This is a genomic window from Amycolatopsis sp. NPDC104775 (genome assembly GCF_055583325.1).
Window position 1 is genome coordinate 110,143 of the sequence record NZ_JBVJOE010000011.1, and the last position, 56,644, is coordinate 166,786.

Here is a 56,644-nt window from a genome sequence, read left to right on the forward strand (position 1 = left end):
CCACGTTCAGCACGTCCGCGAGGTCCGCATCGACTGCGACGGCGACACCGTGCTGCTCCGAGTGGACCAGACCGGTCCGGCTTGCCACACTGGCACGCGCACCTGCTTCGACACCGACGAACGGCTTCTGCTCGCCGAGGAAGGCGCACGATGACCGTCGTCGCGAACGTGCTGGTCGGGCTGGTCGCCCTGATCCACTTGTACATCGTGGTGCTGGAGATGTTCCTGTGGACCACGCCGCGGGCGCGCGCGGCGTTCGGCACCACCGAGGAATTCGCCCGCGAGAGCAAGACGCTGGCGGCGAACCAAGGCCTGTACAACGGGTTTCTCGCCGCCGCGCTGATCTGGGGCCTGCTCGCCGCCGATCCGGCGGGCTTCCTGCTCAAGCTGTACGGCCTGGCGTGCGTGATCGTGGCCGGGCTCTACGGCGCCGCGACCGCGTCGAAGCGGATCCTGTTCGTGCAGGTCGTGCCCGGCGCGCTCGCGCTGGTCTTCCTGCTGCTGGCGCGCTAGTCGATGTCCCCGGTGAGATAACGCTGCAACGTCGGAGCCACCGCCGTCACCAGCGTGTCCACCTCGGCGCTCACCATCGGCGGGAATCGCGCCACGTACCGGATCAGCCCCATTCCCACCATCTGCGAAGCGCACAACGCCACGCGCAACTCCCGCCGGTCGACGCCGAGTTCGCTCAGCAGCCCGGTGAAAAACCCCGAGAAGAACTCGCGCAGCACGGTGCTCGCCGCGTCGTGGCTGGCGATGCTGCGGATCAGCGCCTGGAACGTGTCGCCGCCGGCGCCGTCCCAGCGGGTCAGGAACGTGCGCACGATCCGGGAGCCCAGTTCGCCGGCCGGGCCGTCGCGCAGGACCGCGATGAGTTCCGCCGGTTCGAACGGCAGTTTCAGCACCGCCTGGGCGAACAGGCCTTCCTTGCCGCCGAACCAGTGGTTGACCATGGCCGCGTCGACGCCGGCGCGCGCGGCGATGGAGCGGACCGTCGCGCGTTCGTAGCCGTTCTCCGCGAACACCGTGCGGGCGGCTTCGAGCAGCACCGCCCGCGTGTCCTGACCAGCGGGGCGGCGGCCGCGGCGGCGCGCGGTAGTGTCTTCGGTGCTCACCGGACCATCTTGACTCCTCGCCGCGCTGAATTCAACATGCATTGAATTGAGAGCCCGCTGACCGGCTGACCCGGCCGTAGCGGCACAATGAGCCGCATGGTCAGCTCAGCAGCCACGTCCACGGCCGGGCCCGGCCCGGTCAGCCCGTCCCGAGCCGAGTTCCGCGCGCTGGCCGAGAGCCGCCGCGTGATCCCCGTGGTGCGCCGGGTGCTCGCCGACGGCGAGACCCCGCTGGGGGTCTACCGGAAACTCGCCGCCGACCGGCCCGGCACGTTCCTCTTCGAATCGGCCGAGAACGGGAAATCGTGGTCGCGCTGGTCGTTCGTCGGCGTGCGCAGCCCGGCCGCGCTGACCGTCCGCGACGGCAAAGCGGTCTGGACCGGCACCCCGCCGGACAACCTGCCCACCGAGGGCGACCCGCTGCAGGTGCTGCGCGCGACCGTCGAGGCGCTGCACACCGAACCGCTGCCCGGCCTGCCCCCGCTGACCGGCGGGATGGTCGGCTACCTCGGCTACGACGCGGTGCGCTGGCTGGAAAAGCTGCCCGAGCTGGCCGAACGGGATCTCGACATCCCCGAGCTGACCATGCTGCTCGCCACCGATCTCGCCGCCTTCGACCACCACGAGGGCACCGTCACGCTGATCGCCAACGCGGTCAACTGGGACGACTCGGCCGAACGCGTGGACGCCGCGTACGACGACGCGCTGGCCCGGCTGTCAGCGATGACCGAGCAGCTGCGGGTGCCCGCGCCGCCGACGGTCGCGACGTTCGACCGGCCCGCGCCGGAATTCCGCCGCCACCGCAGCAAGGAAGACTTCCACGCGGCCGTCGACAAGGCGGTCGAGGCGATCAAGGCGGGCGAAGCGTTCCAGGTCGTGCCGTCGCAACGGTTCGAGATCGAGACCGGGGCCGACGCGCTCGACGTGTACCGCGTGCTCCGCACCTCCAACCCGAGCCCGTACATGTACCTGCTGCGGCTGGAGGGTTTCGACATCGTCGGCTCCAGCCCGGAATCGCTGGTGACCGTCCGCGACGGCCGCGCCACCACGCATCCGATCGCGGGCACCCGCTGGCGCGGCGCGGATCCGGAAGAGGACGCGCAGCTGGCCAAGGACCTGCTCGCGGACGAGAAGGAACGCGCCGAGCACCTGATGCTCGTCGACCTCGGCCGCAACGACCTCGGCAAGGTCTGCAAACCCGGCACCGTGCACGTCGTCGACTTCTTCCAGATCGAGCGCTACAGCCACGTCATGCACATCGTGTCCACGGTGACCGGCGAGCTGAAAGACGACGCCACGGCCTTCGACGCGGTCACGGCCTGCTTCCCGGCGGGCACGCTTTCCGGCGCGCCGAAGGTCCGGGCGATGCAGCTGATCGAGGAACTGGAGCCGGTGCGCCGCGCGCTGTACGGCGGGGTGGTCGGCTACTTGGACTTCGCCGGCGACGCGGACACGGCGATCGCCATCCGCACCGCGCTGATGCGCGACGGCACGGCGTACGTGCAGGCAGGCGGCGGCGTGGTCGCGGACTCGGTGCCGGATTACGAGGACACAGAATCGCTCAACAAGGCCCGCACCGTGCTGTCCGCGATCGCCGCGGCGGGCACGATGATCCCGGCGGGCGAGCTGGACCCGGCTGAGGACTCGGCCGGTGTCTGAGCGGTCCGGGGAAGCGGAACCACGGCGCGGCGGCGCCGAGGCGGAAGAGGCTGCTGAGGCGCACGGTGCGGCAGCGCCGGCTGCGGGCCGGGCGAAGCGTCCACTGTGGACGATCATTCTCGCCCTCCTGCTGGGCGCGCTGGCCCTCTGGGGAGCGTCCCGGATGGTGTGGTTCGCCGAATTCCGCGACGAGGGCGTGCGCGGGACAGTGCTGTACACCGAACCCGGCGAACAGCGCGCCACCGCGCTCGTGCCGCTCGCGATCCTCGCGCTCGCGGGCGTCGCCGGGGCTGTCGCGACCGGCGGCTGGCTGCGCCGCGTGCTCGGGATCGTGCTGATGCTCGCTGGGGTGGCGGGCGTCTGGAGCGGCGTCGACGGGATCAAGTTCGGCGGGTTCGCACCCGGGCTGCCCGGTACGGAAATCGTGCTGGGGCACCTGATCGCGGTCCTCGGCGGAATTCTTGTCGCACTCGGCGGGTTGGCAGCGATCAAGTGGGCGGGAGCCGCGCGCAAGCTCGGGGCCCGTTACGCCGCGCCGGGAGCCAAGGCCGCGCGCAAGGATCCGGACACCGAACTGTGGGAGGCGTTGTCGGAGGGGGACGACCCGACCGATCCGCCGGATCCTCGTCGCTGAGCAACCCGGGACCGGCCGGTCATCGAGCGGGGGTTAGCATCGTTTCGGCGGGAAGGGGAAGGTTTTTGTGAGCGAGCTTGCGAGTGGACCCAGGAGTGCGGCAGCGGGTAGGGGCGTCCGATGAGCGTGCTCGAAGACATCGTCGCCGGCGTGCGCGAGGATCTCGCGCAGCGGGAATCCGCGCTGCCGTTCGACGAACTCAAGGCCAGGGCGGCCAAGGCCGTCCCGCCGCGTGACGTGATGGCGGCGCTGCGCGAATCCGGCATCGGCGTGATCGCCGAGGTGAAGCGGCGCAGCCCGTCCAAAGGCGAGCTGGCCGCGATTCCCGACCCGGCCGCGCTGGCCCGCGACTACGAGGACGCCGGCGCGCGCGTGATCAGCGTGCTCACCGAGCAGCGCCGCTTCGGCGGCTCGCTCGCCGACCTCGACGCGGTGCGCGCCGCGGTCGACATTCCCGTGCTGCGCAAGGACTTCATCGTCAGCCCGTACCAGGTGCACGAGGCCCGGCTGCACGGCGCGGACATGGTGCTGCTGATCGTCGCCGCGCTGGAGCAGAACGCGCTCGCCGCGCTGCTCGACCGCGTCGAATCGCTCGGCATGACCGCGCTCGTGGAGATCCACAACGCCGAGGAGGCCGACCGCGCGCTCGAAGCGGGCGCGAAGGTCATCGGCGTCAACGCGCGCAACCTGCACACCCTCGAAGTGGACCGCGACGTGTTCTCCCGCCTCGCGCCCGGCCTGCCGATGGACGTGTTCAAGGTCGCCGAGTCCGGCGTCCGCGGCCCCGGCGACCTGATGTCCTACGCCGGGCACGGCGCGGACGCGGTGCTCGTCGGCGAGGGCCTGGTGGCCTCCGGCGACCCGAAGGGCGCGGTCGTCAAGCTCGTCACCGCCGGTTCGCACCCCGCCTGCCCGAGGCCGTCGCGGTGACCGAGCGCGGCAAGCACGACCCGGACGAACGCGGGTACTACGGCCCCTACGGCGGCCGGTTCATGCCGGAAGCGCTGATCGGCGTGGTCGACGAGGTCGCGGCGGAGTACGAGAAGGTCCGCCACGACCCGGCGTTCACCAATGAGCTGAACCGGCTGCTCACCGAGTACGCGGGCCGTCCGTCGCTGCTGACCGAGGCCAAGCGGTTCGGCGAGCACGCCGGCGGCGCGCGGGTGTTCCTCAAGCGCGAGGACCTCAACCACACCGGTTCGCACAAGATCAACAACGTGCTGGGCCAGGCGTTGCTCACCGTGCGGATGGGCAAGAAGCGCGTCATCGCGGAGACCGGCGCGGGCCAGCACGGCGTCGCCACGGCCACCGCGTGCGCGCTGCTCGGCCTCGACTGCGTCGTGTACATGGGCGAGGTCGACACCGAGCGCCAGTCGCTGAACGTCGCGCGGATGAAGCTGCTCGGCGCCGAGGTCGTGCCGGTGAAAACCGGGTCGCGCACGCTCAAGGACGCGATCAACGAGGCGCTGCGCGACTGGGTCACCAACGCCGACACCACGCACTACCTCTTCGGCACCGCCGCCGGCCCGTCCCCGTTCCCGATGATGGTGCGCAATTTCCACCACGTCATCGGCGAGGAGGCGCGGGCGCAGATCCTCGAGAAGGCCGGACGGCTGCCGGACGTCGTCGCCGCGTGCGTCGGCGGCGGGTCCAACGCCATCGGGATCTTCTCCGGGTTCTACGACGACCCGTCGGTGCGGCTGGTCGGCCTGGAGCCGGGCGGCGAGGGCATCGAGGGCAACCGGCACGGCGCGACGCTCACCAAGGGCAGCCCGGGCAACCTGCACGGCGCGATGTCGTACCTGCTGCAGGACGAGGACGGCCAGACGGTCGAATCGCATTCGATCTCGGCGGGCCTGGACTACCCGGGCGTCGGCCCGGAACACGCGTGGCTCAAGGACTCCGGCCGCGCCGAATACCGCCCGGTCACCGACGCCGCCGCGATGGACGCCTTCCGGCTGCTGTCGCGCACCGAGGGCATCATCCCGGCGATCGAATCGGCGCACGCGCTCGCCGGCGCCCTGGACCTGGGCCGCGAGCTGGGCCCGGAGGGGCTGATCGTGGTCAACCTTTCCGGCCGGGGCGACAAGGACATGGACACCGCGGCCCGGTGGTTCGGGCTCGTGGACGGGGAGGGCAAGTGAGCGGCCTCGACGAGCTGTTCGCGGCGACGCGGGCGGAACACCGGGCCGCGCTGGTCGGCTACCTGCCCGCCGGATTCCCCTCCGTGGACGGCTCGAAAGACCTGCTGGCCGCGACGATCGACGGCGGAGCGGACCTGGTCGAGGTCGGCGTCCCGTACTCCGACCCGGTCATGGACGGCCCCACCATCCAGGCGGCCGCCGAGGCGGCGCTGGCCAGCGGATTCCGGCTCAAGCAGCTGTTCGAGGTCGTGGAATCGGTGTCCGCGCGCGGCGGTCGCGCGGTCGTGATGACGTACTGGAACCCGGTGCACCGCTACGGCGTCGAGGCGTTCGCCCGCGACCTGGCTTCGGCCGGTGGTCTGGGCCTGATCACGCCGGACCTGATCCCGGACGAGGCGGACGAGTGGATCGCCGCTTCCCGGACGCACGGTCTGGACCGGATCTTCCTGGTCGCGCCGTCGTCGTCGGAAGAGCGGCTCGCGAAGACCACCGCGGCCTCGTCGGGCTTCGTGTACGCGACCGCGGTGATGGGCGTGACCGGTGCGCGCGACGCGGTGGGCGTGCACGCGGAGGACCTGGTGCGGCGGACCCGGGCGCACACGGAGCTGCCGATCGGCGTGGGCCTCGGGGTCCGTTCGCGGGAACAGGCCGCGCAGGTGGCCGGGTTCGCGGACGCGGTGATCGTCGGCTCCGCGCTGGTCACGGCCGCGGCGGACGGTCCGGACGGCGTGGCGAAGCTGGCTTCGGAGCTGGCGAAGGGCGTGCGCGAGGCGGTCGCTCCGGCCTGATCTCCGGTCGGGGGCCGGAAACTGTCGGTGGTCGGTCGGTGGTCGTTCGTACTCTCTCGGTATGCAGATGAACCGAGAGGGAGAGCGGAGATCATGGCAGACTGGACCCGGCACGAAAGACCGAGCGCAGGCGGAGGTGACCTGTGTTGGCAACACCGACGGGCCTTGAGTTCCGCGTCACCGCCCCGCCTGGCGGCTGGACGGTGGAGAGCGTTCTCGAGCTGCCTGACGAGGAACGGGCGCGCAACGTCGTCGAGCTTGTCGACGGGATACTGCACGTGAGCCCCCTGGCCAGGCTCGAGCACCAGCGGCTCGTCGGCCGGTTGTGGGGACAGCTGAGCCCCGGCGCCGCGCCCCGCTACGAGGTGCTCCCCGGAGCCAATCTGGTGCTGGGCAACCGAAACGACCGGCTGCTGATCCCTGATCTTGTCGTCAGCACAGCCCCCGGCCTCGAAGGGGTCAGCCTGACCGAGAAGCAAGTGCTGCTCGTCGCGGAAATCGAATCGCCGTCCACCCGGGTGCAGGACCGGATCTTCAAGAAAGCCCTCTACGCCGAAGCCCTCATCCCGTACTACCTGCTCGTCGACCCGGAGCAGGACGCCGCCACCGTGTACGCGCTTTCCGACGGCGACTACCTGCCGCACGCGAAAAGCGAAGGCGGCGTGCTCGCCCTGACCGAACCGTTCCCCGTCGAGCTGGATCTGCGCGCCTGAGCGGTCAGTTGTACGCATCGTGTACGCCGTCCGCGCACAGTGCGGCGCATGGCTTTCGACATCGGACAAGTTCCCCGGAGGACGTTCCTGCGCGGGGCGGCCGGCGTGAGCGCTGCCGCGGCGGCGGGGCTCGTGCTGCCCGGCCTGGCGGACGCAGCGGCCGCGCCGCGCATTTACAGCTGTGCCGAATGGGGTGCGCGCCCGCCCGCGGATCCGCTCACCACGCTCGACCATCCGGCCAATCGCGTGCTCATCCACCACATCGACTGCCCCAATAGCACCGACTATTCGCTCGAGCACGCGTTCCAGGTCGCGCGCGACGATCAGGCCGACCACATCGACAACAACGGCTGGTCCGACACCGGCCAGCACTTCACGGTCTCCCGCGGCGGCTACCGGCTCGAAGGCCGTCACGGCAGCTTGGACGCGTTGCGCAGCGGCACGAAGATCGTCCGCGCGGCGCATTGTCCCGGTCAGAACGACAACGCGATCGGCATCGAGAACGAGGGCACCTACATGCAGGTCGCCCCGCCGAAAGCGCAGTTCGATTCGCTGGTCGTGTTCGTGGCGTACGTATGCCGCCAGTACGGCATCCCGGTGCAGGAAATCAAGGGACACCGCGACTTCTACAACACCGACTGCCCGGGCGACAAGCTGTACGCGATGCTGCCGGAGTTGCAGTCGCGGGTGGCGGCTTTGCTTCGTTGAGGGGCCTCAGTGGAGAAACCGCATCGCGCGGCACAACTCCGCTGGTTCCAGCGATCCCAGCTCGGCCACTTCGGCGCGACGCACGTCTGCCAACGTTGTGGCCAGCTGGGACCCGAAAGCATCGCGAAGCACATCGTCGGCCTCGAACGCGGCGATAGCCTCCGACAGCGATTGCGGCAGCCGCGCGACCCCAGCCGCTGCGGCATCCGACGGGGAGAGCGCCCCCGGGTCCACACTGATCGGTTCCGGCAAGCGCGACTCAGCATCGATGCCTGCCTGCCCCGCGAAAAGCAGGCCCGCCACCACCAGATACGGATTCGCGGTGAGGTCGAAACACTTCACCTCCAGGTTCGCCGCCGTGTCGCGCTGTCCGGCCGCACCGCGGATCAGCCGCAGCGGGGCTTCGCGGTTTTCCAGTCCCCACGCGGTAAACACGCCTGCCCAATGGTGCGGTTCCAGCCGCAGATAGCTGACCACCGACGGTGCGCCGACGGCCAGCAGCGCGGGCAACCGGCGGAAAATGCCCGCACCGAAGGATTCCGCGGTCGAGGTCAGCCCGAAAGCTCCGGTCCCGCCCGCGCACAGGTTTCGCTCGCCGTCCCACAGGCTCAGGTGCACGTGTCCACCGTTGCCGACGCCGCCGGGCTCGAACTTCGGCGTGAACGACGCGCGCAACCCGTGTGCGGCGGTCACTGTCCGCACGGTTTCCTTGGCCAGCACTGCTAAATCGGCCGCGCGCACGGGATTCGTCGCGGCGATGGACAGCTCGAACTGGCCCGCCGCGTACTCCGGGTGGATCTGCTCCACCTCGGCGCCTTGACTGGCCAAAGTGGACACCACGGTGCGGAGGTACTCGTGGTTCGCGCTCAATCGCGAGTAGCCGTAGGCCGGACCGGGCAGCGGGACCCCGTCCGCGTCGGTCACGATCCACTCCAGTTCGAACGCCATCCGCGCGGTCAGGCCGCGATCGGCGAGCTGAGCCACGGCCTTCGCCGCGAGCGCCCGGGTGTCCTGCGCATGCGGCTGTCCATCCTGGTCGTACCGCCAGGCCGGGGCCCACGCCCAGCCGGGTTGTGCGGCGAGGACGGTAAGCGCGTCGAGGTCGGGATGCAGCCGCAGGTCGCCGACCGGGCCGAGGGAGTGCTCGCCGCTCGCGATGCTGTCCGTGCTGAGGAAGAAGTCGAACGAATTGGACGCGCCGACGCCCCACGCCGCGGCAGTCGCCAGCTTCGCCACCGGCACCGCCTTGACCCGCGAAATGCCGGAGTTGTCCACGAAACTCAGCGCGACGAGGTCGACGCCCGCCTGCTCCATCCGGCCCGCGGCGGCAGCGCCGAGTTCAGCGAGCCGGTCGCGGTCGAGGTTCGAAGGGGTGGACGGCAAGGTTCGCTCCTTCAGCGCTGGGACGAAAGGTTCAGCCGGTCGGCGCTCGCTGCCCGCGCCGCCCTGGAGGTTCACTGTGTACTTCGCGGGGAAAGGAGCGCATCCGTGTCCGGTGAGCGTCCCGAATTACGGCCCACCTTGTCAGTCTGGCAGGCCGTCGGGCTGTCCGTCGCGCTCATGGCCCCCAGCATGGCGGCGAACATCAATCCACAGCAAACAGCCACGGCCGCCGGACGAGCGGTGCCGCTGGCCTTCCTCCTTTCGGCGGCAGGCGTGCTGCTGGTCGCGTACGGCTTTGTCCAGCTTTGCCGCCACTACCAGCACGCCGGGTCGGTCTACGCGTTCGTCGGCGCGACTCTCGGTCCTCGCGCGGGCGTCGTGTCCGGCATCGGGCTGCTCGGCACGTACACCTTCTACGCCGTGGTCACCAGTTCCGCCGCGGGCGTGCTGGGCACGGCGTTTCTGACGCAGGTCGGGATCTGGCCGCACCCGCCGTCGTGGGGGCCGTTCGTGCTGACCGCGGTGGCATTGATCGGCAGCTGGCTGCTCGCGGTCGCGCCGGCTCGCCGCGGCACCAGCACATTGCTCGCCGTCGAGGGCGCGACCATCGCGCTCATCTTGCTGGTCACTGTGGTCATCCTGGTCCGGCTGATCGCGGGCGACGCTCCCAGCGGCCGGTTCACCCTCCAGGTTTTCGTGCCGGACACCGGAGTCTCCGGCATCTTCCTCGGCGCGGTGTTCGGCTTTTTGTCGTTCGCCGGTTTCGAGGCCGCCGCGACGCTCGGCGAGGAAACCCGCGACCCGCGCCGCAACATCCCGCGCGCGATCCTCGGCACCGCCATCTTCGGCGGCGCCTACTTCGTGCTCGTGACCGCCGTCGAGATGATGGCCTTCGGCGGCGACGCCACCGCGTTCCACAATTCCCCGTCGCTGCTGGGTGATCTCGGCAGCCGCTTCGTCGGCCCGTGGGTCGGTGACGTCATCAGTGCCGGTGCCGCGATCAGCGCGTTCGGCTGCTGCCTAGCCTGCGTTGTCGGCGGCTCGCGGCTGCTGTTCGCCCTCGGCCGCGACGCGTTCGGCGGACGCGGCATCGGCCGGATCTCCGCCAAGGGCACCCCAGCCGTGGCCGTGACCGTGGTCGCGCTCGCCGCGGTGCTGATCATCTTGGTGTGCGCGGTGTTTTTCGGCGCGACCGCGGACGACACCTTCGCCTGGGCGGGATCCATCGGAACCTTGATCCTGTTGGTCATCTACTTGCTCACCACGCTGGGCGCGATCCTGCTGTTGTTCGTACGGCGGCGGATGCGAGTGCCGTGGTGGCATTTGGCGTTCCCGCTCGCCGCGCTGGTCCTGCTTGGCTACACCGTGTACGTCAACGTCGTTCCCTATCCATCCGACGGCCCGGCGCGGTGGTTTCCGGTGGTGGCGGGCGGGGTTCTCGTGCTGGCTGTCGTCGTGGTGGCCTCGGCGCCGGGGTTCGCCCGTAGGGTGGGGGAGAGGCTCGCTGAAGGGGACACATGACCGGACTGCTGGATTTCGTCGCGGACCTGCCGTTGGTCGACCACCACTGCCACGGCCTCCGCACGGGCGACGTCGACCGCGACGGGTTCGAGCGGATGCTCACCGAGGCGGACACCGTGTCGCCGCTCGGGACATCGCTGTTCGATTCGCTGATCGGTCTCGCCGTGCGCGAACGCTGCGCGCCGATCCTCGACCTGCCGAAGCACGCCCCGGCCGACGACTATCTCGCGCGCCGTAAAGAACTGGGCGCAGAAGAAGTCAACCGGCGGTTTCTTCGCGGCACCGGCAGCACGGATTACTTGCTGGACGGCGGTTTTCTGCCCGAGGCCCTCACGGACACGAGCACATTCGCCGAGTTGGCCAACGCCCGCGCGCACGACATCGTCCGGCTGGAACAGGTCGCCGAAGACGTCATCCGCGGCACCACCGCCGCCGGTTTCGCCGAGGACTTCGCGGCCGAACTCGACCGCCGCACGGCTCACGCGGTGGGCGTGAAGTCGATCGCGGCCTACCGGGTCGGGCTGGAGCTGTCCGGCGAACGTCCGGCTCCGGCCGAGGTCGAAGCCGCCGCCGGGCGCTGGCTGGCCCGGATCGAGGCGGGCGAGGAGCTCCGGCTGGCCGACGAGGTGCTGCACCGCCACCTGATCTGGGCGGGCCTCGATCGACGGCTGCCCGTGCAGTTCCACGTCGGCTACGGCGATTCCGACGTCGACCTCCACCGGTGCGATCCCTTGCGGCTCACCGGTTTGCTGCGCGCGACCCGTGACCTGGGCGTCCCGATCCTGCTGCTGCACAACTACCCGTTCCACCGCAACGCCGCCTACCTGGCGCAGGTCTTCGAGCACGTCTTCGCCGACGTCGGTCTCATCACGCACAACGCGGGCTTCCGCGCACCCGCGATCCTGGCCGAGACGCTGGAGCTGGCTCCGTTCGGAAAGCTGCTGTTCTCCACCGACGCCTTCGGCCTCGCCGAGCTGTACCACCTGGGCACCGCGCTGTTCCGGCAAGGACTGTCCGACTTCCTGCGCACCGCGCTCGCCGCCGACGCACTGTCCGAAGTGGACGCGATCCGGCTGGCTCGGCTGGCCGGGCACGAGAACGCGGCCCGGATCTACCAGCTGGAGCGGACATGAACGACCTGGCCGAGGCCTGGCGGGCGGCACTGGCCGAGGAACTGCCCGCGGCGGTCGAACTGCGGCACCGGATTCACGTCGACCCGCGCGCGTCCGGCGACGAGGACGACACCGCGCGGATCGTGGCCGCCGCGCTGGGCGAGGGCGAGCGGGTCGCGAAAACCGGGCGGCTGATCGAGATCTCCGCGCCACACCCTGGCCCAGCCGTAGCCTTGCGCGCCGAACTGGACGCGCTGCCGGTAATCGAGCGCACCGACGTGGCCTGGGCGGCGAAGACCGGCCTGATGCACGCCTGCGGCCACGATGTGCACCTAGCCGCGCTGACCGCGGTTTGCCGGGCAGCACGGCGCGTCGAACTCCCTCGCCCGCTGTTCGCGATCCTGCAGCCGCGAGAGGAAACCTCCCCGTCCGGAGCGCTCGACCTGGTCGAATCGGGCATTCTGGAAGAGCGCGGCATCGACACCGTGATCGGCGCCCACGTCCAGCCGCGGCTGCCCTACGGCGTCGTCTCGGCCGCGCCTGGGCCGGTGAACGCGTCCACCGACGAGTTCGAGGTCGTCCTGCACGGCCAGGGCGGGCACGCCGGATATCCGCACCTGCTGCGCGACCCGGTGCTGGCACTGAGCCAACTGGTGGTGAGCTTGCAGCAGGTCGCGAGCCGCCGGATCGACCCGATGCACGGCGCGGTCTGCACGATCGGCCGGCTGAGCGCGGGCACGGCGGCGAACGTCGTGCCGAACTCCGCGTCCGCGTTCGGTTCGCTGCGGCTGATGCGCGCGAGCGACCGCGAACGCGCGCTGGAGGCGCTCGACGAGATCGTGCACGCCACCGCCCGCGCCTACGGCTGCACCGCCGAACTCCGGATCAGCCCGTGCGAACCCGTCCTCGTCAACGACCCGGCGCTGGCCGCCGCCGCGCGGATCTGGCTCGAACGCGGCGGCGCCGATGTCGATGTCGATTTCCGGTCTTTCGGCGCGGACGATTTCGCGCATTACTGCGGCGACGGCATCCGCGGCCTGATGCTCTTCGTCGGCCTCGGCGAGACCGCGGGCGCGCCCAGCCTGCACGGCGAAACGTTCCTGCCCGAGGACAGCGCGGTCGGCCAGGTCGCCGACGCGCTGCTCGCCGGATACCTGGCCGCGGCCTCCGACCTGGAGTACCCGGGGTAGCCGGGCGGCGGCCGTGACCGGGCTGTGACCGGGTCTTGACTAAGGGTTCGACGGCACCGGGACCACGACCGGCGCCCGACGCGCTACGGTGGCCGCGTGTACTCCGCAGCATTCCTGGCCACGATCCCGAGCCCCGACCAAGGCGTCTGGCACCTGGGCCCGATCCCGATCCGGGCGTACGCGCTCTGCATCATCGCCGGCATCATCGTCGCGATCTGGTGGGGCGAGCGGCGCTGGGAGGCGCGGGGCGGCACGAAGGGCACGGTGCTCGACGTCGCGGTGTTCGCGGTGCCGTTCGGCCTGGTCGGCGGTCGGCTCTACCACGTCATCACCGACCCGGAGCTGTACTTCACCGAGGGCAAGAACCCCTGGAACGCCTTCGCCATCTGGGACGGCGGACTCGGCATCTGGGGCGCGGTCGCGCTCGGCGCGGTCGGCGCGCTGATCGCCTGCCGCCGCCGCGGGATTCCGCTGCCCGCGATGGCCGACGCGATCGCGCCCGGCATCATCGTCGCGCAGGCGATCGGGCGGCTCGGCAACTATTTCAACCAGGAGCTCTACGGCGGGCACACCGACCTGCCGTGGGGCCTGGAGATCTACCAGCGCTTCGACCCGGCCACCGGCGCCCCGGACGCCCTCGGCGGCGTCGCGACCGGGCACATCCCGCTGCCGGAGAGCCCGGTGCACCCGACGTTCCTGTACGAGCTGATCTGGAACCTGCTCATCGCGCTGGTCGTGGTGTGGGCGGACCGCAAGTTCAAGCTCGGCCACGGCCGCGCGTTCGCGCTGTACGTCGCGGGCTACACCGTCGGCCGCTGCGGGACCGAACTGCTGCGCACCGACCACGCCAACCACATTCTCGGCCTGCGGGTCAACGTGTGGGTGTCGATCCTGCTGTTCATCGGCGCGATGGCGTACTTCGTCCTCGCGGCCAAACGCGGTCCGCGCGAGGCCCCGGAGACGTTGCGCAGCAAGGGAGACGAGGGCGACGCCGTTGTCGAGTCCACTTCGGACGAAGCGGCGGAGAAGAACGACGAGCCCGCGGACACCGTGGACGCCGGATCCTCCGCCGGGGAGAACGGCAAGTCCGAGAAGTCTTAGGCACAACGCCGAAATGAGGCCCTCGCCCGGGTTGGGCGAGGGCCTCATTCGTGCCGGTCGGCTGAGGTCCGTGAGGGGAATCAGGGTTCCCCTCACGGACTGGGTTCAGCCGAGGAACGAGCCGCCGAAGTAATCGTCGTCGTCGCCGGAGTCCTGGCGCCGGGAGCGGCGGCCGGACGAGGGCGGCGGCTGGGGCGCGGACCGTTTCGGCCGGTCGCCCCGGTCGGCGAGGGGATCGGCGAAATCGTCCTCCGGCTCCGGTTCCGGCGCGCGATGCCGGGGCGGGGCGGGAGTCGTCGGCGGAGCGGGCGGTTCCTCGCGCGGCGGAGCCGGCGGGGGAGGCGGCGTCCGGTCGGCGAGCGGATTGTCGTTCGAGTACTCGTCCGGCTCCGGGGCGGGCGGGGCGGGCGGCCTCGGCTGGGAGCTGCTCGCCAGCGGGTCCGCCGCGGAGAATCCGGCGGGCTTGTCCGGCACGTCCGGATAGGTCGCGCGGCCAGTGTCCGACAACGGGTTCCCGGCGCCGCCGGTGCGCGCCTCGAGGATTTCCTCGGGGCTCTGGCCTTCCTCCAGTTCCTCGAGGATGTCCTTGGCCTCGCCGAGCTTCTCCTCGGCCAGTGCGCGGACGTCGGGGTCGGCGAAGGCCCGGCCCGCGGCGACGTCCTCCCAGGAGAACTCGCCCGCGTCGACCTTCCGCTTGATCAGCCGCAGCTGCGCGGGAGCGTCCGGACGCGAGGCGGCGCGCTTGATCGCCTCGATCCGTTCCGGAGTGTCGGTTTTGGGCAGCGGGCGGAGCTTGATCTTCTCCAGGTCTTTCAGCAGCTGCTGGGACTTGCGGACGGTCCGGTCGAGCGCGGCCTCGGCCTCCCGCAGCTCCGGCGTCTTCCACGAATCGTCCGCGGTCGCGGGGTGGGACATCTCGGCAGTTCCTCCTTAGTCGATGCGGCCGTGGATCCGGCCGCTCGCCGAGCGACGCGGCGGATGGGACGGCGGATGGTTCGCGGGCGGGTGGTTCGGCTGCGCGGGCGGGTGGCTCGGCTGCTGCGGAGGCTGGTGGTTCTGCTGGTTCTGCGGGGGCTGGTGCTGCGGGCCGTCCGGTTCGGACCGCTGGTTCGACCCGCGTTCGCCCGAGCCCGGCGACCGGTCGCCCTCCTCGCCGGAGCGGTGGCCGCGGCTGCCCTCGTCGCCGGAGGTGTGGTCGCCGCCCTCGCCGTCGCCGGATTCGCGCGAGCGCCGGTTTTCCTCGTGCGCCTCGCGCGCGCCCTTGACGCCTTCCTTGCCCGCCTCGACCGCGTCCTTGGCGTCCTGGCCGATGCCCTTGGCGTTGTCCTTGATGTCGCCGATGTCGCCGCCGATGCTCTTCCCGATGTCGACGAGATCGCCGATGCTGCCGACGTCCTTGATCTTCTGCAGCTGCGACCCGATGTCCTTGATCGAGTTCCAGATGTCCTGGACCCGCGTGATGATGTCCTTGATCATGTCGATGATCGAGATCAGGGCGTTGATCAGCGGCAGCAGCTCGGACAGCGCGGTGATCGCGTCGGCGATCCAGCCCGCGATCGGGACGCACGCCTCGGCGGCCATCACCAGCAGCCGGTCGATCAGGCTCTTGAGCAGGTCGAGCGCCTTGGCCGCGAGCTTCTTCGACGTGTCCGACAGCAAGTCGAAGCCCTTGGCGATCAGCGACGCGATCCCGGCCTCGGCGGCGAGCCCGGCCCGCCAGCCGGCCTGCACGTAAGCCTTGTGCTCCAAGGAAGCCATGCCGTGCCAGGACTCGCTGACGGTCTTCTCGTTGGCGACCATCACCTCGGAGAAGGCCTTCATCGCCTCGGAGATGTTGCGCCACGCCTCGGCGTCGGCCGACATCTTCGAGAAATCGCCGGTGAGCGGTTCGATGAACTGCTGGGTGAGCGTGGTGCCGGTGAACTTCTGATACACCCACTCGACGGCCATCACCTCGACGCCGGCGTCCTTCACCAGCGCTTGGACGTCCTCGCCGGAGGTGTCCTCCGGCGGCTGCAGCAGTTCGACGATCGAATCGCCGCGGTCGAAGTCGCCGGTGCCGCTGGGGACCCCGCCGGGCTCGCCGCCCGAACCTCCGGTGCCGCCTTCCCCGCCGTTGCCGCCGCCTTCGCTGCCGGTGCCGCCTTCTCCGCCCCCGTCGCCGCCTTCGCTGCCGGAGCCGCCCTCGTCGCCGCCCCGGCCGCCGCCTTCGTCGCCGCCCTCGTTGCCGCGGTCGCGGCCCCGCCCGTCGCCGCCTTCCTCGCCGCCGTCCCGGCCGTCGCGACCATCCCGTCCATCGCGGCCGTCGCGACCATCCCGGCCATCCCGCCCGTCGCGCCCGTCCCGGCCGTTGCCGTCGTCATTGGACTGGCCGTTGTCGTTGCCCTGGCCGCGGTGCCTGCCGGTGCCGTTGTCGTCGCCGGAGTTTCCCCCGGTGCCGCTCGGATGCGTCTGGTCGCCTCCGCCGGACGGACGGCGGCCGTCCCCGCCGGTGCCGGGATGCTGATTCCCGCCCGGATGGCCGGGCTGCTGACCGCCCGGCGGCTGGTTGCCGGGGTGCTGGCCGCCCGGAGGCGGCTGGTTCCCCGGATGCGGCTGGTTCCCCGGGTGCGGCTGATTGCCGGGATGCGGCTGGTTTCCGCCCGGACGGGACGGCGGATGCGTCGTTCCCGTTCCCCCGGAGTGGCCGCCGCTGTGGCCGCCGCCGTGTCCTCCGCCGTGCCGTGCCATGTCTTCTCCCCCTTGTCAGAACTGTGCCGTGCGGACGCGCATCAGGCCGCGCCGCGACCGGAGTCGATGCCGTCGAATTCGGCGATGAACTTCTGGAGCAGCTGCGCGGAATTCGCGTCGTGGTGCGCGTAGGCCTGCGCCGCCTGCTTGACCCCGTCGGACAGCGAGGTCAGCCGCGAGTGCCCGAAGTCGAGAGTCCCGCCGTAGAGGTTCGCGACCAGCTGCACCACCGGCTGCAGCACCACGAACAGCCCGGTGAACCCGGACGTGTCGCACGCGGTGGAGCGCATGTAGTCGTTGATCTTGCTGATCTTCTCGTGGAGGCTGTCGAGCACCTCGGCGTACTGGTTCATCGTCTCGACGTCGACTTCTATGCCGGACATGAAAGAAACCGCCCTCCCCGTGAGCTATTCGGTTGCCGAACACTATGGCAACCGACGATCACCGAGCGTCGGCGGTTCCCGGAAATTTGTGCGATTACCTGGGAAGATCGGGCGAAGGGGACGAAGCGGGCGCATCGACTTCGTCACGCGAGGGGTGCGCCGGGCCGCTCCGGGGCTTATGCTTCGCTGACCGAAGCATTGGGAACCCATCCGGAACTATGTCGTTCCGCGCTGCCGGATCGTTACCGTTCTTCCCCGTTCGGGGAGCTCCGAGGCGCTGCTGGGGTGTTTCCCAGGTGTTAAAGTCGCGCTAACAAGCGGGCCATCGTCGTCCCGTGCGCTCCCCGCGGCCGGTTCGCCGGCCACCGCACGAAACGACGAAGGAGGTCCCTTTTCCATGATCTTCTCCGCCATCCCCGGCAAGCAGGGTCTGTACGACCCGGACACCGAGCAGGATTCCTGCGGCGTCGCCATGGTCGCCGACGTCCAGGGCCGCCGCACGCACGGCATCGTCACCGACGGTCTCGCCGCGCTCACGAATCTCGACCACCGCGGCGCCGCGGGAGCCGAGCCGACGAGCGGCGACGGCGCCGGCATTCTGCTGCAGCTGCCCGACGAACTGCTCCGCGCCGAGGCGGGTTTCCCGTTGCCCGCCAGCGGCGCGTACGCCGCCGGGATCGCGTTCCTGCCCGCCGACGACGAGCAGCGCCGCAAGGCGACCGGGCTCACCGAACGGATCGCGGCCGAAGAAGGGCTCACCGTCCTTGGCTGGCGCGAGGTCCCGGTGGACACCGACGGCGCGGAGATCGGCCCCACCGCGCGTTCGGTGATGCCGCGGTTCGCGATGCTGTTCGTGTCGTCCCCGCACGGCGAAACCGGCCTGGAGCTGGACCGGCTGGCGTTCTGCCTGCGCAAGCGCGTCGAGCACGAAAGCCTCGCTTCCGGCTGCGGCACGTACTTCCCGTCGCTGTCCGCGCGCACGATCGTCTACAAAGGCATGCTCACGCCCGAGCAGCTGCCGCGGTTCTTCCCCGATCTGCGCGACTCCCGGCTCACCAGCGCGATCGCGCTCGTGCACTCCCGGTTCTCCACCAACACTTTCCCGTCGTGGCCGCTCGCGCACCCGTTCCGGTTCGTGGCGCACAACGGCGAGATCAACACCATCCGCGGCAACCGCAACCGCATGCGCGCCCGCGAAGCGCTGCTCGAATCCGATCTGCTCCCGGGCGATCTCTCGCGGCTGTACCCGATCTGCTCGGCCGACGCGTCGGACTCGGCGTCCTTCGACGAGGTGCTGGAGCTGCTGCATCTCGCGGGCCGTTCGCTGCCGCACGCGGTGCTGATGATGATCCCGGAGGCGTGGGAGAACCACACCTCGATGGATCCGCAGCGGCGGGCTTTCTACCAGTTCCACGCGAGCCTGATGGAGCCGTGGGACGGCCCGGCGTGCGTCACGTTCACCGACGGCACGCTCGTCGGCGCGGTGCTCGACCGCAACGGCCTGCGCCCGGCGCGCTGGTGGCGCACCGCCGACGACCGCGTGGTGCTGGCCAGCGAGGCCGGAGTCCTTGACGTGGCACCGGAAAACGTGGTCGCGAAGGGACGGCTGCAGCCGGGCCGGATGTTCCTCGTGGACACCGCCGCGGGCCGGATCGTGGACGACGAAGAGGTCAAGTCCGCGCTGGCGGGCAAGCAGGCCTACAGCGACTGGCTGCACGCCGGGCTGCTCAAGATCGCCGACCTGCCCGACCGCGACCACGTGGTGCAGAGCCACGATTCGGTGCTGCGCCGCCAGCTCGCTTTCGGCTACACCGAAGAAGAACTGAAGATCCTGCTCGCGCCGATGGCCGCCAACGGGGCCGAGCCGATCGGGTCGATGGGGTCGGACACCCCGGTCGCCGTGCTGTCCAAGCGGTCCCGGCTGCTCTACGACTATTTCAAGCAGAACTTCGCGCAGGTGACCAACCCGCCGCTGGACGCGATCCGCGAGGAGCTGGTCACGTCGATGAGCCGGATCATGGGGCCGGAGCGCAACTTGCTCGCCCCCGGGCCCGCCTCGTGCCGACACCTGAACCTGCCGTACCCGGTGATCGACAACGACGAGCTGGCCAAGCTCATCCACATCAACGACGACGGCGATCTGCCCGGTTTCGCGTGCAGTGTCCTTTCCGGACTGTACGAAGTGGACGGTGGCGCGAAAGCGCTGGCGGCGGCGATCGAGCGGGTGCGGCGCGACGCGTCCGAGGCGATCGCGGCGGGCGCGCGCACACTGGTGCTGTCCGATCGCGATTCCGACCACCGGATGGCGCCGATCCCATCGCTGCTGCTGGTTTCCGCGGTGCACCACCATCTGGTGCGCACCAAGGAACGGCTGCGCGTCGCGCTGGTCGTGGAAACCGGCGACGCCCGCGAGGTGCACCACATCGCGCTGCTGCTGGGCTACGGTGCGGCGGCGGTGAACCCGTATCTGGCCTTCGAAACCATCGAAGACATGATCAGCCAGGGCGCGATCACCGGCATTGAACCGGCGAAGGCGATCCGCAGCTACGTGCAGGCGCTCGTCAAGGGCGTCTTGAAGATCATGTCCAAAATGGGCATCTCGACGGTCGGCGCGTACACCGCGGCACAGGTGTTCGAATCCCTTGGCCTGAGCCAGGAACTGCTCGACGAGTACTTCACCGGGACGTCGTCGAAGCTCGGCGGCGTCGGGCTGGACGTGCTCGCCGAAGAGGTCGCGGTGCGGCACCGCCGGGCGTACCCGGACAACCCGACCGACCGCGTCCACCGCGGACTCGACACCGGCGGCGAGTACGCCTACCGCCGCGAGGGCGAGCTGCACCTGTTCACGCCGGAGACGGTGTTCCTGCTGCAGCACGCGTCGAAGACCGGCCGCGACGAGGTGTACCGCAAGTACACCGAAGAGGTGCACCGGCTCTACCGCGAGGGCGGCACGCTGCGCGGGCTGTTCAAGTTCCGCGAAGGCGCGCGCGAGCCGATCCCGCTGGACGAGGTCGAGCCCGCGTCGGCGATCCTGCGCCGGTTCAACACCGGGGCGATGTCGTACGGCTCGATTTCGGCCGAGGCGCACGAAACCCTCGCCATCGCGATGAACCGCATCGGCGGCCGGTCGAATACCGGCGAGGGCGGCGAGGACCCGGAACGGCTGTACGACCCGCAGCGGCGCAGCGCGATCAAACAGGTCGCTTCGGGCCGGTTCGGCGTCACGAGCGAGTATCTCGTCAACGCCGACGACATCCAGATCAAGATGGCCCAGGGCGCGAAGCCGGGCGAGGGCGGGCAGCTGCCGCCGAACAAGGTGTACCCGTGGATCGCGCGCACGCGGCATTCGACGCCGGGTGTCGGGCTGATTTCCCCGCCGCCGCACCACGACATCTACTCCATTGAGGACCTGGCGCAGCTGATCCACGACCTCAAGAACGCCAACGAGAAGGCCCGCATCCACGTGAAGCTGGTGTCCTCGCTGGGCGTCGGCACGGTCGCGGCGGGCGTGTCCAAGGCGCACGCGGACGTCGTGCTGATTTCCGGGCACGACGGCGGCACCGGCGCGTCGCCGATGAACTCGCTCAAGCACGCCGGGACGCCGTGGGAGATCGGGCTCGCCGAAACGCAGCAGACGTTGCTGCTCAACGGTTTGCGCGACCGGATCACGGTGCAGGTGGACGGTGCGATGAAGACCGGCCGCGACGTCGTGATCGCGGCGCTGCTCGGCGCCGAGGAATACGGATTCGCGACGGCCCCGCTGGTGGTCGCTGGCTGCATCATGATGCGCGTCTGCCACCTGGACACGTGCCCGGTCGGCGTCGCCACGCAGAGCCCGGAGTTGCGCAAGCGCTACACCGGGCAGGCCGACCACGTGGTGCGGTACTTCGAGTTCGTCGCCGAAGAAGTGCGGGAAACCCTGGCACAGCTGGGATTCCGCACGCTCGACGAGGCGATCGGGCACGCCGAGATGCTCGACACCGACGAGGCCGTGCAGCACTGGAAGGCCTCCGGGCTCGACCTCCGCCCGGTCTTCGACATGCCCGCGGAGACGCCGTACGGCGGGGCGAAGCGGCGCGTGCGCGAGCAGGACCACGGTCTGGCGCACGCACTCGACCGCACGCTCATCCAGCTCGCCGAGGCGGCGCTGGAGGACGCGCATCCGGTGCGCCTGGAACTGCCGGTGCGCAACGTGAACCGCACCGTCGGCACCTTGCTGGGTTCGGAGATCACCCGCCGCTACGGCGGCGAGGGCCTGCCGGACGACACGATCCACGTGCGGCTCACCGGTTCGGCCGGGCAGTCGCTCGGCGCGTTCCTGCCGCGCGGCATCACGCTGGAAATGGTCGGCGACGCCAACGACTACGTCGGCAAGGGACTGTCCGGCGGCCGGATCGTGGTCCGCCCGCATCCGGAGGCGAGCTTCGCCGCCGAACAGCAGACGATCGCGGGCAACACGCTGGCCTACGGCGCGACGTCCGGCGAGCTGTTCCTGCGCGGCCAGGTCGGCGAGCGGTTCTGCGTCCGCAACTCCGGCGCGACGGTCGTGGCCGAGGGCGTGGGGGACCACGCTTTCGAGTACATGACCGGCGGCCGCGCGGTGGTGCTCGGCCCGACCGGGCGGAACCTGGCGGCCGGGATGTCCGGCGGCAGCGCGTTCGTGCTCGATCTGGACCCGGCGAAGGTCAACCGGGAGATGGTGGACCTGCTTCCGCCCGCTCCGGAGGATCTGGCCTGGCTCAAGCAGATCGTGCAGCGGCACCACGACCTCACCCGCTCTGCCGTGGCGGCGTCGCTCCTGGGCGACTGGACCCGGCGCTCGGCGGCGTTCACCAAAGTGATGCCGCGCGACTACCAGCGGGTTCTCGATGCGGCGAAGGCGGCCCGTGCGGCCGGCCGAGACGTCGATGAAGCGATCATGGAGGCGGCTCGTGGCTGACCCCACCGGTTTTCTCAAGCACGAACGGCAAGAGCCGAAGAAGAAGTCTTACGAGGAACGGCTTTCCTCGTGGGGCGAGGTCTACGCGGACGTCCCGCCGGAGGAGCGCAACGAGCAGGTGCGCACGCAGGCCTCGCGGTGCATGGACTGCGGCATCCCGTTCTGCCATTCCGGCGGTTCCGGCTGTCCGCTGGGCAATCTGATCCCGGAATGGAACGATCTCGTCCGCCGCGGCGACTGGGCCGCGGCCAGCGATCGCTTGCACGCCACCAACAACTTCCCGGAATTCACCGGGAAACTGTGCCCCGCGCCGTGCGAGGCGGGCTGCGTGCTGTCGATCTCGCCGCTGTCCGGCGGGCCGGTGGCGATCAAGCGCGTCGAGGAGACGATCGCGGCGCAGTCGTGGGAAGCCGGATACGTGCAGCCGCAGGTGTCCGAGGTGTCCTCGGGCCGCAAGGTGGCCGTCGTCGGCTCCGGTCCCGCCGGGCTGGCCGCGGCGCAGCAGCTGACTCGCGCGGGCCACGAGGTCACCGTGTTCGAACGGGACGACCGGCTCGGCGGCCTGCTGCGGTACGGCATTCCCGAGTTCAAAATGGAGAAGAAGGTCCTCGACCGGCGCCTGGCGCAGCTGCGCAAGGAGGGCACGAAGTTCGTCACCGGCTGCGAGGTCGGCGTCGACCTGTCGGTGGAAGACCTGCGCGCGCAGTACGACGCGGTGGTGCTCGCTGTCGGCGCGCTGCGCGGCCGGGACGACCGCACCACGCCGGGCCGTTCGCTGGACGGGATCCACCTGGCGATGGAACACTTGGTGCCCGCCAACAAGTTCGTGGAGGGCGACGGCCCGTCTCCGGTCGACGCGAACGGCAAGCACGTCGTGATCATCGGCGGCGGCGACACCGGCGCGGACTCCTACGGCACCGCGACCCGCCAAGGCGCGCTGTCGGTCACCCAGCTCGACCAGTACCCGACGCCGCCGCAGGTCCGCGACGACGAACGGTCGCCGTGGCCGACCTGGCCCTACATCCTGCGCACCTACCCGGCGCACGAGGAAGCGGGCGAGCGGAAGTTCGCGGTGGCGGTGAAGCGGTTCGTCGACGACGGCAACGGCCACGTCAAAGCCGTGGAACTGCAGGAAGTCCGCGTGCAGAAGGATCCGGAAACCGGCCGCCGCGAGGTCATCCCGGTCAACGAGAAGGTCGAAACGCTGCCCGCGGACCTGGTCCTGCTGGCGATCGGCTTCGAAGGCGTCGAGGAAATGCCGCTGCTGGAAGGCCTCGACCTGACGCTGACCCGCCGCGGCACCCTGTCGTGCGGTGCGGACTGGCAAACGGAAACCCCCGGCGTCTTCGTCTGCGGCGACGCCCACCGCGGCGCGTCGCTGGTGGTGTGGGCCATCGCGGAAGGCCGTTCGGTCGCGGCCGCGGTGGACACGTTCCTTACCGGCGCGTCGGACCTTCCCGCTCCCGTGCACCCGACCGCGTTGCCGCTCGCGGTGGTGTGATCGCCCCTCTGGCTCGGGCCCCGGCGCAACGGCGCGCCGGGGCCCGTTTTCTTTAAGCTGGCAGCGTGCGGATCGGCGAACTAGCCCGGAAGACCGGCGTCAGCGCCCGCTCGCTGCGGTACTACGAGCAGCAAGGCCTGGTGCGGAGCACGCGGTCCGCGGGCGGGCAGCGGCATTACCTGGCGACCGAGGTAGAGCGGGTCGAGCTGATCCGCCGGTTGTTCGGCGCGGGCTTGAACAGCAAGGTGATCGCCCGGTTGCTGCCGTGCGTGCACAGCGACGACGCGGGCGTCATCGAGGACGCCTTCACCACGATGGTGTCCGAACGCGACCGGCTCACCGCTGACATCGCCCGGCTCGCCGATGCCCGCGACGCTCTGGACGGGCTGATCGACGCGAATACCCGCTACCGGCAGGGCGAGCGCGGTTCGTGCTAAAGGCTCAGATCGAGCACTAGCTTGCCCGTGGCGTGCCGGGATTCGACCAGCGCCAGCGCTTCCTGCGCCCGGGACAGCGGATAGATCCCGGTGATGTGCGGATCGAGCCGCCCCTCGGCCATCAACTCGGCGACCCGCTCCAGACTCGCCCGATCGAGCCGACGCCGGACGGATACGCCACCGAGTTCGGTCACCGACGGGTCCCCGACCGCGACGAGCTTCTCCGCCAGCGGGGCGACAGCGCGCAGGGATTCGCCGCCGACGGTGTCGACCACAGCGTCGAACCGGCCCGCCACGCTGTCCACCGTGTAGTCGACGAACGCCGCGCCGTACTTCGTCGCGAGTTCCCGTTTGGCCGTGCTGCCCGTGCCCGTCACGACAAGCCCCCGGTGCCGCGCGAGCTGGGCCAGCGCGCTGCCGACACCTCCGCCGATCCCGTTCACCAGCAGTGACGCGCCTTCCGGCAGGTCGAGCTGATCGAGCACGTCCAGTGCGGTGGTGCCCGCGACGGGGATGGTGGCCGCCCAGGTCCACGGCAGAGCGTCCGGGATGCGAGCGGTGGACTCGCCGAGCAGGAGCGTCGTTTCCGCGTAGGTGCCCGCCCCGGTCAGTGCGAACCCGGTGACCCGGTCGCCGATGCCGAGCCCGGTGACGTCTTCGCCCACCGCGAGCACCGTTCCCGCCGCTTCCATCCCGATGACCTGGGGAAAGGGCAGGTGCCCGTTCAGGTCGGGGACGTGCCCGGACCGCAGCAGGTGATCGAGCGGATTCACGCCCGCAGCCGCGACGCGGACGAGAACCTCGGCAGGACCGGGCGCCGGATCCGGCCGTTCGAAGAACTCCTGGACGTCGGCCGCGCCGAACGCCCGATATCCCAAGGCAATGCTCATCAGGTACCTCTCTCGCGGCCCGGTCGGTTCGAAACCGACGCTATGCGCTGACACCGGTGTCAACTTCGAGCCGATGTGACCGGGCCGACACGGTTCGTGGGAAGCTGAACCGTCGGAGGGGGTTCCCGATGGGCGACGAGCGGATCACGAACCAGGTCCTTGGCCCGGTCACGGGCAAGGTCGTGCAGATCGGCCACGCCGATTCGGTCACCTACGCCGGTGCTCCGCCCGCCCAGTCCCGCTACCGGCAATGGGTGCGCCAGGTAGCCCCGGAACGCCTCGTCGGGCGCGAGGCGGAGCTGGCCGGACTCGCCCGGTTCTGCACCGCGCCGGACGGCGCACCCGCGTACGTCTGGTGGCGCGCGGCTCCCTGGACGGGCAAGTCAGCCTTAATGGCCTCATTCGTCCTCTCACCGCCCGACGGGGTGCGGGTGGTGTCCTTTTTCGTCACGGCGCGCTCGCTCGGCGACGACACGCGTGAGGCGTTCGTGGACGTCGTCCAGGAGCAATTGGCCGAAGTCCTCGGCGCGGCGAAGGATACGGAAGCACGGAACCTCAACGCGGTCTTCGCCGAAGCCGCCGCGCACTGCCGAAACCGCGGCGAGCGCTTGGTACTGGTCGTGGACGGTCTGGACGAGGACCGCGGCGCAAGCTCCGGCGGGCACAGCATCGCCGCGCTGCTGCCGTTCCCGGAAAACGGCCTCCGCGTGATCGTCGCGAGCCGTCTCAACCCGGACGTGCCGCCTGATGTGCGCGGTGACCATCCCTTGCGTGCGCCTGGCATCGAGCGTTCTCTGGCTCCGTCACCCGCAGCCGTCGCGGCGAAGGCCGACATGGAGCGCGAACTCGACGCACTGCTCCAAGACCAAGAGGACCTGCTGGGCTTCCTGGTCGCAGCCCGCGGCGGACTCAGCAGCGACGACCTGGCGCAGTTGACTCGGCGGCGCCCGCGTGACGTCGAACGAGTGCTGAACAGTGTGGCGAGCCGTTCCTTCACCCGTCGTCCGGCGCATTGGCGGCCCCGCGAGGCCCCGGCGGTTTTCCTGCTGGGGCACGAAAATCTGCACCGCGAGGCCGTCGAAGCGCTCGGCGACGAACTGGCCCGGTACCGCGCGGCGATCGACGAATGGGCTGCCGGGTACCAGTCGGCCGGCTGGCCGCCGGGCACTCCGCAGTTTTTGCTGCGCGGCTATTTCCGGCTGGTCCAGGAAAGCGGCGACGTGGCGGCTCTCGTCGACCTGGCCGGAGACCCGGCCCGGCACGAACGCCTGCTCGACGTCTCCGGCGGCGACCTGGCCGCGATGGGGGAGCTGGACGCTGCCCGCGCGGCGCTGCTCGCGTCCGCCGAACCCGACCTCGTCCGGCTGATCACGCTCGACACGTACCGGGACAACTTCCGCGACCGCAACAAGATCACGCCGGTGCGCTTGCCCGCGGTGTGGGCCGCGCTGGGGCAGTTCGACCACGCGGTGGCGCTGGCCCAGTCCATGACCGATCCCGGGTCGCGCACGCGAGCGCTGCTCGAACTGGCCGAAGAGCTGGTCCACAATGGACAGTCTGAGTGAGCCGAGCAGCTGGCCGAGGACGAGCACAGCCCGGACCTGCGCGACGCCGTGCTCGCGAAAACCGCCGTGACTTTGGTGCGCCGCGGCAAGCACGAAGCGGCCGCGCGGATCGCCGACCGGGTCAGCGCGGATCGGCGCCAGCGGATCGCCGCGGTGACCGCTGCCGTCCGCGAGCTGGATTTCGCCAGGGCCGGGCAGCTGGCCGGGGAGATTTCCCGGGAAGCTCTCCGGGACCGGACGCTTCGTGAATTGGCGCTGCTGGCTGTCGGCGACCTGGACGCGGCGGCCGAGCTGGCTGGCGCCATCACGCACGAACTGCGCCGCTTCGAAACCTTCGCCGAGATAGCGCAGCAGCTCGTCCGCCACGGCGAGACCGACCGGGCGCGTGCCTTCGCGCAGGAGCACGGTGCGGCCGGGGTGCTGTTCCACCTCGACCTCACCGCCGAACTCGCGGCGTCGGACGACCCGGCCGGAGCTGTCGGCGCGAGGTTCGGCGAGACGGACCGCGAGCACAGATTCGTGCCAGTCCTCGTCGATTACCTGGCTGGTACGGGCAGGCTGGCCGACATTCCCCCGGTGCTGGATTCGCTGACCAACTCCTTCGTCCGGCGCGAGGCGACGACCCGGTTCGTCCGGGCACTCGTGGCCGCGGGGGAGATCGACCAGGCTTTCCAGTGGACCGCCCGCTACCTCTCCACCCGCCGGTCGGCCTTCGAACTGCAAGACGATGCGCGTCAGTTCGTGCTGCTCGCGGACGCTCTGCTGGTCGCGGGGGATCGCGCCCGCGCGCGCCAGGCAGCCGAGCAGGCGGAAGCGATGACCCGCCGTCCGGCGAACGACCCGCGTGCGGCGGCGGCGATCGGCGCGCTCAGCACCACCGTCGTCGCGGCCGGTGACGTGCGCCGGGCCGAGCTGCTCGCCCCACTGGTGCGCTCGGACTGGCAGGCGTTGAAGGAAATCGTTTCGCTGGCGAACCTTCTCGCCGAAAAGGGAGATCCGAGGATCGCCGAGAAGCTGATCTGCGGCATCGATTTCTGGACGTCGATGCGCGAGCCGGTGACCCTGCTCGCCCGCCGGCTTCGCTCGGCAGGCGACCACGCGGCGCTGGCGCGGCTCGCGGAGTACGTGCGGGGCCGGGTGAAGGAGCCGCCCCGGGACCCGCAGTTCGCCTGGAACGACTCGCGCTCGGCCATCGTCATGCTGGCCGCCGTAGGCGAACCCGCTGAGGTCCTCGAGCTGGTGGCCGCCAGTCCGGAGCCGGCCACCCTCGGCTTGGCGATCGAGGACGCGATGGCGGACCTGGCGGCACGAGGAGAGGCCGCCGCGGCCATCGAGCTGTGCGGATACCTGCATGAACGCGATACGGGACACGCACGGCGGATTCTGGTCCGGGAGCTGACCGCGGCGGGACATCTCGACCAGGCCGAGGCCGTCCTCGAGAGCGTCGAAGACGGTCCGGAACGCGAACGGCTCACCCTGGCGCTCCTCCCGGAACTCGCCAAACACGACCTGCCCCGGGCACTGGCCCAAGCCCGCCTCGTCGAGCCCCCGCAGGACCGCGCCCGCCTCCTGGTCGAGGTCTCCGCCGCGGCCCCGCCGGACGAACGCCGCCGCATCCTCGCCGAAGCGGTCAGCCTCGACCACTGGTCCGTCATCGTCCCAGTCCTTGATACGGAGGAACTCGCAGGTCTCCTGGACGTAGCCGACCGATTCGGCGCCCTCTACCGCCAAGAAGACCCGGACGCGTGACCCTCGCCGCCCACCGGTCCGGGCAAAGGCGGCAGACCCTATCCTGAGACGCGTGAACTGGACAGTCGACGTTCCCGTAGACACTCTCCCCGAGCTGCCGCCGTTGCCTCCTGAGCTGCGGGACCGCCTCGACAACGCCTTGTCGCTGCCCGCCGCGCAGCAGCCGGAGTGGCCGGACGTCGCGCTGGCCAAGCGGGTGCGCGGCGTGCTGGAGAGCGTGCCGCCGATCACCGTGCCCGCCGAGATCGACCGGTTGAAGAACCGGCTCGCCATGGTGGCCCGAGGGGAGGCGTTCCTGCTGCAGGGCGGCGACTGCGCGGAAACGTTCGAGTCCAACACCGAACCGCACATCCGGGCGAATCTGCGCACCCTGCTGCAGATGGCCGTCGTGCTCACCTACGGGGCCAGCCTTCCGGTGGTGAAGGTCGGCCGGATCGCGGGCCAGTACGCGAAGCCGCGCTCGTCCGGCACCGACGCGCTCGGGCTGCCGGTCTACCGCGGCGACATCATCAACTCGCTCGTCGCCAAGCCGGAGCTGCGGGTGCCGGACCCGGGCCGGATGATCCGCGCCTACGCGAACGCCGGCGCGGCGATGAACCTGGTCCGCGCGCTCACCGGGGCCGGCATGGCCGACCTGCACCAGGTGCACGACTGGAACAAGGACTTCGTGTCCTCCTCGCCCGCGGGCGAGCGGTACGAGGCGCTCGCCGCCGAGATCGACCGCGGCCTGCGGTTCATGAACGCCTGCGGCGTCACCGACACCTCCCTGCAGTACACCGAGATCTTCGCCAGCCACGAGGCGCTGCTGCTCGACTACGAGCGCGCGATGCTGCGGCTGGACCAGGCGGACGCGGCGAACCCGAAGCTGTACAACCTGTCCTCGCACTTCCTGTGGATCGGCGAGCGCACCCGGCAGCTGGACGGCGCGCACATCGCGTTCGCCGAACTGCTGGCGAACCCGATCGGGCTCAAGATCGGCCCGACGACCACGCCCGAGCAGGCGCTGGAGTACGTCGAACGGCTCGACCCGCGCAGCGAGCCGGGCCGGCTGACGCTGATCTCCCGGATGGGCAACGGCAAGGTCCGCGAGGTGCTGCCGGCGATCGTGGAGAAGGTCGAAGCGTCCGGGCACAAGGTCATCTGGCAGTGCGACCCGATGCACGGCAACACGCACGAATCGTCCACCGGCTACAAGACCCGGCACTTCGACCGCATCGTCGACGAGGTGCAGGGCTTCTTCGAGGTGCACCGCAAGCTCGGCACCTACCCCGGCGGCATCCACGTCGAACTGACCGGCGAGGACGTCACCGAATGCCTCGGCGGGGCACAGGAAATCTCCGATGTTGACCTCTCCGGCCGCTACGAGACCGCGTGCGACCCCCGGCTCAACACCCAGCAGTCGCTGGAGCTGGCCTTCCTGGTCGCGGAGATGCTGCGCGGCTGAGAACAGCTTGTGCGTGGTGAGCACGGCGAGAACCGTGCTCACCACTCACGACGCGTCGAGCAGTTCGGCCGCGGATTTGGCCACCGCGTCGCGCAGCGAGCCGAGATCGGCCACCGCGTCCGCGTTCGCCTGCAGTCCGATGTGGACACTGTCGAGATACGGCGCGACCGCGATGCCCACCGCCTGATGCGGGGCCAGCGGAACGAACGGATACACCTGGGTGAGCGGCGCGCCGGCGAGCGTGTGCCGGACCGGCGGCACCGGCACGCTCGTCACCACCAGATCGAACAGCAGCGGCGCGGCCAGCCCGGCGGTCCGGGTTCCCAGCCGGTGCAGCGCCGCGGGCATCCGGTCGGCCAGCAGCGGAAAAGCCCCGGCGCCGCGGGAAGGCCCGGCGGCTTTGTTGCGCGTCATCGCGGCGCGCACCTCGGCCAGCCGCCGCACCGGATCGTCTGTTCCGATCGGCAGATCGCACAAATAGCCGGAAAGTTTGTTCCCGCCCGGTTGCTCGGCCGTCCGGCCGCGCACGCTCACGGGAATCAGCGCGCGCACCGACTGTCCCGCCGCGCGAATGCCGCGATTGACGAGCCATTCGCGCAACGCGCCGGAAAGCACCGCGAGCACCACGTCGTTCGCGGTGCCGCCGTGCGCCCGCCGGATCCGGCGAATGTCGGCCGAGGCCAGCCGGGCGAAACCGAGGCGTCGTTCGGCGGTGGCGGGTGCGGCCAGCGGAAGGTACGGCGGGCGGGCCGCCCGGACCACCGACGACGCGATTTCCGCTGTCTCCAAGGCATCCCGCACCGCGCTCAGCGGCGAACGCGGCCGCGGGATCGCCGGTTCGGGCTCGGGGATCGGCGATCCGTCGAGCAGTCCGACCGCGACGGCGTACGCGCCCGCTCCGTCGGTGAGCGCGTGGTGCAGTTTGAGCAGGACCGCGAAGGGTCCGTCCGGAAAACCCGTCACCACAGTGAGTTCCCACAACGGACGGTGCGGGTCAAGCGGTTCGGCGATCCACCTCGCCGCGAACTCCGGCAGCGGGTCCGGATCGTACAGCGTGGTCAGCCGGTGGTGGTGAAGATGTTTCACTGCCTGGAAATCCGGGTCGTCGACCCAGTTCGCGGAGCCCGGCGGGAACAGCCCGGCGCGGATTTTCCTGCGCAGCGGCGGAATATTCGCCGCCCGGCGTGCGAACAGCGCGAGCAGCCGGTCCGGATCGACCGGCTCCCCGGGCGCGAAAACCAGCGCCACGCCGAAGTGCATCGGCGCGGTTTCCCTGGCGAGGCAAAGAAAAGCGACGTCGAGCGAGCTGAGCGGGGCAGGTGTCATGGTCCACCTTCCAACGTCCGTCGTCGAGTGCGAAGGGTCGAGGGCGAATGTCACGACACTACTCGGGTATGACCGGCGGACGGCCGTTTTGTTTCGCTGACGCTAATTCCCCGCGATTTTCACTCGCCTGGGGCACGCCCCGGCTGCCGTCGCGGCAGACCCGGCCCGGCGGCTTCGCTGACTTCGGCGGCGATCTGGCGCATCGCGACGCCGTTGCCCGGACGCTTCGGCAGCCCCGGCCACAGTTCGCCGGCTTCGAGCGCCGCGGCGCGCAGCCGCCCGCCGTCGAGTTTGGTGTGCGTTTCCGGGATCCCGCGATCGAGCCACTGCACGATCACCTTCAGCGGACCGGCGCTGGGCAGCGGCCACACGAACACCGGATGCTCGTAGCGGAACTCCGACCCGCTGCCCTCCTCGACGCGCAGCACCGGTTCGCGCGGTTCGCCCGCGCTCGGCACCGAAACGGTTTCGGAGCTGGCCCGGCCGCCGTCCGGGAACAGCACGCCGACCAGCAGCGAGTTGTAGTCCGGGACGCGCCGGTGGCCGATCAGCGGCGCGCCGTCCATCCGGTCGCGCGAGTACACCGCGATCCGCAGCGTCATCGCCTCCGGCCACACCTCGATCGCGCGCAGCGCCACGATCGTGCGCTCGGACCGGCCCAGCGGCGTCGCCCACGGCAGCAGCGCGGGCACGATGTGGTCGGCGGGCGGGGCGGTCCACGGACGGCCCTCGTAGCCGAACAGCTCCCGCTCCCGGACCGGGAACAGGGGCCGCTCGCGAGGGCCGTCCGCGAAGAAGCTCATCAGTCCTCGCGAGGGGCGAGGCTGCCGTCGGAATCGGGCTTCTTGGCACCCATGGCGTCCATCAGCTGGCGGGCGAGGCCGAGGCCCGTGCCGCCGAGGGAAAGCGCCTTGGTGAACATGTCCGACATCCCGTCCGCGCCGTTCAGGACCACCATGTGGTCGACATTGCTGAAGGCCTGCGCGCCGGCTTCGACGATCTCCGGCCAGCGCTCAGCCAGCTGTTGTGCTACCACAGCCTCCTGGTTCTCCGCCAGTGCAGCCGCGCGCGCCTTGATCGCGTCGGCCTCGGCGAGCCCCTTCGCCTTGGCTGCTTCGGCTTCGGCCAGACCCCTGGCTTTCGCCGATTCGGCCTCCGCGAGGCCCTTGGCCTTGGCCGCGGCCGCTTCGGCTTCACCGGTGGCCTTCGTCGCGCTCGCGCTGGCTTCCGCCCGGGCTTTAGTGGCCTGCGCTTCGGCCTCCGCCGCCGTTTTCACCCGGGTGGCGTCCGCGCCCGCCCGCAGCTCGGTTTCCTTCGCCTGTGCCTGCGCACGGGCGATTTGCGCGTCCCGCTCCGCGTCGGCCGTGGTGCGCGTTTCGTACGCCTTCGCGTCGGCCGGCTTGCGGACTTGCGACTGCAGCCGCTGTTCGGACAGCGCCGCCTCCAGTTCGGCGGCCCTGGTCTCCTGGACCACGACCTCCTGGCGCGCGGTCGCCTCGGCCAGCGGCCCGGACTGGCTCGCCTTCGCCTTGGCCTGGTCCACCTCGGCCTGGTACCCGGCCTGCTGGATCTGGCTTTCCCGGATCGCGCCCGCCTTGCGCGCGGCGGCCACCTGCTCGGCCTCGGTGGCCTCCTGGTCGCGCTGCGCCTCGGCGATCCGCGCGGCGGCGGCGATCGCGGCCGCGTGCGGTTTGCCGAGGTTGACGATGTAGCCGGACTCGTCGTCGATCTCCTGGATCTGCAGCGAGTCCACGATCAGCCCGAGCTTGATCATCTCGGTCGCCGACGACTGGCGGACCTCGCCGGTCAGTGCGTCGCGGTTGTGGATCATCTCCTCGATGGTCAGCCCGCCCACGATCGAGCGCAGATGCCCGGAGAACAGCTCGTGGATGGTGTCGTTCATGCCCTTCTGCTGGTCGAGGAACCGGCGGGCGGCGTTCGCGATCGAGGCGAAATCGTCGCCGACCTTGTAGATCACGACCGCGCGCACGGTGACCGGAAGGCCCTGCTTCGTCACGCACGAGACCTGCAGGTTCACCCCGCGGGTGTCCAGCGACAGCCTGCGCGCGGTCTGGAAGCCGGGCAGCACGTTCACGCCGCGGCCGGTGACGATCTTGAACCCGAGGCTGTCGGCGGTCTCGGAGCGCTCCACCCGGACGCCCCAGCCGGAGATGATGAGCGCCTCGTTCGGCTCCGCGACCTTGTAGAGGATCCGCAGGAGCCCGAACAGCAGGATCACGGCCACGACCGCGATCACCGCGATGACCCAGATTTGCATAGCCCTCGCCGCACTTTCCGTAGTCAGCTGGACGGCGCTCGCCGCGCCGCCAGCACTGCGACGCGGTCAAGCACGCAACGGTTGCCACCTTTCCACGTAGACCGTGCGCGGGGGCTCGAAATCGACCACGAGGACGGGAGTGCCGACGGCGAACGTCGTGTCCGGCTCGGCCGGATAGGCGTAGAAGGCCTCGGTGCCGCCGCGGACGCTGAGCAGCACCTCGCCGATCAGCCCCGGCCCGACGGTCCCGGTCACCCGGCCGCGGTTGCCGATCATCCGCCGAACCCCCGGATCTTGACCTTGGTGCCCTTGGGCACGAACGAGCCGGGGGCCGGGTCCTGCTCCAGGACGAAGCTGAAGCCGCCGCCGTGCCCGTGCCCGTTGCCGTCGCCGCCCTTGCGGTCGACCTCGAGCCCGGCCTGCTTGAGCAGGTCCGCGGCCTGGTCGAACGGGCGGTACCGGACGTCCGGGACCTGCACCGCGTTCGAGACGTAGACCTTGACCTTCTTGGTCCCCGGCGAGCCCGCGCCCGGGTCGGTCCGGGTCACCGAGCCCGCCGGAACGTTCTGCGAGAACTCCTCGCCGCCGTCCTGCGGCTGGAATCCGGCCTGCTTGAGGATCTGGAACGCCTCGTCCTTGGACCGGCCGGTGACGTCCGGGACCGGCGGGAGCGGCTCCGGGCCCTTGGACAGCACCAGCGTGACCTGGCCGCCCACGTCCACCGGGGTGCCCGCGGCCGGGCTCACGCTCACGACGGTGCCCTGCGGCGCGGTGTCGCTGTACTCCGGCGTGCCCTGGACGACGGTGAGCTTCTGCTCCTGGATCGCCTTCGCGGCCGTGTCGAGCGCGGTGCCGACTTGGATGTTCGGCACCTTCGGCTTGCCCTTCGACACCACCACGGACACGGTGGCGTCCTGGTCGAGCTTGGTGCCCGGGGCCGGGTCGACCTTGATCACTTTGTTGGCGTCGACGGTGTTGTCGAACTCCTGGCTGTAGCGCGGGTTCAGCTTCGCCGCGCGCAGCTGGTCGCCCGCCTCGGCCTGGGTCAGCCCGGCGAGTTTCGGCACGGTCGTGGTCGTGACCTTGGAATCGCTGAGGATGAACGCGAACGCCCCGATCAGCCCGCCGAGCACCAGCACCCCGGCGATCGCCAGCGCGATCAGCTTGCGCTTGTCGCGCGGTTTCCGCGGCTGGTCCGGCGCGGGAGCGGGCGGCCCGGCGGACGGCGGCCCGGCCGGGGGCGGCGCGGCGGGCACGGCGCGGGTCATGGCGCGCGTGCCGCGCGGCCCGGAGACCGGCATGGTCCGCATCGTCTGCTGGGCCTGCTGGACGGCCGGGATGTTGGGGAGCGTCTGCTCGACGTCGGACACCCGGTCGCCGTCCGGCGGCGGGGGCACCGGCACCGCGACCGGCTGCAGGCCCAGTTCGGCGCGCGCGGCCTGCAGCTGCGCCAGGAACTCGCCCGCGTCGGCTGGGCGCTGCTCCGGGTCGCGGCGGGTGGCGCGCAGGATCAGGTCGTCGAGCACCGGCGGCAGGTCCGGCCGCAACGCGCTGGGCCGGGGGACGTCGTCGTTCACGTGCCGGTAAGCGACCGAGATCGCGGTGTCCCCGGTGTAGGGCAGGCGGCCGGTGAGCATCTCGTACAGCAGGATGCCCGCCGAATACACGTCGCTGCGAGCCGTGGTGTCGCCGGTGGCGACCTGTTCGGGGGCCAGGTAGCCCACGGTGCCCAGGATGACGCTCGAGCTCGTGGTGCCCGCGCTGGCCACCGCGCGGACCAGGCCGAAGTCGCCGACCTTGACCACGCCGCCGGTCAGCTGCCCGCTGCGGCCGACGAGCACGTTCTCGGGCTTGACGTCGCGGTGCACCAGCCCGGCGGCGTGCGCGGCGGCCAGCGCGGCCAGCACCGGCTCCGCGACGCTCAGCGCGAGCGAGACGTCCAGCTGGCCCTGCTCGTCCAGCAGGTCGCGCAGCGTGCCGCCGTCGACCAGCTCCATCACCAGGAAGGCGAGCCCGGCGTCCTGGCCCGCCGGGGTGTCGAAGCCCTGGTCGTGCACGGCCACCACGTTCGGGTGATGCAGCTGGGCGGCCGAACGCGCTTCGCGCACGAACCGGTCGACGAACGACCGGTCGTCGGCGAACCGCGGATCCATGATCTTGATCGCCACCGCCCGGTCGAGGCGGGTGTCGAGGCCCCGGTAGACGGCCGACATCCCGCCCCTGGCCAGCAGCTGGTCAACGCGGTACCGGCGTTCGAGCAGGGTGCCGACGAGGCTGGGCTGGGTGCGCGTCACGGTGGGCAATCGTACGGAAGGCCGCGCCTTCCGTGGCGGGTCACCCGTGCGTACCAGCGGGCGGGACGGGGGAATGTGGCACAGTGTCACGTGTGAGTGGGATTCCTGTCGCCGACGACATCCTCGACGCCGCGGTCGCGGTCAAGCCGTTGCCGGAGGTGGCGGCCGCATTGGGCGTCTCGGCCAACAAGGTTCGACAGATGCTGCGAGACGGCGAGCTGATCGCTGTCCGGCGCGGAGGCGAACTCTGCGTGCCCGGCGATTTCTTCGTGAAGGACGGCATCGTCAAGGGGCTGGCCGGCACCATCACCGTGCTCGCCGACTCCGGGTTCAGCCGCACCGAGATGCTGCGCTGGCTCTTCACCGCCGACGACACGCTGCCGGGCAGCACGCCGATCAACGCGCTGCGCACCAGCCACGGCACCGAGGTCAAGCGGCGCGCGCAAGCGATGGCGTTCTAGCCCTTCCCGCATTGCTCCGTACGGGCTGACAACAATTGCCCGTACGGACAGAACCCGCGTTTTTCGTTGACGCGGTCAATTGGTCCAGTCCACCCTCGGAAACCGTCCTGAAAATCCTGCTCGGCCGCATGCTGGAGAGGAGCAGCGGGCATGGGAGGACAGGTTTCCGGAAGACGTCGCGCGCTCGCGCCGGTGGTGCTGCTGCTGGCCGGTTCCGCTGTGCTGGCACCGCCCGCGATCGCCGCGAGCACGCCGTTCGCGGCACCACCGCAAGCGCGGGAAGTGGTGCTGCCGACGGGAGACCGGCTCACGGTTTTCCCGGGACCGAATGGCGGTACTAATTACGCCTTTTCGTCGCCGCCGCGCACGACTTTTCAGTCGTATCAAGCCGACGGCGGCGACCGGTACGTCATTCCGGGCGACGCCGTACCGTTTCTCGGGCGGCTGGACAAATCGCTGTTCGACGTCACCGCGCTGGCCCGGACCCAGCCCGGGCCAACCCCGCTGGAGATCACTTTCCCGGCTGGCATCGCTCCCGCCGCGCTGCCCGGCATCACGCTCGCCTCGACCGCCGGGAACACCGCGACGGGCTACCTCGCGTCAGCCGCCGATTTCACCGCTGACCTGCACCGACGTCTCGCCGCCGACGCGGCCGCCGGACGCCCGGCGGGCACCAGCGCGTTCCCTGCGACGATCCGCCTGGCCGGGTCTCCGCGCGAGCAGCAGCCGCGCTATCCGATGAAGATCATCGAACTCCGGCTCGCCGACCTGCGGGGCCGGTCCGTCAACGGCATTCTGTCGCTGATCAACACCGATTCCGCGGCCAAGCTGACGCGGCACGTCGTGATCGACGGGGTCACCCGGATCGCGGTTCCCGAGGGGCGTTACGCCGCGTCCGCGACCTTCTCCGACCTCGACAGCGCCGGGAGCGTGACCGCCTCGCGGACCTCGTGGGTCGAAGGGTTCGTCGTCGGTGATGCGCCGGACGTGCCGATCTTGACTGTCGAAGAGAAGCACGCGACGGCCGAGGTCGAGGTGGCCGCGCCGAAGTCGACCACGCAGGACTCGATCACCACCAACTACTACCGCGAAGACGCCACCGGCCGCGGCTTCGCGATCGGCATCGCGGGCAGCACGACCAAGCAGTACGTGCGGCCGGTGCCGAAACCGGCTGAGGGCGTGCTGCATTACGTCGTGCAATGGGGTGGCAAAGCACCGAAGCCCGAGGACCGGTACCGCGTCGATCTTTCGTTCGCCAGCGAAGGCATCGCCGAGAACCAGTCATTCGCCACCAAAGACAGTGAGCTCGCGACGGTCCGGGACCGGATGTACGCCGATCCCGCCGACAAGATGCCGGTCGCGATCGACAGCGGTCCGGTGGACCCGGTGATCGCCCGGCACGGCCTCGGCGCGAACGGCTTCTTCCTCCCGGCTCCGGGAGTGCTGACCGTGTACCTCGGCACCACGCACACCACGGAATGGGTGCAGTACGAGCAAAAGGGCTCGTCGTACCAGCTCATGACCGCCGATCCGCGCACTTACCGGCCAGGCAGCACCACGACCGTCGACTGGTCCCGAGGCCCGCTGAGCGCCGGTCTGGGGCAATGGCAACGGGCCCGGACGTGCGAAGCCTGTTATTCCGGCGGCACAGTTTCGGTCGCCATCCCGGAACTGCGGGACAGCGTGCCGGACCACACCGCGGTCCCGTTGTTCTACGCGCCGCAGCTGCATTTCTCCTTGTATCGCAACGATCAGCAGGTTTTCGACCAGAACGGCGCTTATGGCGCGTCGGTCGAGGCTCCGAAGACATCCGCGACCTTCCGCGGCGTGCTCGATGTCGACCGGACCGCGATACCCGGCATCAGCCAAGCCGGAAAGCTGCACACCGAACTGACGCTGAAATACGACCCGGCTGCTGATGATGTCGTGCTGCCGTCTCCGCACCGGTGCCAGGCCACCGATCCGACGCAGCCATGCCGGATCCTCGGTGCGCTGACCGTCGACTACCGGCTGGATTCCGATCTCTCCACGACGTCGTCCTCGCCGCTGCAGGTGCTCGGCCTGCACGTCGGCCACGCCGCTTACAGCGGTGCCGGATCGCATTCGCCGATCACCTCGGCGACGGTTTCGGTGTCCGTCGACAACGGAGCCACCTGGCAGCCCGCGCAAGTCTTCGGGCTGCTCGGTGAATATGTAGCGGTATGGCGGAATCCACCGGCCGGAATCTCGCCCTCGCTGAAGGTGACTGCTCAGGATTTGGCGGGCAACGCGATTACGCAAACGATCAGCAACGCCTACACCGTCGGGAAGGTCACGCGATGAGACGCCTCTGTTTCCTGGCCGCGTCTTTCCTGCTCGCTGCACTGATTCCCTCCGTCGCGTCCGCCGCCCCACGCGACATCTGCGGACCCGCCGCACCGGGATTCGCCCGCTGCTTCGCCAAAGTGGACAGTCGTACGGCTCTGCGCGCCAACGGATACAGTCCCGCAGACCTGCGTTCCGCCTACCGTCTGCCGGACACCGGCGGCGCGGGCGAAACGATCGCCATCGTCGACGCGGGCGATGCCCCGACCGCCGAAGCAGACCTGGCGGTATATCGACAAACCTACGGTCTCCCTCCGTGCACGACGGCGAACGGCTGCTTCCGCAAAGTCAACCAACGCGGCGAAGCTGCTCCGCTTCCGCCGCGGAAAGGCGACTGGCCGGTGGAGATCGCACTGGACCTGGACATGGCCTCCGCGGCCTGCTCCCAGTGCAAAATCCTGCTGGTAGAAGGAGACGACGCGACCTTCGAGGACCTCGGCGCTTCCGTAGACACTGCGGTAAAACTGGGCGCGACGATCGTGTCGAACAGCTACGGCGCGACGGAAAGCCATTGGTCTCCCGATTTCGCCGCGCACTACCAGCACCCCGGCGTAGCGATTGTCGCGTCGAGCGGTGACGAAGGGTTCGCCACCCCCAACGCCCCCGCGGTGTACTCGAGCGTCATCGCGGTCGGCGGCACCTCACTGTCCAAAGCGGACAACGCGCGCGGCTGGACCGAATCGGTGTGGAACGGCGCGTCGAGCGGATGTTCGGCCTGGGTAACGAAACCGGCCTGGCAGAAAGACCCGAACTGCCCCGGCCGGACCGTCGCCGACGTCTCCGCGGTCGCCGATCCCGCCACCGGACCCGCTGTCTACGAAACAACAGTCCTGTCCGGCTGGACGGTAGTCGGCGGCACCAGCGCGTCCGCGCCGTTCATCGCCGGAGTCATCGCGCTGGCCGGACATCACGACCAATACCCGGACGCTTCGCGCCTGTACTCCGGGCACTTCAACGACGTCGTAGGCGGAAACAACGTCCAATTCGAGGAATGCGGGGACTACCTCTGCACCGGCGTCCCGGGCTACGACGCCCCGACCGGCAACGGAACGCCTAATGGACTGGCTGCTTTCTGAACGTCCAGAACGGATGCGCGATCGCCGCGACCACCTGCATCCCCGCCGCCATGGCCAATCCGGCAGCGGGGGAGCAGGCAGCCACCGGCCCGGCTACCGCATTCCCCAACGCTATTCCGGCGATCTTGATGCTCGCCGCGGTAGTGAACACTTGCGCCCGCATTTCCGGCGGTGCCTCCCGATGGCGAACCGCGAACAACGCCGCCAGCTGCGGTCCTTCGCCCACGCCGGTGAGCGCCACTGCCGCCACCAGTAGTGCTGCATTCGGTGCCACTGCCGTCCCCATGAACCCGAGTCCAATCGCGACAGTGCTCAATTGCACCGCGCGGTCCGGCGAGTAGGACCGTCGAGAGAGGACAGTGTTCGCCAGCAACGACGCGACGGACAACCCGACGAGCAGCAGCGTCCCGTACCCCGCGCTGCCGAGCATCTGCTCGCCGATCAGCGGATAACAGACAAACGCCATCCCGATCCCCACGCACGACAACGTGGAGGTAGCGGTCGATTGTCGTAAAGCAGGATTGCGAAGGAGAACCGTTGCTGCTGCGAAGAATCGCAGCAGCTTCCGTTCCCCATTGCCGGGAAGCCGCCACGCGAACGGCACCGCGATCAGCACCAAAACCCCGGCGACGACCACCGCGACTGGAGCGCTCGCTGCCGTGGCGAGCACTCCCGCCAGCCCCGGCCCGACGAGCGCCGCCGCGGTGAACGTCATCGCGTCGAGCGTGCTGGCCCGGCCGAGCTTCTCCGCCGGTACGAGCGCGGGCACCTGCGCCGTCCACCCGCCCCCGATCGCCGGGGCCAGCAGCCCGGTCCCCACGGCAATTCCCACTACCAGCGCAAACGGTGCCGCTCCGAACAGCGTGGTGATCGCGGCCAGCCCCACCGCATACCCGATCAGCCCGGCCGCGAGGATCCGGCCCGGCGTGCGCGACCGGTCCAGAACCGCGCCCAGCAACGGGCCGCCCGCCGCCGCGGCGATCGTGAGCCCGGCCAGCAACGTCGACCCCGCGACCGCCCCCGAAGCGCCGACTCCCAGCAGCAACACCGCTGGACTGGACAGCTCGTCACCAGTGCGCGCGGCCGTCGCCCCGGCGAGATAGGCCGCGAATCTGTAACGGCTTGTCATCATCAAGATGTTACAGTGGCTCATGCCTGGAACGCAGCCGGATTTCGCGGGCCGCTCCGCCCGCGACGCCGTCCGCCGTGCCGTAGCGCTGCTCGATGTGCTGCTGACCGCGGACCCTTCGCCGGATTCGGTAGCCGCGGTGCTGGTCGAGCACGGAGAACCGCAACCCCAGCTATCCGCGCGCGACGTGGCCGAGTTGCGCGCCGCCGCACTGGAATTGCGAGAGGTCTTCGCCGCACCAGACGCCGCTTCGGCCGCGCAGGTGTTGAACGCGCTGTTCGCCGCTTACGCCGGACCCCCGCGGCTGACCGCCCACGACGACGACTTCGGCTGGCACCTGCACGTCGACTCGGCCGACGACGGCCCGTGGGGCGTCTGGCTGATCACGTCCTCCGCGCTGGCTTTGGCCACCCTGCTTGCCGACCGGCAGAGCGCTCCCGGCGGCCTCTGCGCGTCGCCGTCCTGCGGAAAACCTTTCGCGCACCTAGGCGGCGGAAGTCCACGGCGGTACTGCTCTTCCCGTTGCGCCACAAGGGAACGGGTCGCCGCCCATCGCGCTCGGCTGACCTGACCGCCGCTTCTACGGCACCAGCGTCGAACGCGTCATCGAAGGTGCGCTGGCCGGGAAATAAGCGTCCGCCGCACCAACGCGGGCAACGCCACCGCGAGCCGACGTCCCTTGCCGACCACCGCGCGCCGGTTCAGCACGGCGTAATCCATCGCCTCGATCTCGTCCAAAATACCTTCGTACAACGTGACCGCCGTCCGCACGCACGGCCGAGATTCCGGCCGCAGCAACGGAATCCCCGCCTCCGCCCGCCGATACACCGCACGCGTCCGGGAAACCGCCACCGCCAGCGCCGCCCGCACCCGAGGATCCGGCCGGTCCCGCCGTCGCGCGTCGACCAGCCTTTCGCGGTCCACGCCGAACGCCGCCAGTTCCTCCGTCGGCAGATACAACCGCCCGCGGTCGAGATCCTCACCGATGTCCCGCAGGAAATTGGTCAGCTGAAACGCTTCCCCCAACGCCGCCGCGCTCGGCGAAGCTTCCTCCCGCGGCACGACGGTCCCGAGCACCGGCAGCATTTGCAGCCCGATCACACAAGCAGAACCGTAGATGTACTCGCTGAGTTCGGCGTACGTCGCGTACTCCGCAACCGTCAGGTCCATCCGCATGGAATGCAGGAACGCGTCCACGAGATCGCGGCTAATGTCGTAGCGCCGCACCGTATCCGCGAGCGCCGCGAGCACTGGATCGGCCGGGACGCTGCCGTCGTACGCCTCGTCGACGAGCCCGGCGACCTTGTCCAGTGCGACCGCCGGATCGGTGCCGGGCTCGGGGTTGTCGACCAGTTCGTCGGCCATCCGCGCGAAGCCGTACAGCGCGTGCGCCGCCGGCCTGGCCCGCGCTGGAAGCAACCGTGCGGCAAGGAAAAACGTGCGGCCGTGGTGCGCGTTGATGTGTCGGCACCGCGTGTACGCGGCGCGCAGCGCGGGCTCGGCGATCCCGGCCGCGTCGAGTTCGCTCACCGGCCGGTGACCCTTTCCGCGGCGAGCCGTCCGGAGATCAGCACCGGCGGGATGCCGACCCCCGGCGTCGTCCCGCATCCGGCGAGGACGACGTTTTCCGCGGCCCGCACCAGGTTCGCCGGTCGGAACGGGCCGGTTTGGGAGAAAGTGTGCGCGAGCGAAAACGGGGTCCCGGCCGCCAGACCGCGCGCCGCCCAATCCGCCGGAGTGAGCTGTTCGTCCACAATGTACTCATCGCGGAACCCGGTGAGCCCGCGCGCTTCCAGCGTCCGCACCAGTTCCTCGCGATAGGCGGGGCCGACGCGCGCCCAGTCGATCGGGCCGGTGCTGAGGTTCGGGGCCGGAGCGAGCACGGACACGATCTCGCCGCCGTCTCCGGCGAGCGACGGCTCGGTCGCGGTCGGACGCGTGACCAGCAGCGACGGATCGCTCATCAGCTTGCCTTCGCGGACGATCTCGGCGAAAGTGCGTTCCCACGCCTGGCCGAAAAAGATCGTGTGGTGGTCCAGTTCCGGCCAGGAACGGTCCGTGTGCCCGTGCAGCACAAAGGCCGACGGCGAGTACTTCAACGGCAACACGCGTCGCGGCCGCGCGCCGATCAGTCGGTACGCCGCCGAAAGCTCTGTTGCGAGCACCACGGCGTCACACTCAATACGCTCGCCCGAGCGCGTGCGTACGGCGCGTACGCGAGACGACACCCGCTCAAGCCACGCGGCTTCCGTACCGAACCGCAGCTCGGCACCAGCGCGCGTCGCAGCGTCGGACATCGCGCGGGCGATCGCGCCCATGCCGCCGCGTGGGTAGTAGACGCCGCCGACAGTGTCCATGTACGCGATGACGCCGTACGCGCCGAGCGCACGCGTCGGGTCGAGACCCGCGTAGAGCGCCTGAAAGGAGAAGAGCCGGCGTACGCGCTCGTCGCGCAAGAAGCTGGAGACGCGAGGCCCTAACCGGCCGAAGCCGCCCAGCGCGGCGAGCTTCACCAGCTCCGGCCGGACAAGATCCAATGGCGAATCGAAGTTCGCGCCGATGAAACGGTCCTTCTGCGCCGCGTACAGCTCGGTGAGCCACTGTCGCAGCCGCCGGTAGCCGTCCGCCTCGGCCGGTCCGGCGAACGACCGGATCTCGGTTTCCATCGCGTCGCCGTCGGTGTGCACAGCGAGCGTGCTGCCGTCCGCGAACCGCGCCCGGTACGCCGGATCAAGCCTGGTCAGCGGCACCGTATCGGCCAGCGATTCGCCGACCGCGTGCAGTGCCTCGTCCACCAGCTCCGGCATGGTCAGCACGCTGGCCCCGGTGTCGACCGCGTTCGCGCCGAAGTCCTGCTGGCCGGCCCGTCCGCCAGGGGTCTTCTGCTGTTCCAGCAGCGTCACCCGCCGTCCCGCGCCCAGCAGGTGCAGCGTCGCCGACAATCCGGCCAGCCCGGCGCCGACGACCACCACGTGGTCGGCGTGCCCGTTCACCGTGCGCATCAGAACTTCCGCTGGGTAGCCAGACGGATCAGCCCGGCGAGCGCCGACGGGGCGGGCTCGGCCAGGTGCGCGCGGTCGAGCGCGGCGTTCGCCGACGCGGTCAGCTCGTCGATCCGGCGTTCCACCGCGGCGACCGCGCCGACCGAGGTCAGCGCCTCGCGCACCTGGTCCACGGTGCCGCTGGTCAGGTCGGCAGCCCCGATCGCGTCGGCGATCACCTTGGCCGCGGAGTGATCGCCCCGCTCCGCGGCCAGCTGCAGGCCGAGCGCCACGAGCAGGGTGCGCTTGCCCTCGCGCAGGTCGTCCCCGGCGGGCTTCCCGGTCACCGACGGGTCGCCGAACACGCCGAGCAGGTCGTCGCGCAGCTGGAACGCCACGCCGACGTCGCCGCCGAACTCCAGCAGCGTGGCGATCAGCCGCTCGTCCGCCCCGGCGAGCGAAGCGCCGAGATGCAGCGGCCGCTGAACGGTGTACGCGGCGGTCTTGAGCCGGTCGATCCGCAGCGCGGCCTCGGGCGAAGCGTCGCCCACGGCCTGCGTGCGGACGTCGAGGTACTGCCCGGCGAGCACCTCGGTGCGCATCGCGCGCCAGGCCGGGCGAGCCGCCGCGATCGTCGCCGGGGGCAGCGGGGCCTCGGCGAACATGTCGTCGGCCCAGGCCAGCGCCAGATCGCCCACCAGCACCGCGCTGGCCAGCCCGAACACCGAAGGCGAACCGAGCCAGCCGCGGTCGGCGTGCAGTTTCTCGGCGGCCACGTGCACGGTCGGCTTGCCGCGGCGCGAATCGGAGGAGTCGATGAGGTCGTCGTGGATCAGCGCGCACGCCTGGATCAGCTCCAGGCTGGCCACCGCCTGCAGCGCGCCCTCGGCGAGCGGACCGGACGCCGCGCCGCCCGCGCCGCGCCAGCCCCACCAGGCGAACGTCGGCCGGATCCGCTTGCCGCCGCCCAGCACGAATCCGGACAGCGCCTCGATCCCGGCCGCGACGCTCGGCTCGGTGCGCAGGATCTCGCTCCCCGCCCGGCCGAGGAAATCGGCCAGCGCACGCTCCACGTGCGCGGGGAGGTCGGCGTCGAATCCGGGCGCGTCCATGCCCTCATCCTCCGGGACGCGGACGGCCGGGGTCACGCCGGGCGCCCCCGGATGTGGCGCACCAGACGCGTTCAGCCGCTCCGGAACGCGTCAGGGCGGCTGCTTGCCGCGAAGTACTCCGCTGCCTCGACCGGTCCGCGCGGCCGGTAACCGGGTTCCAGGCAGCCGGTGTACCAGTCCTTCGCGAGCTGCCACAGCGCCTCGAGGTCCAGCAGCTCACCCGGTCTGTCCACACAGGACTCCGCGCAGTACAGCCGTTGTTCGGCGCGGTCGCCCGCCAGCTGGCCGGGCGGGGAAGGGAAGTACGCGACCTGCGCGCCGCTCGGGGGCCGGTCCCGCCGCACGACCAGCGCGGACGGCTCGCCGCAGCCAGGACAGCGCGTCGCCACCAGCACTTCCGGCTCGCCGGAAACGAGATGCGGGATGGCGAACGAATCCCAGGCGCATCCGCCCCACCACATGGTGCGCTCGCCCATCACCGCGAACCCGAGCGGGACCGCAGCGAACGGCGCGGCCAGCGCCACGTGCTCGCATTCGTCCAGCCACAGCCATCTCGGGTCGGCCATCCGGTGCAGCGCTTGTTTCGCCACCGCGAGCGACCCGTGCGCGGCATCGGCCAGCTCGGGCGCGGTGGGCGGGCGGCCGCGGGTGGCGAACGCGCGGTAGACGGCCACGCGCACGTCTTCGTCCCAGGCCAGATCGTCTTCACTGCTCATGGGCTCGCCTCCCGGGGAGGGTTCGCTCACTGACGGTACGCGCGTGGCCAAGCCCACCCGTGAACCCTGCCGCGCGTCGCAGCGAGCCACTACCATTTCACCCCATGACGTCGGTGATCGAAAGGCTGCGGGGGGACGGGCCCAAGTTCTCCGTCGAGTTCTTCCCGCCCCGCGACGAGGCCGACGAGGCCGTCCTGTGGAAGGCGATCCGCGAGCTGGAACCGCTGGACCCGGCGTACATGTCGATCACCTACGGCGCGGGCGGTTCGAGCCGCGACGGCACCATCCGCAGCATCGCCCGCGTCGCCACCGAAACCACGCTCTGCCCGATGGCCCACCTGACGGCGGTCGACCATTCGGTGTCCGAACTGCGGAACGTCATCGGCTGGTACGCGGCGGTCGGCGTGCGCAACATCCTCGCGCTGCGCGGCGACCCGCCGGGCGACGTCTACGGCGACTGGGTGCCGCACCCCGAAGGCCTCACCTACGCCGAGGAACTGGTCGAACTGGTCCGCTCGCTCGGCGACTTCTGCGTCGGCGTTTCGGCGTTCCCCTACGGCCACCCGCGTTCGGCGGATTTGGAATCGGACACGAAGCACCTGGTCCGCAAATTCCGCGCGGGAGCCGATTTCGCGATCGCGCAGCTGTTTTTCGAGGCCGAGGACTTCCTGCGGCTGCGCGACCGGGTCGCCGCCGCGGGCTGCGACGCGCTCGTGCTGCCCGGCATCATGCCGCTGACCACCCTGCGGACGCTGCACACCACGATCAAGCTCTCCGGGGCCCCGGCGTCGCAACGCTTGCTGGACCGGCTCGAACCGTTCTCCGACGACCCCAAGGCGTTCCGCGCGGCCGGGATCGACTGGGTCACCGGACTGTGCGAGAAACTGATCGCCGAAGGCGTGCCCGACCTGCACTTCTACACCTTCAACCGGTCCAAGGCGACGCGCGAGGTGGTCACCCGCCTCGGGCTCGTGCCCGCCCGCGCCTAACTCCGTGGGCTCCGGGCGCGTCTGGCCGGTAGCGTGCCGGACATGGCTTCCACCGAACAGAGCGTTCCGGAGATCTGCGACCGGTACGTCGACGATTACGTGGCCGTGGACCCGGTCGCGGCCACCATGCTCGGCGTCGCGGGCTACGACGACCAGCTGACCGACTATTCGCCCGCCGGCCACGACGCCCGCGCGGACTTGGCGCGGCGCGCGCTGGCCGCCGTGACCGCCGCGGAACCGGCGAACGCGGGGGAGCGGGTCGCGAAGGCCGTGTTCACCGAACGGATCGGCCTCGAGCTGGAGATCCACGGCGCCGGTCTCGACGCCGCCTCGCTCAACGTGATCGAGAGCCCGGTGCAGGGCCTGCGCATGGTCTTCGACCTGATGCCGACCGACACCCCGGACGACTGGGCGAACGTCGCGGCCCGGCTGCCGAAGGTGCCCGAGGCGCTCGCCGGGGTCCGCGCGTCGCTGCTGGCCTCGGCCGACAAGGGCCGGGTTTCGGCGCTGCGGCAGGTTTCCAAGGTCGCCGAACAGTGCGACACGTGGGCCGGGCTCAAGGACGGCCCCGGTTTCTTCGCCGGCATGGTCGCCGACGCGGGGGTTGATTCGCTCAAGTCCGAACTGGCCGCGGGCGCGCGGGCGGCGGATGAGGCGTTCGCGGAGTTCGCCGGATTCCTGCGCGCCGAGCTGGCCCCGAAGGCCCCGGTCAAGGACGCCGTCGGCGAGGACACCTACCGGCTGTGGTCGCGCTACTTCATCGGCGCGGAGCTGGACCTGCGCGAGGCGTACGAGTGGGGCTGGCACGAATTCTCCCGCCTCGAAACGGAAATGCGCGCGGTCGCGAACCGCATCAAGCCCGGTTCGACGCCCGCCGAAGCCGCCGCAGCGCTCGACGCCGACCCGCGCTACCGCGTCCAGGGCCGCCCGCAGTTTGAAGCGTGGATGCAGCAGTTGTCCGACGACGCGCTGAAATCGTTGCGCGGCAAGCACTTCGACATCCCGGACCGGCTGATGGCCCTGGAGTGCAAGATCGCCCCGCCCGGCGGAGGCGTCGGCGCGTACTACACCGGCCCGAGCGAGGACTTCGCCCGCCCCGGCCGGATGTGGTGGTCGCTTCCCGCCGACCGCAACGAATTCACCACCTGGCGCGAGGTTTCGACGGTCTACCACGAGGGCGTCCCGGGCCACCACCTGCAGATCGCGACGGCGGTCAACCAGGCCGAAACGCTCACGAAGTACCAGCGGCTGATGACCTTCATCTCGGCGCACGGCGAAGGCTGGGCGCTGTACGCGGAACGCCTGATGGAGGAACTGGGCTACCTGTCGGACGACGGCGACCTGCTCGGCATGCTGTCCGAACAGCTGTTCCGCGCCGCCCGCGTCGTGGTCGACCTCGGCATGCACCTGGAGCTGGAAATCCCGGCGGGCACCGGATTCCACGAGGGCGAGCGGTGGACGCCGGACCTGGGCCTGGAGTTCATGCTGACCCGCACGATCACCGACCAGGCGCACATCCGCGACGAGATCGACCGCTACCTCGGCTGGCCGGGCCAGGCCCCCGCGTACAAGCTGGGCGAACGCCTGTGGCTCGCCGCCCGCGACGAGGCCCGCGCGCGGCAGGGGTCGGCGTTCGACATCAAGCAGTTCCACACCAAGGCCCTGCAGATGGGCGGCATGGGACTGGACACCCTGCGCGAGCAGTTGGCGCAGCTGGACTGAGGCTGGTTTCCCGGGCCAGCTGTTTTTTCGCTGGCCCGGGAGTCTCGCTGTCTGATGATGACCGCTCAGCACATTAAAACCGTCCGGCTGGATCTGCTGCCGTTGTCCGTCTCGCACGCCGAGGAGATGGCTTCCGTGCTGTCCGATCCGGCCTTGCACACCTACATCGGCGGTGTGCCCGACTCGGTGTCGGCTCTCCGTGCGCGTTACCGGCGCATGATCGCGGGCTCGCCCGACCCGGGAGTTTCCTGGCTGAACTGGGTGATCCAGCTCCGCGATTCCGGCCTGGCAGGCACCGTTCAGGCGACGATTCGCGATTCGGTCGCCGAAATCGCCTGGGTGGTGGGAACTCCGTGGCAGGGCCGGGGCATCGCCACCGAAGCCGCCCGAGGGCTGGCCGACTGGTTGTTTCACCAGCCAGTCGACGCGATCATCGCCCACATCCACCCGGAAAACGCCGCTTCGGCTTCCGTCGCCGCCGCGATCGGGCTTACCGCCACTGACGAGCAGCAGGACGGCGAGATCCGCTGGCTGCGCACGCGATGAACGCACGAAATCCGTTGGCCGTCTCTTCGGCGGCCGGTTAGGCTCCCGCCCGTGCACCGGATCTTCCTCGTCACCCCACCCCCGCGCGCCTGAGCGGGGTAGTTTCCGCCGCGTGCGCCCGAAACCGGGCCCGCGGCCGCTGGGTGCTGCCGTGAACCGGCCGAAGCGCACTGCCCCGCGTCGTCGATCCCCGATTCCTTCGACGCAGGAGCCCTCTTCCGTATGTCTGTTTCCGTACCTTCGCGCGCCCGCTCGACGGCCGCCCTCGTCCTAGCCGGCGTGCTCTGGGGAACCGGCGGTCTGTCCGGTTCGCTTCTCGGCCAGCAAGCTGGGTTGCATCCGCTGGCTGTCGCCACCTACCGCCTGCTCATCGGCGGTGCCGCGAGCGCGGTCTCCGTCGCCTTCACCGGCGGACTTCGCCTCCCCGCCAAGCAAACCTGGCGTCGGCTCATCCTCATCGGGGCACTCTTCGCCCTCTTTCAAGCCAGCTACTTCGCCGCCGTCGCACTCAGCTCAGTCAGCGTCGCGACCATGACCACTATCGGCAGCTCGCCGGTCGCGCTGGCCGTAGCGTCCGCCATCCGAACCCGCCGCGCTCCGCGTGTGACGACACTGCTGTCCGTCCTAGGCGCTGTCGCCGGTTTGGTGTTGCTGCGCTGGTCCCCGGACTCTGTCGCACAACCCGCGGGAATCCTCTTCGCCCTGCTCGCTGGCGCAGGCTTCGCCGTCCTGACGACAGTCACCGCGAAGCCCGGCCTGGATCCCATGACGACCACCGCGTACGGCTGCCTCATTGGCGGTCTGCTGCTCACGCCCGCCGCAGTATGGCTGGGCATGGCGCTTCCGCTTCGGCTGGACGTCCTGCTCGTAGCCGCCTACTTCGGCCTCGTACCGACAGCAGCCGCGTACGCCGCGTACTTCCGCGGCCTAGCCGGTGCGCATCCCGTACTTGGCGCCCTGTCGGCACTGATCGAACCGCTGACCGCGACCGTGCTGTCCGTCGCTTTCCTCGGCGAACGCTTGGGCGTGCTCGCCTGGACCGGTGCAGCCTTGCTGGTCGCGGCCCTGGCCGTCGGCTACTGGCGCCCCGAACCGGTCAGCGCGGCTCGACCGGAAGCGACCGTCCCAGAATCGCGAACGGCCGCGGATCGCCCGTGAACTGGTAGTCGCGCAGCACGTCGACGAACCCCATGCGCCGGTACAGCTTCCACGCCCGGCTGGTGCCTTCCGGCGTGGAGAGCAGGACGTTCGCGCTGGGGACGCCGTCGAGCAGCCGCCGCAGCAGGTCCTCGCCGATCTGCTTGCCCTGGTTCTCCGGGCGCACGTGGATCTCGGTGAGCTCGAAGTAGTCCGACAGCCAGCGCTCGGCCTCGTCCGTCCCGAAACGGCGGGTGAGGCCGTGCCGGACCTGCTCGTGCCACCACTGCCCGGCGCGGCCCTTGTAGCCGTACGCGATGCCGAGCAGGACGCCGTTGTCGTCGAGGGCGGCCATGCAGCGCCAGCCCTCGCGCAGCGCGTGGGTCAGCCACATCGGCGCGCGCTGTTCCGCCGTGCCCTCGGGGTAGTGCATGGCGTTCACGTAGATCGCCAGCGCTTCCGGCAGCCGGGACCGGAACTCGTCGGCGGAGAACTGCACGTAGCGGGAGCACCCGGAGGAGGACATGGCGGTCACAGTCGACCATCCTCCCCTTCTCCCGCGAGATCGCCAGGGGTGCCCCCGGTGAGCGTGACGAGCGCGTCAAACGTCGTCGGAAAGACCGATTTCGGATGCCCCGCCGCGGCCCACACCTCGGAGTACCCGCGCAACGCCGTGTCCACGAGCGTGACGAGCCGCTCCGGATGCCCGACCGGCGCGACGCCCCCGATCGGCTGCCCGGTGTGCTCCCGCACGAACGCCGCGTCCGCCTTGCCGACCTCCACGACCCCGGCAAGCTCCGCCAGCAGGGATTCCTTCGCCCGGTGCGCCCCCGAAGTAAGCGCGAGCAACGCGACCTCAGTCCCGTCAGTGGTGCGGGCCCGGAAAACCAAGCTGTTGGCGATAGCGCCGACCGGCACGCCGAGCGCCTCCGCGGCCTGCGCGGCAGTGCGCACCTCGGCGGGCAGCACCCGCACTCCGTCAGCGGCGGCGTGCTGCCCGGCCTCGCCCAGCGCGGCGGTGACCTTGGCGACAGCGGGATGGTCGTGGGTGCTCACCCGGTTATGAGACCACGCCAGTGCAGTCGTGTCCCGCACCACGTGCCCGGATTCCGCCAGCGGGGTTGAGCGGACCGGCTCGCGCGGCTACTCTGGATTTAGATCGAACAGACGTTCGATACCCGGTGGGAGTCGCACCGGCCGGTCCCGGGGTGGGGGAAGCACCTCGGGCCCCCGGCCGGGCCCACCCGAGCAGGAGGAGGGTCGCCATGTCCGTCTCGGCAGTGTCCCCCGCGGACCATGCCGCCGAGGCCCGCCCAGACCACCCTGGCGCGGCTGGCGAACAGCTGACGTTCGGCACGCCGATGGGTGAGTCGACGGCCGAACCGCGCGGGCCTAAGGGCGGATCCGCCGCTCTGGCCGCTTCGCCAAGCTCGGCTTCGGTGACCAGCTCCGCCCGGCCTGCCGGGGAGCCTGTCCTCGACCTGTGGTCCGCGTCGGAGAACGGTTCTGAGGTGTCGCAGGCTTCTGCATCGAGTTCAGCTCAGTCCGCTTCGGAAGGTGGCCAAGGCCCGCAGCCTGCGGCGGGAAGCACTTCCGCGGTGTCGGCGGCTCCGGTGTCTGGCGCTGGCCAGCACGACGTTCGAGAAACGGGTCTGTCGTCTGCTTCGGCGGCCAGTTCTGCTGGATCTGCTTCGGAGGCGGGCACGCGTCGGCCGTCTGCGGCGGGGAGCGCTTCCGTGGCGTTGCCGATTCCCGTGGCTGGCGCTGACCAACCCCACGTTCGACCAACCGAACCCGAGATGTCGTCCGGTGCGGTGGCGAGCTCCGCTGAATCGGCTTCGGTAGCTGCCCCGGGTCGGCGGCCTGCGGCGGTAAGCACCTCCGCCGCGTTGCCGATTCCGGTATCTGACGCTGGCCAGCCCCGTGTCCAAGCAACGGAGCCCCGCCCGTCCGCTCCAGCAGACAGCGCAGCCCACCCCGCCGCGAAAACCGGCCCAGCCGCGCAAACCCGCGACTCCGCAGCACCGTCAGCTCCCCAGCCCGGCCCTGCCCAGCCCACCGCTCCGGCAATCCACCCCGCGCTGCCCCTCACGCCAGAGACCAGCCCCACCGCAGCGCCCCACCCCGAGCGCACCCCCAGGCCAACCGTGCACCACGTCCCCGAACCCACCCTGCCCAGTTCCCCGCCCCCGAGGCAGGTCGTCCACCGCACCCGAGCTGCGGTCCGGCCCTCCGCCGAACCGTCCACCCGCCGCTCCAGCGCCCAGGGTCAGCCCCAGCTCCCGCTGTCCCTGCGCCCGCCGGCCGCGCCCGAGGCAGTCGCCCTCCTCGCCCAGGCCAATCGCGGACTCGACCACGCGGTCAACGAACGAGACCCAGCCGAACGCTTCATCGGCGCCTACCTGGCCGCCCTGCGCGGAGCCGGGGCGGTGCTCGCCGTCCGAGGCCGTCCGCGCCGGGGCCGGGGCCGTCCCGCCAGCGGCTGGGTGCTGCTCGACGCCGTAGCCCCCGAGCTGCGGGAATGGTCAGCGTTCTTCGCCGACCATTCGGAAACCCGGGCCGCCGCCGAAGCCGGCATCACCGGCCGCGTCAGCGCCGACCTGGCCGCGGGCCTGCTGCAGGCGACCGCCCAGTTCCTCGAACTGGTCCGCCGGGTCGTGCACGGCCTGCCGATGTCCGGGGAAGCTCATGTCGCGTGAACTCGGCACGGTCGACCACGGACGACTGCTCGAGGCGTTCTCCGTGGAGGCGCGGCTCCTGGGGGAGGTGGCGCACTCGGCGTCGCCCGATTCGCCGGTGCCCACCGCCCCCGGCTGGACCCTGAACGAGCTGCTCAAACACGTCGGCGGCGTGTACTGGCAGGCGCTCGGCTGGATTCGCGAAGGCCGCCGCCCCGAAACGTGGCGCGACCCCCCGCCCGGCCAGCCAGTGGTCGATTTCTACTCCGTCGCCCGCACCGAGCTCGAGGTTGAACTGGCTGACCACGACCCGGCCACCCGGGCCGCCACCTGGTGGTCCGCCGATCCGACCCACGGTTTCTGGCGCCGCCGCATGCTTCACGAAACCCTCGTGCACCGGGTGGACGCCGAAAACGCGGCCGGAATCGACGACTCGGCAGTCCCCGACGATCTGGCCGCCGACGGCGTCGACGAGGCCCTCACCCTCTACTTCGGACACAAGCTCACCACCATGGGCATCTCGGGAACCCGAAACGGCACAGTGGGTTTCCACACCGGAGGCCACAGCTGGATCGCGAGAGCGGGCCCCGGCGAGACAGAGGCCTGGCGCTGCTCACCCCGAGAAGCCGACGCCGCGGACGCGATCGTCACCGGCTCGCCCTCGAACGTGTACCTCTGGTTGTGGGGAAGAGTCCCGGTGACCATGGTCCACACCGACGGCGACCACGAGCTGTCCGCCCAGGCCTGGGCCCTGCTGCGACTGGCCACGAGATGACCGCCGAGAACCGAAAGCGGGGAAGCTTCCCGGTTCCTCCGGCTGCCTTCTGACTGGACCACCGTGGCGATCCGGCTGTGCCGGCAAGCGCGATACCCCCGCGCTTGCCGGCACAGTTCTTTCCCCGCATCCCGCTGCGCCGCGGTTTTGTCGGCCCGCCCCGTTACCGTGGCGGCATGGCACCACGTCTGGTTAACCTCTGGCCACCGCCGCCGAACAACCGGCACGCCTGGCCCGCTTCTGGGCCGGCCTCCTCGGCTGGCAGCTGACCACGGACGTCACCGTCCAGCCCCCAGCAGCTGACGGCTGCGACCTCAACCTGGTCTTCGCCCAGTCGTCCTGCCCGAAGACCGGCAAAAACCGTCTCCACCTGGACCTCTCCAGCAGCTCCGCCGAAAACCAGCGCGAAACCGTCGCCCGAGCCGTCTCCCTGGGCGCGCGCCCGATCGACATCGGCCAGCGTGACGTCCCGTGGATCGTCCTCGCCGACCCCGAAGACAATGAATTCTGCGTCCTCGAACCCCGCGAGGACTACGCCAATTCCGGTGCCCTGGCCGCGATCGTCGTCGACGCGGAGGACCCCGCGCGCCTCGCCCGTTTCTGGTCCCCGCTCACCGCGTGGCCGATCGCCGCCGAACAACCCGCCATCACCACCCTGCGCAACCCCACCGGCCGCGGCCCCGCCCTCGAATTCCTCCGCGCGAAAACCCCGAAAAACGGCAAAAGCCGCCTCCGCCTGGACCTGGCCCTCACCCTCGACGACGACCTCGCCACCGAAACCCGTCGCATCCACACCGCCGGTGCCCGCCTGGTCGCCAGCGATCAGCCCCGCCAAACCGACTTCACCGACCCGGAAGACAACGAATTCCGCCTCCTCGCCCCACGCTGACCCGCGCCCCCTGTTTCCCGCAGATCACACACTTCCGGCCACCCTCTGACACACCCGAAACACCACAGAACGCCCCCGGTTACGTGCGTCGGGAACGGTAAGTCCCATGGACATGCCTTCTACGCCCCGCAGCCTTTTCGCGAACGCCCTCCCCGTCGAGCCCGCACACCTCCAGCGTGCTCGTCCCGAACTAAACCCCGTTCACCCCAACGAAAACCCGCAAACGACCCGCGCCTGGCGAGTGCGCGTACGCTCCGACGACCACCCCGGAACGCTGGCCCGCTTCGCAATCCGGCTAGCCGACCTCGAATGCCGCGTCCTCGGCCTCACCAGACACCCAGCCCCCGGCGGCGTCCTAGACGAATTCGTCCTGCGTCCAGCAGCAGGCCTGCCCCAGCACCTTTTGCTAGACGCCCTCCGCGACGAAGGCGGCGATTGCCTGGGAATGACCGAAACCACCATCCCCGATCCTCACGTCCCGGTTACCGCCCCGCCCGCCGCCGATGAGCCGATCACCGACGCCTGGGAACTCCTCACCCCGATCACCGACCCGAGGACAACCTCCGAAGCCGATATCCGGAACCTCCCTGTCCCTTCAACAACTGCGCTCCCCGAAGCCAAGGAGCCACCCGCCGAGCCCCCACCCGATGCCCCGGGTGCCGGGGAAAGAACCTCGGAAACTGCCAGGCACTACGGTGTTCCGAGCGCAACGACGCCCCGTGCAGGCGTGGAGAAGCGTGCACACCAACTCCACGATGGTGCTCCGACGGCCACTGCGGTCCTCACTGACGGGGATACGCGGGCGGCTCTCGCGCGCGAACTCCGCACTCCTTCACCAGCGTCGCCCGCCGGTCGAGAGGCTGCTCCTAAGACCAGTTCGGGGGAACGCAGTATTCAGGCGAAGGCTCTCCCCACTGCGGAAAAACCGCCCCCAAATGTCGTCACTATTGACCGAGAGGCCGTTTCCGACGCTGATGTCTCCAGCCTCTCTCACCTCACCGCCCCGGAAAAGACGTACCCCAAAGACGCCGCTCCGGGCGCCATCGCGCTCCCCGTCACGGGGGAGTGGTGCATCGGCGATGTCCGGGACTCGCCTGCGCTGACTGGTCGCGCAGCTGGTCCTGGTACCGACGCCGGAGAACGTCAGATTCCGCGGTCACCAGAACTTCCCGCCGCCGACGAGTCGCAGAGCGGAGCGGATATCCGGGACCGGCCTTCCCCGACAGCACCTCCCGTCCCCGCTCAGGGAAAGACGGCTGCTGGAGCTGGAGAGTTGCGTGCTCCAGGCACCACCGGACGAGAGGCCATCGCCGAAACCACCGTTCGCGGCCTTCGCGACTCGGCCGCAACGGCCCTCGTCGCCGCTCGGCGGGCGATCGCCGATCCCGGCTGCCGAGCCCCGATGCTGCGGATGGTCCTCTCCGCCGACCTCGTCACGATCGTCCCGGCAACCGAAGCCAACCCGGGGCGCACGGAAGGCGGGCACCGCGCGGTCTTTCCCTTCGGTGACGGACAAGCGTTCGTCGCCCGCCGAAGGTGGGTGGCCTTCGCCGAACCCGAACTCGCTCAGGCGACAGCGTTCCTGGAACTGCTCGCCGCAGCGGAGAAGAACGTAGCCGGGCCGGTAGTGCTCGACCGTCCAGACGGCGCGGCGGTTGTCCTGCGCCTCGGCACTCCGCGAGACGTCGACGCGATCGGCGCGGTGCATCTGCGGTGTTCGGCGAAGACGTTGTTCAACCGCTACCACACCGGCCTGCGCACGGTTCCCCGAAAGTGGCTGCACCGCTTGCTCATGCCGCCGCGCGGAACCAGCTTGCTCGCGGTGTGCGGCCGAGACGTGATCGGGTTCGGACAGCTGATTTCTCAGCTCGACGGCACGCCCGAGGTGTCCCTGCTCGTCGAGGACGCGTGGCAGCGAAAGGGAATCGGCACCGCGTTGCTCGCGCGGCTGGCCGCCCTCGCCGAGGCCGCCGGGACCACGGAGCTGACCGCGTTCTGCCTCCCCGGCAACGACGCTATGGCCCGGACTGCCGTTCGCGCCGGACTGCAGGTCGAAACCAACCCGGACGACGGCACGGTGCTTCGGCTCGTCACCGCCCGGACGTCGTCGCCGGTCAGCGGTTCCAGAACCAGTCTTTGCCCCGCGCCTCGCGCAATGCCTGCTTCTTCCGTTCGGGGGTGAGCCGGTCGAGATAGAGCTTCCCGTCGAGGTGGTCGGTTTCGTGCTGGAGACACTGGGCCAGCACGTCGACGCCCTCGACCTCGATCGGCTCGTTCCGCAGGTCGACGCCGCGCACCACGGCGTGCTTCGCGCGGACCGTCGGGAACCACAGCTCCGGCACGGACAGGCAGCCCTCGCCGATTTCGTGCGTTTCCTCGGAGAGGTGGACGATCTCCGGGTTGATGACATATCCGGTCAGCCCGCCGACGTCGTAGCTGAACACCCGCAGCCCGACCCCGATCTG

50 protein-coding genes (2 of these 50 running past the window's edge) are annotated in these 56,644 nt (G+C 70.3%); 31 read left to right on the plus strand and 19 right to left on the minus strand.

Going from position 1 to position 56,644, the window contains the following annotated elements:
• Together hisI and ACZ63D_RS36400 are read left to right on the plus strand one after the other, a co-directional pair.
• On the plus strand, positions 1-154 hold the 3' end of the coding sequence (gene hisI / locus ACZ63D_RS36395; RefSeq protein ID WP_465358868.1) for a phosphoribosyl-AMP cyclohydrolase. It extends 206 nt beyond the left edge of the window; the window shows 154 of its 360 coding nt (coding positions 207-360); the start codon falls outside the window, past its left edge; its stop codon occupies positions 152-154.
• Entirely contained in the window at positions 151-513 is a 363-nt protein-coding gene (locus tag ACZ63D_RS36400) for a DUF1304 domain-containing protein (RefSeq protein ID WP_465358869.1), read from the plus strand. Before hisI ends, ACZ63D_RS36400 begins: the two co-directional genes overlap by 4 nt.
• Here ACZ63D_RS36400 and ACZ63D_RS36405 read toward each other — a convergent pair.
• Positions 510-1,115 carry a TetR/AcrR family transcriptional regulator gene (locus ACZ63D_RS36405; RefSeq protein WP_465358870.1) on the minus strand — a complete coding sequence of 202 codons (606 nt, stop codon included), beginning with the start codon at positions 1,113-1,115 and terminating at the stop codon, positions 510-512. The genes ACZ63D_RS36400 and ACZ63D_RS36405 overlap by 4 nt on opposite strands.
• Before the next feature lie 96 nt (positions 1,116-1,211).
• Between ACZ63D_RS36405 and ACZ63D_RS36410 the strand changes: the two genes are divergently transcribed.
• From ACZ63D_RS36410 to ACZ63D_RS36440, 7 genes are all read left to right on the plus strand, one after another.
• The gene (locus ACZ63D_RS36410) at positions 1,212-2,774 is read left to right on the plus strand and encodes an anthranilate synthase component I (protein ID WP_465358871.1); all 1,563 of its coding nucleotides are present in this window, start codon (positions 1,212-1,214) and stop codon (positions 2,772-2,774) included.
• Positions 2,775-2,889: 115 nt separating this feature from the next.
• Complete coding sequence (locus ACZ63D_RS36415; protein WP_465359012.1) at positions 2,890-3,408, plus strand: Trp biosynthesis-associated membrane protein; 519 nt, start codon at positions 2,890-2,892, stop codon at positions 3,406-3,408.
• Positions 3,409-3,528: 120 nt separating this feature from the next.
• Positions 3,529-4,338 carry an indole-3-glycerol phosphate synthase TrpC gene (gene trpC, locus ACZ63D_RS36420; protein WP_465358872.1) on the plus strand — a complete coding sequence of 270 codons (810 nt, stop codon included), beginning with the start codon at positions 3,529-3,531 and terminating at the stop codon, positions 4,336-4,338.
• Positions 4,335-5,552, plus strand: a complete 1,218-nt coding sequence (gene trpB, locus ACZ63D_RS36425) for a tryptophan synthase subunit beta (RefSeq protein WP_465358873.1) — start codon at positions 4,335-4,337, stop codon at positions 5,550-5,552. Before trpC ends, trpB begins: the two co-directional genes overlap by 4 nt.
• Entirely contained in the window at positions 5,549-6,340 is a 792-nt protein-coding gene (trpA, locus tag ACZ63D_RS36430) for a tryptophan synthase subunit alpha (RefSeq protein WP_465358874.1), read from the plus strand. The genes trpB and trpA overlap by 4 nt, the downstream gene beginning before the upstream one ends.
• Before the next feature lie 146 nt (positions 6,341-6,486).
• The gene (locus tag ACZ63D_RS36435) at positions 6,487-7,053 is read left to right on the plus strand and encodes a Uma2 family endonuclease (RefSeq protein ID WP_465358875.1); all 567 of its coding nucleotides are present in this window, start codon (positions 6,487-6,489) and stop codon (positions 7,051-7,053) included.
• Positions 7,054-7,101: 48 nt separating this feature from the next.
• Positions 7,102-7,761, plus strand: coding sequence for a peptidoglycan recognition protein family protein (locus ACZ63D_RS36440; RefSeq protein WP_465358876.1), 660 nt, complete (start codon positions 7,102-7,104; stop codon positions 7,759-7,761).
• A gap of 6 nt (positions 7,762-7,767) precedes the next feature.
• Here ACZ63D_RS36440 and ACZ63D_RS36445 read toward each other — a convergent pair whose 3' ends face one another.
• On the minus strand, positions 7,768-9,075 hold the full coding sequence (locus ACZ63D_RS36445) for a type I glutamate--ammonia ligase (RefSeq protein ID WP_465359013.1): 1,308 nt from the start codon (positions 9,073-9,075) through the stop codon (positions 7,768-7,770).
• A 174-nt stretch (positions 9,076-9,249) separates the two neighbouring features.
• Here ACZ63D_RS36445 and ACZ63D_RS36450 point away from each other — a divergent pair, with 174 nt between their 5' ends.
• The 4 genes from ACZ63D_RS36450 to lgt all read left to right on the plus strand — a co-directional run bounded on the left by ACZ63D_RS36450 (position 9,250) and on the right by lgt (position 14,068).
• Positions 9,250-10,665 carry an APC family permease gene (locus ACZ63D_RS36450; RefSeq protein WP_465358877.1) on the plus strand — a complete coding sequence of 472 codons (1,416 nt, stop codon included), beginning with the start codon at positions 9,250-9,252 and terminating at the stop codon, positions 10,663-10,665.
• Positions 10,662-11,798 carry an amidohydrolase family protein gene (locus ACZ63D_RS36455; RefSeq protein WP_465358878.1) on the plus strand — a complete coding sequence of 379 codons (1,137 nt, stop codon included), beginning with the start codon at positions 10,662-10,664 and terminating at the stop codon, positions 11,796-11,798. Before ACZ63D_RS36450 ends, ACZ63D_RS36455 begins: the two co-directional genes overlap by 4 nt.
• Positions 11,795-12,967, plus strand: a complete 1,173-nt coding sequence (locus tag ACZ63D_RS36460) for a M20 metallopeptidase family protein (protein WP_465358879.1) — start codon at positions 11,795-11,797, stop codon at positions 12,965-12,967. Before ACZ63D_RS36455 ends, ACZ63D_RS36460 begins: the two co-directional genes overlap by 4 nt.
• A 96-nt stretch (positions 12,968-13,063) precedes the next feature.
• Positions 13,064-14,068 carry a prolipoprotein diacylglyceryl transferase gene (gene lgt / locus ACZ63D_RS36465; protein ID WP_465358880.1) on the plus strand — a complete coding sequence of 335 codons (1,005 nt, stop codon included), beginning with the start codon at positions 13,064-13,066 and terminating at the stop codon, positions 14,066-14,068.
• A gap of 105 nt (positions 14,069-14,173) precedes the next feature.
• Here lgt and ACZ63D_RS36470 read toward each other — a convergent pair whose 3' ends face one another.
• Genes ACZ63D_RS36470 through ACZ63D_RS36480 form a run of 3 tightly spaced genes read right to left on the minus strand, consistent with a single transcriptional unit; the run spans position 14,174 to position 17,181 of the window.
• On the minus strand, positions 14,174-14,983 hold the full coding sequence (locus ACZ63D_RS36470; protein WP_465358881.1) for a hypothetical protein: 810 nt from the start codon (positions 14,981-14,983) through the stop codon (positions 14,174-14,176).
• A 15-nt stretch (positions 14,984-14,998) separates the two neighbouring features.
• Complete coding sequence (locus tag ACZ63D_RS36475) at positions 14,999-16,798, minus strand: hypothetical protein (RefSeq protein WP_465358882.1); 1,800 nt, start codon at positions 16,796-16,798, stop codon at positions 14,999-15,001.
• 41 nt (positions 16,799-16,839) lie between these two features.
• Positions 16,840-17,181, minus strand: a complete 342-nt coding sequence (locus ACZ63D_RS36480) for a hypothetical protein (protein ID WP_465358883.1) — start codon at positions 17,179-17,181, stop codon at positions 16,840-16,842.
• Positions 17,182-17,578: 397 nt separating this feature from the next.
• Here ACZ63D_RS36480 and gltB point away from each other — a divergent pair, with 397 nt between their 5' ends.
• From gltB to ACZ63D_RS36495, 3 genes are all read left to right on the plus strand, one after another.
• Complete coding sequence (gltB, locus tag ACZ63D_RS36485) at positions 17,579-22,120, plus strand: glutamate synthase large subunit (protein ID WP_465358884.1); 4,542 nt, start codon at positions 17,579-17,581, stop codon at positions 22,118-22,120.
• Entirely contained in the window at positions 22,113-23,621 is a 1,509-nt protein-coding gene (locus ACZ63D_RS36490; RefSeq protein ID WP_465358885.1) for a glutamate synthase subunit beta, read from the plus strand. Before gltB ends, ACZ63D_RS36490 begins: the two co-directional genes overlap by 8 nt.
• 65 nt (positions 23,622-23,686) lie before the next feature.
• Positions 23,687-24,058, plus strand: coding sequence for a MerR family transcriptional regulator (locus ACZ63D_RS36495; protein ID WP_465358886.1), 372 nt, complete (start codon positions 23,687-23,689; stop codon positions 24,056-24,058).
• On the opposite strand, the gene ACZ63D_RS36500 is transcribed toward ACZ63D_RS36495, so the two are convergent.
• Positions 24,055-24,948, minus strand: a complete 894-nt coding sequence (locus ACZ63D_RS36500) for an NADP-dependent oxidoreductase (RefSeq protein ID WP_465358887.1) — start codon at positions 24,946-24,948, stop codon at positions 24,055-24,057. The genes ACZ63D_RS36495 and ACZ63D_RS36500 overlap by 4 nt on opposite strands.
• A 128-nt stretch (positions 24,949-25,076) precedes the next feature.
• Here ACZ63D_RS36500 and ACZ63D_RS36505 point away from each other — a divergent pair, with 128 nt between their 5' ends.
• The 3 genes from ACZ63D_RS36505 (at position 25,077) to ACZ63D_RS36515 (ending at position 29,706) form a co-directional block, all read left to right on the plus strand.
• Positions 25,077-26,513, plus strand: a complete 1,437-nt coding sequence (locus tag ACZ63D_RS36505; RefSeq protein ID WP_465358888.1) for an ATP-binding protein — start codon at positions 25,077-25,079, stop codon at positions 26,511-26,513.
• A gap of 66 nt (positions 26,514-26,579) precedes the next feature.
• Positions 26,580-28,262 carry a hypothetical protein gene (locus ACZ63D_RS36510; RefSeq protein WP_465358889.1) on the plus strand — a complete coding sequence of 561 codons (1,683 nt, stop codon included), beginning with the start codon at positions 26,580-26,582 and terminating at the stop codon, positions 28,260-28,262.
• A gap of 52 nt (positions 28,263-28,314) precedes the next feature.
• Positions 28,315-29,706, plus strand: coding sequence for a class II 3-deoxy-7-phosphoheptulonate synthase (locus tag ACZ63D_RS36515; protein WP_465358890.1), 1,392 nt, complete (start codon positions 28,315-28,317; stop codon positions 29,704-29,706).
• A gap of 45 nt (positions 29,707-29,751) precedes the next feature.
• On the opposite strand, the gene ACZ63D_RS36520 is transcribed toward ACZ63D_RS36515, so the two are convergent.
• The 5 genes from ACZ63D_RS36520 to pknB form a co-directional block, all read right to left on the minus strand.
• A complete protein-coding gene (locus ACZ63D_RS36520) occupies positions 29,752-31,032 on the minus strand; it encodes a wax ester/triacylglycerol synthase domain-containing protein (protein ID WP_465358891.1) in 1,281 nt (426 codons plus the stop codon).
• A 119-nt stretch (positions 31,033-31,151) separates the two neighbouring features.
• The gene (locus tag ACZ63D_RS36525; protein ID WP_465358892.1) at positions 31,152-31,835 is read right to left on the minus strand and encodes a hypothetical protein; all 684 of its coding nucleotides are present in this window, start codon (positions 31,833-31,835) and stop codon (positions 31,152-31,154) included.
• The gene (locus ACZ63D_RS36530; protein WP_465358893.1) at positions 31,835-33,310 is read right to left on the minus strand and encodes an SPFH domain-containing protein; all 1,476 of its coding nucleotides are present in this window, start codon (positions 33,308-33,310) and stop codon (positions 31,835-31,837) included. Before ACZ63D_RS36530 ends, ACZ63D_RS36525 begins: the two co-directional genes overlap by 1 nt.
• A 66-nt stretch (positions 33,311-33,376) precedes the next feature.
• On the minus strand, positions 33,377-33,586 hold the full coding sequence (locus ACZ63D_RS36535) for a hypothetical protein (RefSeq protein WP_465358894.1): 210 nt from the start codon (positions 33,584-33,586) through the stop codon (positions 33,377-33,379).
• Positions 33,583-35,604 carry a Stk1 family PASTA domain-containing Ser/Thr kinase gene (gene pknB / locus ACZ63D_RS36540; protein ID WP_465358895.1) on the minus strand — a complete coding sequence of 674 codons (2,022 nt, stop codon included), beginning with the start codon at positions 35,602-35,604 and terminating at the stop codon, positions 33,583-33,585. The genes ACZ63D_RS36535 and pknB overlap by 4 nt, the downstream gene beginning before the upstream one ends.
• A 92-nt stretch (positions 35,605-35,696) precedes the next feature.
• On the opposite strand from pknB, the gene ACZ63D_RS36545 reads away from it, so the two are divergent.
• The 3 genes from ACZ63D_RS36545 (at position 35,697) to ACZ63D_RS36555 (ending at position 39,505) form a co-directional block, all read left to right on the plus strand.
• A complete protein-coding gene (locus ACZ63D_RS36545) occupies positions 35,697-36,065 on the plus strand; it encodes an Rv2175c family DNA-binding protein (RefSeq protein WP_465358896.1) in 369 nt (122 codons plus the stop codon).
• A gap of 150 nt (positions 36,066-36,215) precedes the next feature.
• Entirely contained in the window at positions 36,216-38,387 is a 2,172-nt protein-coding gene (locus tag ACZ63D_RS36550; RefSeq protein WP_465358897.1) for a hypothetical protein, read from the plus strand.
• Positions 38,384-39,505, plus strand: coding sequence for a S53 family peptidase (locus ACZ63D_RS36555; RefSeq protein WP_465358898.1), 1,122 nt, complete (start codon positions 38,384-38,386; stop codon positions 39,503-39,505). The genes ACZ63D_RS36550 and ACZ63D_RS36555 overlap by 4 nt, the downstream gene beginning before the upstream one ends.
• Here ACZ63D_RS36555 and ACZ63D_RS36560 read toward each other — a convergent pair.
• On the minus strand, positions 39,483-40,634 hold the full coding sequence (locus ACZ63D_RS36560) for an MFS transporter (protein ID WP_465358899.1): 1,152 nt from the start codon (positions 40,632-40,634) through the stop codon (positions 39,483-39,485). The genes ACZ63D_RS36555 and ACZ63D_RS36560 overlap by 23 nt on opposite strands.
• A gap of 22 nt (positions 40,635-40,656) precedes the next feature.
• Between ACZ63D_RS36560 and ACZ63D_RS36565 the strand changes: the two genes are divergently transcribed.
• Complete coding sequence (locus ACZ63D_RS36565) at positions 40,657-41,205, plus strand: CGNR zinc finger domain-containing protein (protein WP_465358900.1); 549 nt, start codon at positions 40,657-40,659, stop codon at positions 41,203-41,205.
• A gap of 32 nt (positions 41,206-41,237) precedes the next feature.
• On the opposite strand, the gene ACZ63D_RS36570 is transcribed toward ACZ63D_RS36565, so the two are convergent.
• The 4 genes from ACZ63D_RS36570 to merB form a co-directional block, all read right to left on the minus strand.
• A complete protein-coding gene (locus ACZ63D_RS36570; protein WP_465358901.1) occupies positions 41,238-42,164 on the minus strand; it encodes a phytoene/squalene synthase family protein in 927 nt (308 codons plus the stop codon).
• A complete protein-coding gene (crtI, locus tag ACZ63D_RS36575; RefSeq protein ID WP_465358902.1) occupies positions 42,161-43,636 on the minus strand; it encodes a phytoene desaturase family protein in 1,476 nt (491 codons plus the stop codon). The genes ACZ63D_RS36570 and crtI overlap by 4 nt, the downstream gene beginning before the upstream one ends.
• Positions 43,636-44,727 (minus strand): polyprenyl synthetase family protein, encoded by a 1,092-nt coding sequence (locus ACZ63D_RS36580; protein ID WP_465358903.1) that lies wholly within the window; start codon positions 44,725-44,727, stop codon positions 43,636-43,638. The genes crtI and ACZ63D_RS36580 overlap by 1 nt, the downstream gene beginning before the upstream one ends.
• A gap of 71 nt (positions 44,728-44,798) precedes the next feature.
• A complete protein-coding gene (gene merB, locus ACZ63D_RS36585) occupies positions 44,799-45,443 on the minus strand; it encodes an organomercurial lyase (RefSeq protein ID WP_465358904.1) in 645 nt (214 codons plus the stop codon).
• A 104-nt stretch (positions 45,444-45,547) separates the two neighbouring features.
• Here merB and ACZ63D_RS36590 point away from each other — a divergent pair, with 104 nt between their 5' ends.
• The 4 genes from ACZ63D_RS36590 to ACZ63D_RS36605 all read left to right on the plus strand — a co-directional run bounded on the left by ACZ63D_RS36590 (position 45,548) and on the right by ACZ63D_RS36605 (position 49,858).
• Entirely contained in the window at positions 45,548-46,432 is an 885-nt protein-coding gene (locus ACZ63D_RS36590) for a methylenetetrahydrofolate reductase (protein WP_465358905.1), read from the plus strand.
• 42 nt (positions 46,433-46,474) lie between these two features.
• Positions 46,475-48,154 (plus strand): DUF885 domain-containing protein, encoded by a 1,680-nt coding sequence (locus tag ACZ63D_RS36595; RefSeq protein WP_465358906.1) that lies wholly within the window; start codon positions 46,475-46,477, stop codon positions 48,152-48,154.
• Between the two features lie 57 nt (positions 48,155-48,211).
• Positions 48,212-48,700 carry a GNAT family N-acetyltransferase gene (locus ACZ63D_RS36600; RefSeq protein ID WP_465358907.1) on the plus strand — a complete coding sequence of 163 codons (489 nt, stop codon included), beginning with the start codon at positions 48,212-48,214 and terminating at the stop codon, positions 48,698-48,700.
• Positions 48,701-48,922: 222 nt separating this feature from the next.
• Positions 48,923-49,858 carry a DMT family transporter gene (locus tag ACZ63D_RS36605; protein ID WP_465358908.1) on the plus strand — a complete coding sequence of 312 codons (936 nt, stop codon included), beginning with the start codon at positions 48,923-48,925 and terminating at the stop codon, positions 49,856-49,858.
• Here the strand turns inward: ACZ63D_RS36605 and ACZ63D_RS36610 are convergent.
• Together ACZ63D_RS36610 and ACZ63D_RS36615 are read right to left on the minus strand one after the other, a co-directional pair.
• Positions 49,797-50,372, minus strand: coding sequence for a GNAT family N-acetyltransferase (locus tag ACZ63D_RS36610; RefSeq protein ID WP_465358909.1), 576 nt, complete (start codon positions 50,370-50,372; stop codon positions 49,797-49,799). The genes ACZ63D_RS36605 and ACZ63D_RS36610 overlap by 62 nt on opposite strands.
• Positions 50,369-50,893 carry a YbaK/EbsC family protein gene (locus ACZ63D_RS36615; protein WP_465358910.1) on the minus strand — a complete coding sequence of 175 codons (525 nt, stop codon included), beginning with the start codon at positions 50,891-50,893 and terminating at the stop codon, positions 50,369-50,371. Before ACZ63D_RS36615 ends, ACZ63D_RS36610 begins: the two co-directional genes overlap by 4 nt.
• Positions 50,894-51,984: 1,091 nt before the next feature.
• Here ACZ63D_RS36615 and ACZ63D_RS36620 point away from each other — a divergent pair.
• The 4 genes from ACZ63D_RS36620 to ACZ63D_RS36635 all read left to right on the plus strand — a co-directional run bounded on the left by ACZ63D_RS36620 (position 51,985) and on the right by ACZ63D_RS36635 (position 56,361).
• The gene (locus ACZ63D_RS36620; RefSeq protein WP_465358911.1) at positions 51,985-52,536 is read left to right on the plus strand and encodes an SAV_6107 family HEPN domain-containing protein; all 552 of its coding nucleotides are present in this window, start codon (positions 51,985-51,987) and stop codon (positions 52,534-52,536) included.
• Entirely contained in the window at positions 52,526-53,290 is a 765-nt protein-coding gene (locus ACZ63D_RS36625) for a maleylpyruvate isomerase N-terminal domain-containing protein (RefSeq protein ID WP_465358912.1), read from the plus strand. The genes ACZ63D_RS36620 and ACZ63D_RS36625 overlap by 11 nt, the downstream gene beginning before the upstream one ends.
• A gap of 265 nt (positions 53,291-53,555) precedes the next feature.
• The gene (locus ACZ63D_RS36630) at positions 53,556-54,179 is read left to right on the plus strand and encodes a VOC family protein (RefSeq protein WP_465359014.1); all 624 of its coding nucleotides are present in this window, start codon (positions 53,556-53,558) and stop codon (positions 54,177-54,179) included.
• 1,273 nt (positions 54,180-55,452) lie between these two features.
• Positions 55,453-56,361 (plus strand): GNAT family N-acetyltransferase, encoded by a 909-nt coding sequence (locus tag ACZ63D_RS36635; RefSeq protein WP_465358913.1) that lies wholly within the window; start codon positions 55,453-55,455, stop codon positions 56,359-56,361.
• Here the strand turns inward: ACZ63D_RS36635 and def are convergent.
• Positions 56,294-56,644, minus strand: the 3' portion of a protein-coding gene (def, locus tag ACZ63D_RS36640) for a peptide deformylase (RefSeq protein WP_452074446.1). 150 nt of this gene lie beyond the right edge of the window; 351 of the gene's 501 nt are visible here — the last part of the coding sequence; its start codon lies beyond the right edge, outside the window; it ends in the stop codon at positions 56,294-56,296. The genes ACZ63D_RS36635 and def overlap by 68 nt on opposite strands.

What these genes read in the sequence shown, in the direction of transcription:
- ACZ63D_RS36400 (WP_465358869.1), top strand. Translation starts at nt 151, where the DNA reads ATGACCGTCGTCGCGAACGTGCTGGTCGGGCTGGTCGCCCTGATCCAC.
- ACZ63D_RS36410 (WP_465358871.1), top strand. Translation starts at nt 1,212, where the DNA reads ATGGTCAGCTCAGCAGCCACGTCCACGGCCGGGCCCGGCCCGGTCAGC.
- trpC (WP_465358872.1), top strand. Translation starts at nt 3,529, where the DNA reads ATGAGCGTGCTCGAAGACATCGTCGCCGGCGTGCGCGAGGATCTCGCG.
- ACZ63D_RS36440 (WP_465358876.1), top strand. Translation starts at nt 7,102, where the DNA reads ATGGCTTTCGACATCGGACAAGTTCCCCGGAGGACGTTCCTGCGCGGG.
- ACZ63D_RS36445 (WP_465359013.1), bottom strand. Translation starts at nt 9,075, where the DNA reads ATGGAGCAGGCGGGCGTCGACCTCGTCGCGCTGAGTTTCGTGGACAAC.
- ACZ63D_RS36455 (WP_465358878.1), top strand. Translation starts at nt 10,662, where the DNA reads ATGACCGGACTGCTGGATTTCGTCGCGGACCTGCCGTTGGTCGACCAC.
- ACZ63D_RS36460 (WP_465358879.1), top strand. Translation starts at nt 11,795, where the DNA reads ATGAACGACCTGGCCGAGGCCTGGCGGGCGGCACTGGCCGAGGAACTG.
- ACZ63D_RS36470 (WP_465358881.1), bottom strand. Translation starts at nt 14,983, where the DNA reads ATGTCCCACCCCGCGACCGCGGACGATTCGTGGAAGACGCCGGAGCTG.
- ACZ63D_RS36475 (WP_465358882.1), bottom strand. Translation starts at nt 16,798, where the DNA reads ATGGCACGGCACGGCGGAGGACACGGCGGCGGCCACAGCGGCGGCCAC.
- ACZ63D_RS36480 (WP_465358883.1), bottom strand. Translation starts at nt 17,181, where the DNA reads ATGTCCGGCATAGAAGTCGACGTCGAGACGATGAACCAGTACGCCGAG.
- gltB (WP_465358884.1), top strand. Translation starts at nt 17,579, where the DNA reads ATGATCTTCTCCGCCATCCCCGGCAAGCAGGGTCTGTACGACCCGGAC.
- ACZ63D_RS36500 (WP_465358887.1), bottom strand. Translation starts at nt 24,948, where the DNA reads ATGAGCATTGCCTTGGGATATCGGGCGTTCGGCGCGGCCGACGTCCAG.
- ACZ63D_RS36505 (WP_465358888.1), top strand. Translation starts at nt 25,077, where the DNA reads ATGGGCGACGAGCGGATCACGAACCAGGTCCTTGGCCCGGTCACGGGC.
- ACZ63D_RS36520 (WP_465358891.1), bottom strand. Translation starts at nt 31,032, where the DNA reads ATGACACCTGCCCCGCTCAGCTCGCTCGACGTCGCTTTTCTTTGCCTC.
- ACZ63D_RS36525 (WP_465358892.1), bottom strand. Translation starts at nt 31,835, where the DNA reads ATGAGCTTCTTCGCGGACGGCCCTCGCGAGCGGCCCCTGTTCCCGGTC.
- ACZ63D_RS36530 (WP_465358893.1), bottom strand. Translation starts at nt 33,310, where the DNA reads ATGCAAATCTGGGTCATCGCGGTGATCGCGGTCGTGGCCGTGATCCTG.
- ACZ63D_RS36535 (WP_465358894.1), bottom strand. Translation starts at nt 33,586, where the DNA reads ATGATCGGCAACCGCGGCCGGGTGACCGGGACCGTCGGGCCGGGGCTG.
- ACZ63D_RS36550 (WP_465358897.1), top strand. Translation starts at nt 36,216, where the DNA reads ATGGGAGGACAGGTTTCCGGAAGACGTCGCGCGCTCGCGCCGGTGGTG.
- ACZ63D_RS36555 (WP_465358898.1), top strand. Translation starts at nt 38,384, where the DNA reads ATGAGACGCCTCTGTTTCCTGGCCGCGTCTTTCCTGCTCGCTGCACTG.
- ACZ63D_RS36560 (WP_465358899.1), bottom strand. Translation starts at nt 40,634, where the DNA reads ATGACAAGCCGTTACAGATTCGCGGCCTATCTCGCCGGGGCGACGGCC.
- ACZ63D_RS36565 (WP_465358900.1), top strand. Translation starts at nt 40,657, where the DNA reads ATGCCTGGAACGCAGCCGGATTTCGCGGGCCGCTCCGCCCGCGACGCC.
- crtI (WP_465358902.1), bottom strand. Translation starts at nt 43,636, where the DNA reads ATGCGCACGGTGAACGGGCACGCCGACCACGTGGTGGTCGTCGGCGCC.
- ACZ63D_RS36580 (WP_465358903.1), bottom strand. Translation starts at nt 44,727, where the DNA reads ATGGACGCGCCCGGATTCGACGCCGACCTCCCCGCGCACGTGGAGCGT.
- merB (WP_465358904.1), bottom strand. Translation starts at nt 45,443, where the DNA reads ATGAGCAGTGAAGACGATCTGGCCTGGGACGAAGACGTGCGCGTGGCC.
- ACZ63D_RS36590 (WP_465358905.1), top strand. Translation starts at nt 45,548, where the DNA reads ATGACGTCGGTGATCGAAAGGCTGCGGGGGGACGGGCCCAAGTTCTCC.
- ACZ63D_RS36595 (WP_465358906.1), top strand. Translation starts at nt 46,475, where the DNA reads ATGGCTTCCACCGAACAGAGCGTTCCGGAGATCTGCGACCGGTACGTC.
- ACZ63D_RS36600 (WP_465358907.1), top strand. Translation starts at nt 48,212, where the DNA reads ATGACCGCTCAGCACATTAAAACCGTCCGGCTGGATCTGCTGCCGTTG.
- ACZ63D_RS36605 (WP_465358908.1), top strand. Translation starts at nt 48,923, where the DNA reads ATGTCTGTTTCCGTACCTTCGCGCGCCCGCTCGACGGCCGCCCTCGTC.
- ACZ63D_RS36625 (WP_465358912.1), top strand. Translation starts at nt 52,526, where the DNA reads ATGTCGCGTGAACTCGGCACGGTCGACCACGGACGACTGCTCGAGGCG.